Below are 52,442 nucleotides of genomic sequence, written 5' to 3' on the forward strand. Positions count from 1 at the left end.
CCCGCTCCCACAGGTATCGTGCAGGTTTCAGGGTCTGTGTTGAACCCTCCCACAGGGACTGCACAGACCTTGGCGTCTGTGATGTTCCCTGTGGGAGCGGGTTCACCCGCGAAGAGGCCGGTACAGGCAACCAATCAGCCCTGCAAAGTGGCCATGTCGATGACGAACCGGTACTTCACATCCCCGGCAATCATTCGCTCGAAAGCCTGGTTGATATTGCGGATATCCAGCAACTCGATATCACAACGAATCGCGTGCTCGGCACAGAAATCCAGCACTTCCTGTGTCTCGGCAATACCACCGATCAACGACCCCGCCAGCACCCGGCGCTTCATCACCAGATTGGCCGCATGCAGTGCCGGGTCGATCGGCTCGATCAGGCCGACCAGGATGTGCACACCATCGAATTTCAGGGTTTCCAGGTACGGATTGAGGTCGTGCTGCACCGGGATGGTGTCGAGCAGGAAGTCGAAATGGCCCGCTGCGGCGCGCATCTGCTCGGCATCGGTGGACACGATCACATGGTCGGCGCCCTGGCGGCGGGCTTCCTCGGCCTTGGCCTGGGAGCGGGTAAACAAGGTCACTTCGGCGCCCAGGGCCTTGGCCAACTTGATAGCCATGTGGCCAAGGCCGCCCATGCCGAGGATGCCGAGCTTGTGGCCAGGGCCGACACCGTGGTGCTTGAGTGGCGAATAGGTAGTGATGCCGGCACAGAGGATTGGCGCGGCGCTGGGCAGGTCCATGCCGGCCGGGATGCGCAGCACGAAGTGCTCGCTGACCACGATGCTGCTGGAGTAACCGCCCATGGTGTTGCTACCGTCGACCCGGTCCGGGGTGGCGTAGGTCATGGTCGGCCCTTCCAGGCAGTATTGCTCCAGGTCCTTGGCACAGGCTTCGCAGTGGCGGCACGAGTCGACCATGCAACCAACGCCAACCAGGTCGCCGACCTTGTGCGCGGTCACTTTGTCGCCCACTGCGGTGACGCGGCCGATGATTTCGTGGCCAGGCATCAGCGGGTACACGGCAATGCCCCATTCGTTGCGCGCCTGGTGAATGTCAGAGTGGCACACGCCGCAGTACAGGATATCGATGGCGACGTCGTCAGGGCGCGGGCTGCGACGTTCGAAGGTCATGGGAGCCAGAGGGCTGGTGGGGGTCTGGGCGGCGTAACCGATGGCGGTATACATGCAGGGCCTCGCTATGAAGTGAAACGATTCAGGCGGCGCATTCTGCGCGCCATGCGCCGCCTCGCCCACGGCTGATTCTCCGGCATGCATGCCTTATTCTCCGAAGATGCCATGCAGCACCTGGCACCGAGTGCTCATTCTGCGATGATTAGGCTGTCTGATCCTCTGCCCAGGTCCATCATGCAGCTGACCCGCCACGTCGACGCCAATGCGCCGCTTTGCACACTTATCCGCAGACTCGCCACACATCCGGGTTTCGTGCCCACGCACCTGCCCCAGGTGCAGGTGCTGAGCTGGGACCACTATGTGGCCAGTAGCCCACAGATCTACGAACCCAGCCTGATGATCCTGGCCCAGGGCAGCAAGCTGGCGCGCCTGGGACCGCGTACCCTGGAGTACGGCGCCGGGCATTACCTGGTTCAGGCATTATCGGTGCCGTTCATGTGCGAAACCTTCGCCACCCCCGAAGCACCGTTGCTGGGCGTGGCAGTGGACATCGACCGCGGCGTGCTGGGCGAACTGGTGCAAAGCATGGCCCTGGCGCCCGACACCGCGGTGCAGGCGCAAACCCCGCAGTCGATGACCTCGGCGGCACTCGATGCGCCGATGCGCGAAAGCGTGGAGCGGCTGCTGTTCTGCTTGCAGGACCCAGTAGACGCCAGGGTGCTTGGCCCGGCGCGGGTACGCGAGGTGCTGTACACCGCCTTGCGCGGTCCACAGGCGGGCGTTTTGCGGGCCTTGGTGGAGCAGCAAGGGCACTTCGCCCGTATCGGCGCCGCCCTAGCGCACCTGCGCGAGCACTACACCGAGCCGCTGAGCGTCGAAGCGCTGGCCGCGCGCGCCAACATGAGTGTTTCGACCTTTCACGAGCACTTCAAGCGCTGCACCGACATGGCACCGATGCAGTACCTCAAGCGCCTGCGGCTGCTGAAGGCGCAGCAGATGCTGATCGGCGAAGGCCTGGGGGTGGCGCAGACCGCGCACCGGGTGGGGTACCAGAGCACCTCGCAGTTCAGCCGCGAGTACAAGCGCCAGTTCGACCGCAGCCCGGGGGATGAATTGCCGTACCAGAGCCTGCCAGTGTAATCGCCTGCCCTGGCCTGAATCAGCTCGCAAGCGGCCATTGCGCCAATGGCCAGTAAGCGCCCTTGCGCGACTCGTACAGTGTGAAATGGCGGGCGGCGAGGTAGAAATCCGGCGCGCTGCTGGCTTCTGGCGGCTGGCCGCGGTAATCCCTGGCCAGCGTCAGGTGCGGGCGATACTCGCGGTCGGCCGCTTCCACCCCCAACGGCAGCAGCGCCTGCTGCAAGCTGTACACCAGCTGCAACAGGGCCGGTGGGGTCTGCTGCGCCTCCAGCACCAGGGCGCTGGCCCGCTGCCACACCTGCAGGCGGTCCAGCAACAGCCGTGGTGCCGTGGCCGGTAGCGCCAGCTGGTCGACCGCCGCGCAAATCGCAGGCACATGGGCGGTGTCCACATCGCCGAGAAATAGCAGTGTTACATGGAAGTTGGCGGCCGACACTGGCTTGCCGCTGCGCAGGCTCAGGCCACGTCGCCACTGGGCCAGGGCGCGACGCTGGGCCTCGCAGACCGGCAAGGCGAAGAACAGGCGCTTGAATGGTTTTTCGATACGTCCGCAGACCGGTGTCATCGTCGGCTCCTCAGAATGAGCGTAGCTCGCATTGATGCAAACTAGCAGTTCTACCAGTTTCACCGGCGAGGACCCAACCCATACGCTGGGGTCTCCATTCAATCACCCCAGGTACGGTCATGAAACAGCACCATCACATCCAAAACACTCAGCCCGCCATGCAAGCAAAACTGAAGTGGAGCCAGCGTGAGCGCGAGTTCACGGCAGATGTGGTAGATACCGATGTCAGCGCTGGCAACCGCTCGTTTTTCGCCATTCATTACACGGAAGGATCAGATACCGCTTATAGCTTTGTAGTCCTGAACATCCCGGAACGCTATCTGGTGGCGGGCGCATCCCTCAAGATCGGCGCAGGCGAAAAAGCCGAGATCAACGCCTATTTCGGTTCGACTTCGATTGGTCGCTCAGGCTGGGCGACCGGGGGCGCAATCGATATTACCGAGATGGATGAGACTTCCAAGGCATTTGCCGCAACGTTCCACTACACCATTGAACACACCATGGGCCGGGTAGAGATCGTGAATGGCTCGATGTCCTTGTCACTGGCCGACGATGCAAGGATCAACGGCACCGGCCGGGTCACCGCCAACCTCACCCCCGCTATTTTCCCTTCGCTGGGCAATCTTGATACGCAATCCATCAGATCCATGGTGCTTTCAGACGGGCGCATCCAACTCACTGCAACACAGCAAGTGGACAACGCGAGCCAAGGCATCATGATGCTGTTCAGTGAGCAACATGCACGCCTGTTCTTCTCGATTAACGGTCTTTACGAAGACCTGACCGGTGGCCACCTACAGTATGAATGGAACGTGGAGAACAGGACCCTGACCGCCGACTTTACTGATTATGTAGTCAGTTACCAAGGCAGGGACCATCGCATCACGGATGGCCGCATCGAGGTCACTCTGGACTGATGCATCGCCATGCAGACCTTGGTACAGCGGTGACGCTTGTACCAAGGTCTGCCATCGTTGGGTAACATTCTCCTACAAAGCATCGGCTCGATTGTTTATGCTGGCGGGCTTAGCCATCACGCATGGCCATTACTTGACGTATCCGCCCATGAAAATCGCCTTAGTCCTCATCTTCGTCCTCTCGATCGCCTATGTTCACCTGCGCGGTCGCGTTCGCCACAAGCTGACCCGTCAGTTGGGCGACCACTCCAGCTTCCTGGCCCCGGTCAACAGCTTCCTGTACCTGTTTTCCAGGCACCCGGCCAAGCCATACCTGCCGGTAGAGGCCTTCCCCGAACTGCAGACGCTGCAGGACCACTGGCAGGAGATCCGCGAGGAAGCCCAACAGCTGCTGCATGTAGGCGAAATCAAGAAATCCGACAATTACGATGATGTCGGTTTCAACTCATTCTTCAAGACCGGCTGGAAGCGCTTCTACCTGAAGTGGTACGGCGAAAGCCACCCGTCGGCGATGACCCTGTGCCCACGCACCACCGAGTTGCTCAAAGGCATCGGTACGGTCAAGGCCGCCATGTTCGCCACCCTGCCGCCAGGCGCCAAGCTGGTGCGCCACCGTGACCCGTATGCCGGCTCGTACCGCTACCACCTGGGCCTGGACACGCCGAACGACGACGGTTGCTACATCGACGTGGACGGTGAGAAGTATTCCTGGCGCGATGGCGAGGGCGTGGTGTTCGACGAGACCTACATCCATTACGCGGCCAATACCACCGAGCACAACCGCATCATTCTGTTCTGCGACGTGGAACGCCCGCTCAAGTACCGCTGGGCAACCGCATTCAACCGCTGGTTCAGCCGCAACGTCATGGCCGCTGCCGCCGCACCCAACGATGCCGGCGACAAGACCGGTGGCATCAACCGGCTGTTCACCCGCATCTACAAGATCCGCGAACGTGGCAAGGCGCTGAAGAAGCGCAACCGCACGCGCTACTACCTGGAGAAGTGGGCGTTCGTCGCGGCCTTGGTGCTGATATTCATCTACATCTGATCGGTGTGGGAGCGCGCAGCCCAAGAGCCTGCGCGCAACCAACCAAAGTACAAGTCTCACACTTCCCACTCTTCGACTAGCCTGAAAGCTCCACTCGCAACCTCCCCAAGGTGAAGACGATGAGCATGATGGACTGGGACGCCTACCGTAAGCAGTTGATGGCCGGCATCGGCGATCTCAAGCAGCTTTCTCCTGACACCGTGGCCGGCTACATGACCGCCAGCGGCGCAGGGGCCAAGACCAACCACCTGGACGCCAAGACCCGCGAGCTGATCTCCCTTGCCGTGGCCGTGACCACACGCTGCGATGGCTGCATCGCCGTGCATTCGCAGCAAGCCGTCAAGCATGGCGCCAGCCGCGAGGAAATCGCCGAGGCCCTCGGCGTGGCCGTGGCGATGAACGCCGGCGCCGCGCTGGTCTACTCGGCACGTGCCATGGATGCGGTGGGCAAGGCCAACGGCTGAACGCAATTGGCGGCGCCGCCCTTGCGCGACGGCGCCGCGCCACCCAGACTGGGCGGCCCAGCCCTTGCAGGAACCCGCATGATCCACATCCGCCCAATGACGCCGGAAGATTTCGAACGCTTCTGGCCCACCTTCCAGGCCGTCGTACAGGCCCGTGAAACCTACGCTTTCGACCCGGCGCTCAGCTTCGATCAGGCCCGCCAGCTGTGGCTGGAACTACCCATGCGCACATTCGTGGCCGAGGAAGACGGCCAGATGCTGGGTTCGTATTACCTCAAGGCCAATGCCGCCGGGCCCGGTGGGCACGTGGGCAACTGCGGCTACATGGTCTGTGAACCGGCACGCGGCCGCGGCGTTGCGCGGTTGATGTGCGAACACTCACAGAAACAGGCACGCCAGGAAGGTTTCCTGGCCCTGCAGTTCAACTCGGTGGTAGCCACCAATGAGGTGGCAGTGGCGCTGTGGCACAAGCTGGGCTTCGATACCGTTGGCCGCTTGCCCAAAGCCTACCGCCATGCCCGCCTGGGGTTGGTGGACTGCCTGGTTATGTACAAGTGGCTGGCGGACGAGCCGGTAGTGGAGAAGCCGCCACTGCTGATCGGGCGCAAGAACATCGAGGCACGGGTGTCGCGGCGGCGCGGGCGCTGACTTCTTCAGGCCGCCCCTGCTCGACGAAGGTCTATGGTAAAGTCGCGCCCTTTTTGAACATGCCGGGATATCGCTGCACATGACCCCCATCCTCCGCTTCCTCAACCGCACCAGCCTGGTGACGCAAATCGTCATCGGCCTGATCGCCGGCATCGCCCTGGCCCTGCTTGCGCCCGCCATCGCCCGCGACATGGCCTTCCTCGGGAAAGTGTTCGTCAGCGCCCTGAAGGCGGTGGCACCCGTGCTGGTGTTCATCCTGGTAATGGCCTCGATCGCCAACCACCGTCACGGCCAGGAAACCCATATTCGCCCGATCCTCTGGCTGTACCTGCTGGGTACCTTCAGCGCAGCAGTGGTCGCCGTGGTCGCCAGCATGCTGTTCCCGTCGAGCCTGGTGCTGAGCACCGGCGACGCTACGCTGAGCGCGCCAGGCGGTATCACCGAGGTGCTGCAGAACTTGCTGCTGAGTGCGGTCGACAACCCGATCAACGCCCTGCTCAACGCCAATTTCATCGGTGTACTGACCTGGGCCATCGGCCTGGGCGTGGCCCTGCGCCATGCCGGCGAAACCACCCGCACCGTGGTCGAGGACCTGTCCAACGGCGTGACCCTGATCGTGCGCGTGGTCATCCGCTTCGCCCCGCTGGGCATCTTTGGCCTGGTCAGCGCCACGCTGGCCCAGTCGGGCCTGGACGCCCTGCTCGGCTACCTGCACCTGCTGGCGGTGCTGATCGGCTGCATGCTGTTCGTGGCACTGGTGATGAACCCGCTGATCGTGTATTGGAAAATCCGCCGCAACCCCTACCCGCTGACCCTGCTGTGCCTGCGCGAAAGCGGTATCACTGCGTTCTTCACGCGCAGCTCGGCGGCCAACATTCCGGTCAACCTGGCCCTGTCGGAGCGCCTTGGCCTGCATGAGGACACCTATTCGGTATCGATCCCGCTGGGTGCGACCATCAACATGGCCGGTGCCGCCATCACCATTACCGTGCTGACCCTGGCGGCGGTACATACCCTGGGTATTCCGGTGGACCTGCCGACTGCCGTGCTGCTCAGCGTGGTGGCGGCCGTCTGTGCCTGCGGCGCCTCGGGTGTGGCCGGTGGCTCGCTGCTGCTGATTCCGCTGGCGTGCAGCCTGTTTGGTATCCCTAGCGAAATTGCCATGCAGGTGGTGGCGGTTGGTTTCATCATCGGCGTGCTGCAGGATTCGGCCGAGACGGCCCTGAATTCTTCGACCGATGTACTGTTTACCGCGGCGGCGTGCCAGGCCGAAGAGCAGCGTAGCGCTTGAGATTGCCGGGGCCCTGTGGGAGCGGGTTCACCCGCTCCCACAGGTGTCAATTGCCTAACGCGACGGCATTACCTACCCTAGTGGCCTTTCCCCAGCAATGAGACAGGGCCATGTCAGAACACGAAACCGCAGGCGAAGGCCGCTTCAACAGCATCGAGATCCGTATTCTCGGCTCGCTGATCGAGAAGCAGGCCACCAGCCCGGAAAGCTACCCGCTGACCCTCAACGCCCTGGTCCTGGCCTGCAACCAGAAGACCAGTCGCGAGCCGGTGATGAACCTCACCCAAGGCCAGGTCGGCCAGGCCCTGCGCGCCCTCGAAGGGCAAGACATGACTCGCCTGCAGATGGGCAGCCGCGCCGACCGCTGGGAACACCGGGTGGACAAGACGCTGGAACTGGTGCCGGCGCAACTGGTGCTGATGGGCCTGATGTTCCTGCGCGGGCCGCAAACCCTCAACGAACTGCTGACCCGCAGCAACCGCCTGCACGAGTTCGACGACACCGAGCAGATCCAGCACCAGCTGGAGCGCCTGATCTCGCGTGGCCTGGCGTTGCACCTGCCACGCCAGGCCGGCCAGCGCGAAGACCGTTACACCCATGCCTTGGGCGACCCGGCGGAAATCGAGGCCATCCTGGCCGCACGGCAGCAGGAAGGTGGGGCACGCAGCAGCGGCGCCAATGTGTCGGAAGAACGCATCGAAGCCCTCGAAGCCCGCATCGCGGCGCTGGAGGCACGCCTGGCCGAACTGGAAGGCTGAGCCGTCACGGCTCGGGGTCGGGGAAGTTGCGGCAGCTCTTGCGCTCGGCCAGCTCCCGGTCACTGGGGCGCTGGTCGACGAACACGGTGCGGCCGTCGGCGTAGATTTCCAGGTAGCCCCAGTGCAGGTCCTGCTCCTGCTGCCCGGGCTTTGGGGGGACTAGCCACCAGGGTTCGCGGCTGATCAGGGTCATGGGTGTGGTTCCTGAGAGGTCTATCGTAATCATAGACACCCTCAGGCTCTGCTTTGCTTGTGCCGGCCCTTTCGCGGCTAAAGCCGCTCCCACAGGGATCTGCACAATTTTCAGAATCTGCGCAGTACCTGTGGGAGCGGCTTTAGCCGCGAAGGGGCCGGTACAGGCTTACGCCGGTGCCGAAGTGCGGATCAGGTGGTCAAAGGCCGCCAGCGATGCCTTGGCGCCCTCACCCACCGCAATCACGATCTGCTTGTACGGCACAGTCGTCACATCACCCGCCGCAAACACACCGGGGATGCTGGTCTGGCCCTTGGCATCGACGATGATCTCGCCACGCGGCGACAGCTCGACGGTGCCTTTCAGCCAGTCGGTGTTCGGCAGCAGGCCGATCTGTACGAAGATGCCTTCCAACGCCACTTCATGCTGCTGGTCGGTGGTGCGGTCCTTGTAACGCAGGCCGGTCACCTTTTCGCCATTGCCCAGCACTTCGGTGGTCAGCGCACTGGTGATTACCTTCACGTTCGGCAGGCTGTGCAACTTGCGCTGCAATACCGCATCGGCACGCAGCTGGCTGTCGAACTCGATCAGCGTCACCTGGGCGACGATACCAGCCAGGTCGATGGCCGCTTCCACACCCGAGTTGCCACCACCGATCACCGCCACGCGCTTGCCCTTGAACAGCGGGCCGTCGCAGTGCGGGCAGTAGGCCACGCCACGGGCGCGGTATTCCTGCTCGCCCGGCACGTTCATTTCCCGCCAGCGGGCACCGGTGGCCAGGATCACGGTCTTGGCCTTGAGCGAGGCGCCGCCGGCCAGGCGTACTTCATGCAGGCCGCCATCGGTGGCCGGGATCAGCGCCTCACCGCGCTGCAGGTTCATGATGTCCACGTCGTACTGCTTGACGTGTTCTTCCAGCGCCGTGGCCAGCTTCGGCCCTTCGGTTTCCTGTACCGAGATGAAGTTCTCGATGGCCAGTGTATCGAGCACCTGGCCGCCGAAACGCTCGGCCGCAATACCGGTGCGGATGCCTTTACGCGCGGCATAGATGGCTGCCGAAGCGCCGGCTGGACCACCACCGACCACCAGCACGTCGAAGGCGTCCTTGGCGTTGATCTTCTCGGCCTGGCGAGCACCGGCGTTGGTGTCGATCTTGCCGAGTATTTCTTCCAGGCCCATGCGGCCCTGGCCGAACACTTCACCGTTCAGGTAGATGCTTGGCACCGCCATGATCTTGCGCGATTCCACTTCCGCCTGGAACAGCGCGCCGTCGATGGCCACGTGACGCACGTTGGGGTTGAGCACCGCCATCAGGTTCAGCGCCTGGACCACATCCGGGCAGTTCTGGCATGACAGCGAGAAGTAGGTTTCGAAGGTGAATTCACCTTCCAGCGCCTGGATCTGCTCGATCACTTCGGCACTGGCCTTGGACGGGTGGCCACCGACTTGCAGCAGTGCCAGCACCAGCGAAGTGAATTCGTGGCCCATGGGGATGCCGGCGAAGCGCAGGCTTATGTCGGCTCCCGGGCGGTTCAGCGAGAACGATGGACGACGGGCGTCGGTACCGTCCGCGCTGAAGGTAATGAGGCTCGACAGGCTGGCAATTTCCACCAGCAGGTCGTGCAATTCGCGGGACTTCGCGCCGTCGTCGAGGGAAGCAACGATCTCGATCGGCTGGGTGACCCGCTCCAGGTAGGTTTTCAGTTGCGATTTAAGCGTGGCGTCCAACATACGGGCGATTCCTTTTTCAAAACTCGGATACAAAAACGCCCAGGCGAGGTCGCCCGGGCGTTTGACGGGGCGGCAAGTACTTCAGCTTTGGCGGCTGCTTACCGCCCGCGACTGGCACATGGACTCAGATCTTGCCGACCAGGTCCAGCGATGGCGCCAGGGTGGCTTCGCCTTCTTTCCACTTGGCCGGGCAAACTTCGCCTGGGTGAGCGGCAACATACTGGGCAGCTTTAACCTTGCGCAGCAGTTCGGCAGCATCGCGGCCTACACCACCGTCGTTCAGTTCGACGATCTTGATCTGGCCTTCCGGGTTGATCACGAAGGTACCGCGATCGGCCAGGCCGGCTTCTTCGATCAGCACGTCGAAGTTGCGCGAGATGACGTGGGTCGGGTCACCGATCAGTGGGTACTGGATCTTGCCGATGGTGTCCGAAGTGTCGTGCCAGGCTTTGTGGGTGAAGTGGGTGTCGGTGGACACGCCATAGATTTCCACGCCCAGCTTCTGGAACTCGGCGTAGTTGTCGGCAAGGTCACCCAGCTCGGTCGGGCAGACGAAGGTGAAGTCGGCCGGGTAGAAGAACACGACAGACCACTTGCCTTTCAGGTCGGCTTCGCTGACCTGGACGAACTCGCCCTTGTGGTAGGCGGTGGCGTTGAACGGTTTGACCTGGCTGTTGATGATAGGCATGAGAGACGCTCCTTCATGGGGTTGGAATCAGTTGATGGAGAGAATCCTAACCGCTGGTCCCGATAAAGGCTCATTGGCAAAGCTCATGCTTATGATTGGTTTTGGCTATAACCGAGGTTTATTAATAGAAGGGAATGGGCTGAGCAAAGGATTGCGGGGGTGCGTGCTCGTGCAGGACCAGCTTTTTGTGGGAGCGGCCTTGTGTCGCGAAAGGGCCGCGAAGCGGCCCCAGCAATCTGTGCATCATCGCCGTGATCTTGGGGCCGCTTCGCGGCCCTTTCGCGACATAAGGCCGCTCCCACAGGGACCGTGCTCAGCGGGTGGCTGTGCGCATGGTCACGAACTCTTCGGCTGCTGTCGGGTGCACGCCAATGGTTTCGTCGAACTGCTGCTTGGTCGCACCGGCCTTCAGGGCAATGCCCAGGCCCTGAATGATCTCGCCGGCGTCAGGGCCAACCATGTGGCAGCCCAGTACCTTGTCGGTCTCGGCATCGACCACCAGCTTCATCAGAGTCTTTTCCTGAATATCGGTCAGCGTCAGTTTCATCGCACGGAAGCGGCTCTCGAATACCTGCACCTTGTGCCCGGCCTCCAGTGCCTGCTCCTCGGTCAGGCCCACGGTGCCAATGGGCGGCTGGCTGAACACTGCGGTCGGGATGTTCTGATAGTCCACCGGCCGGTATTGCTCGGGCTTGAACAGGCGCCGGGCCACGGCCATGCCCTCGGCCAAAGCCACCGGAGTCAGTTGCACGCGGCCAATCACATCGCCAATGGCCAGGATCGACGGCGCGGTGGTCTGGTACTGCTGGTCAACACGAATGTAACCACGGGCGTCCAGCTCGACGCCGGTGTTTTCCAGGCCCAGGTTGTCCAGCATCGGGCGCCGGCCGGTGGCATAGAACACGCAATCGGTGACCAACTCGCGGCCATCCCCGAGGGTGGCCTTGAGGCTACCGTCCTCGAGCTTGTCGATGCGCTGGATGTCGGCGTTGAACTGCAGGTCGAGGCCGCGCTTTTCCAGTTCTTCCTTCAAGTGCGTGCGCACCGAACCGTCGAAGCCACGCAGGAACAGGTCGCCACGGTACAGCAGCGTGGTAGCGGCCCCCAGGCCCTGGAAGATGCCAGCGAACTCGACAGCGATGTAGCCACCGCCCACCACCAGCACCCGGCGTGGCAGGTCCTTGAGGTAGAAGGCTTCGTTGGAGGTGATGGCCAGTTCCTTGCCCGGAATGTCCGGCACCTGTGGCCAGCCACCGGTGGCGATGAGGATGTGCTCGGCAGTGTAGCGCTGGCCTTCCACTTCCACTTCATTGGCACCGGTCAGGCGCGCATGCCCCTGCAGCAGGGTGACCCCGCTGTTGAGTAGCAGGTTGCGGTAGATGCCGTTGAGGCGCTCGATTTCCCGGTTTTTGTTGGCAATCAGGGTGCCCCAGTCGAAATGCCCTTCTTCAAGTGTCCAGCCGAAGCCTGCGGCCTGCTCCAGTTCGTCAGCGACGTGTGCGCCGTACACCAGCAGCTTTTTCGGCACGCAGCCGACGTTGACGCAGGTACCGCCCAGGTAGCGGCTCTCGGCCACTGCCACCTTTGCGCCGAAGCCGGCGGCAAACCGCGCCGCGCGCACACCGCCGGACCCGGCACCAATCACGAACAGATCAAAATCGTAGGCCATGTATTCACTCTCCTAGGCAGGCGCCCAGCATAACGCCGTTGGCCGCCGCAAACAAAAAAGCCACCCCGAAGGGTGGCTTTCAGACCAGCAGGGCTTATCAGTAAGCCTTGCCAGTCTTGTAGTAGTTCTCGAAGCAGAAGTTGGTCGCGTCGATGTAGCCTTCCGCGCCACCACAGTCGAAACGCTTGCCCTTGAACTTGTAGGCAATCACGCAGCCGTTCTGCGCCTGTTGCATCAGGGCGTCGGTGATCTGGATCTCGCCACCTTTGCCCGGCTCGGTGTTGGCGATGATGTCGAAGATATCCGGGGTCAGGATGTAGCGACCGATGATCGCCAGGTTCGACGGGGCATCTTCCGGCTTCGGCTTCTCGACCATGTTGGTGACGCGGAAAATGTCGTCACGGATCATGTCGCCGGCGATCACACCGTACTTGTTGGTTTCCTGCGGATCGACTTCCTGGATGGCGACGATCGAGCAACGGAACTGGTTGTACAGCTTGACCATCTGGGTCAGTACGCCGTCACCTTCCGGGTTCACGCACAGGTCGTCCGCCAGCACCACGGCGAACGGCTCGTCACCGATCAGCGGGCGGCCGGTCAGGATGGCGTGGCCCAGGCCTTTCATTTCGGTCTGGCGGGTGTAGGAGAACGAGCATTCGTCGAGCAGGCGACGGATACCAACCAGGTATTTTTCCTTGTCGGTGCCCTTGATCTGGTTTTCCAGCTCGTAGCTGATGTCGAAGTGGTCTTCCAGAGCACGCTTGCCGCGCCCGGTGACGATGGAGATCTCGCTCAGACCGGCATCCAGTGCCTCCTCGACGCCATACTGGATCAGTGGCTTGTTGACCACCGGCAGCATTTCCTTGGGCATGGCTTTGGTAGCGGGCAGGAAGCGGGTGCCGTAACCGGCTGCCGGGAACAAGCATTTCTTGATCATATACGTCCTTACAAAAGGCTAGGCCTGTGGAATTCGGCGCAGTCTAATCAGGCGGCAGTCACCTTACAATGCCCTACCTGTGGCCGATCGATGGGAAGATAGAGATAACCCAGTGTAGATAGTTCCGATGGATCGTAAATATTGCTGTCATCAATGACCGTTGGATGACAGCAGATCGGGGTTGCCTTTACCGGCCTCTTCGCGGGTAAACCCGCTTCCACAGGTACTGCACAGCATTCAGAGCCTGTGGCGATCCTTGTGGGAGCGGGTTTACCCGCGAAGAGGCCGGTACAGGCAATACATCAGCTACCAGTCCCCTGCCCGATCAACACCCCATCGACCTTCTGCCCATACAGGTTCACCCCGTCGTTGGCATGGAACTTCGCCCGCGTCTTCTCGATGGAGCCTTCCACCAACCGCGGATCCTGCGGCCGTTCATGGCGGTTGACCCAGGCCGCCACATCCCAGGCCTGCTGATCACTCAGGCTGCCAGGCTTGCCCAGCGGCATGTTGTACTTGATGAACGACGCCGCAGTGTTGATGCGGTGCATGCCGGCGCCCCAGTTGTAGGAGTCTTTGCCCCACAACGGCGGCATCACATACTCGCCCGCCACCTTCTGCCCCTCGCCGTTGTCGCCGTGGCAGATCGCACACTGCTCGCGATAAACCTGCTGACCACGCTTGAAGTCGTACCCGCCCTTGGGTTGCGGCACCTCCGGGTACCCGCGCCCGGCAATTTCCACACCGGTCGGCGCCTTGGTGGAAAGCCAGTACGAATACACTGCCAACGCCGTCATCTGCGGGCTGTCTGCAGCCGGTGGCTTGCCGTTCATGCTGAACTGGAAGCAGCCCTGGATACGCTCGGCGTATGTGTTGACCTTGTCGTTTTTCTTGCGGTACGCGGGGTACATCGGGTACGCCCCCCACATCGGCGCGGAATGCGCCAGCCGCCCCTGGTCAAGGTGGCAGTTGCTGCAGTTCATGCCATTACCCACGGCCTCGGGCATCAACCTGCGGGTGTCGACGAACAAGGCGTGCCCCTCGCGCACCATCTTGCCAAAGGCATTGTCAGGCAACTCGCTTTCCGCTGGCGGCACGAACTGCGGTGCAGCCTGCACGCCAGGCACTTTCAACTGTGACTGGTCTTCCATGGCGATCTGGGCGGCCTGGGCGCTGCCCATGGCCAGCAGCAGCAGGGCTGGAATCATCGGTTTCATGGCTTGACCTCCTGGCTGGCTGGGCGGGCGAAGAACTCGGCGACGGCCTTGATCTCGTCATCGGTCATGGCCTTGGCCACACCGACCATCAGTTGGTTGGGGTCATTGCTGCGGGTGCCGTCACGCCAGGCATTGAGCTGCGCCACCAGGTAACTGGCGGGCTGACCTGCCAAGGGCGGGAAGTGTTCGCCAACCCCGCCGCCGCCCGGGCCATGGCATTGCACGCAACCAGGAATCTGCCGGCTCCAGTCGCCGTACAGGGCCATGCGGGTGGTGGGGTCATCGGCGATCTGCTGGCGACGCAGGTCGCCTGCTGGGTCTGCCGGCAGGCTGGCCAAATAGGTGCTGACCGCCTTGATCTCATCCTCGGTCAGGGCCTTGGCAAGTGGCTCCATTACCGGCTGCTTGCGGCTGCCGCTGCGCCAGTCATGCAATTGCTTGCTGAGGTAAGCGGCCGGCAGCCCGGCCAGGCGCGGGAAGCCGGCAGCGGCAATGCCCTTGCCGTCCGGCCCATGGCAACCCAGGCAAGCCATGGCGGCGGGGTTGGCCCCGCCCTGGGTGAAGACTTTCTGGCCATCGGCGGCATGCGCCGCGGGCCAGGCCAGGATCAGCAGGCTGCCGATCACGACGCGACTCAACGGTGTCATCACGAATCTCCTTTTCTATTGTTATATGCTTAGGCTTAAAACATATAAGCAAAAGGAGCGCGATCAGTTGCCCTGGATCAACTCCCGGAGATGCATTGGGTGGCGGCGGTGCGCACATCGCCCAGGCGCAGCGGGAAGTTGTTCAACCGCTCGTGCAGCTTGATACTGCTGCCGCTGCCACGCTTGTCGATATCCACCAGCGCCGCGGGGCCCGCGCCCGAGCTGATCTTCTGCGGCACGATCAGCCGCAGGCCATCGCCACGCTGCTCTTCCACCAGCGGGTCGCGGCTATCGGCCAGCTTCTGCTTGACGCAATCGGCATACGCGCGCGGAGACTTGCCGGAGATCACATCCAGCGTTTCACGCGACTGTTCCAGTTCCGTAACACTCACACAGCCACCCAGCGTCACCGCCAACGCCGCCACCATCCATTTCATTTACAGCACCTCTGCCTTCAAGAATCCGCTTCGACCACAGCCAGGCCGTTTTGCTCCCTGCTTTGGCAGTTTTATCTACGCCTGGCGGAACAGCGCGGCAGTGTAACCCGACATCGTGGTATCTTTCGCCTTTGCAGAACCAATCCTTGCGGAGCATCACATGAAATTCGTACACCAGCGCGAGCACTTGAACGAGGACGACATCGTCGTCATCGAGTGTTCCCAGCGCTGCAATATCCGCCTGATGAACGACGCCAACTTCCGCAGCTTCAAGAACGGCGGCCGTCACACCTACCACGGTGGCCATTTCGAAAAGTTCCCGGCGAAAATTACCGTGCCCAGCACCGGTTTCTGGAACATCACCATCGATACCGTGACAACCCGCCCGATCTCGGTCACCCGCAAGCCAACCTTGACCCACAAGATCAAGATCATCCGTCGTTCATCGTCGAAACTCAGATAAGGCCACCATGACCCAGACCACCAAGTACGTCATCAAGTACAAGCTCGACGGCCAGCGCCGCTGGGACTTCGCGCTGATGCCCGACGCCTCCCGCGAACAAGCCCTGGAAGCCCTGCGCAAGATTCATGGCGAAGATGCCGAGAAGATCAGCGACATCCAGGTCAGCAAGGCCTTGTAAACACCCGCCCCGCCCTACAGTTCGCCCGCGCAAGGAGAATCGCATGAGCCACTGGCCCGATAGCCGCATCCTCGACCTGCTGGGCATCGAGTTGCCCATTCTGCAGGCCCCCATGGCCGGTGCCACGGGCTCGGGCATGGCCATTGCCGTAGGCCAGGCGGGCGGCCTGGGCGCCCTGCCCTGCGCCATGCTCACGGGCGACCAGGTGCGCGCCGAGATCACCGCCTTCCGCGCCGGCTGCCCGGGCCGCCCGTTGAACCTGAATTTCTTCTGCCATCAGCCACCTGCGTCCGATACCGAGCGCGATTTACGCTGGAAGCAGGCACTCGAGCCCTATTACAACGAAGTAGGTGCCGACTTCGCGGCGCCCACGCCGGTGTCCAACCGCGCGCCTTTCGACGAACAGAGCTGCCAGCTGGTCGAGCAACTGCGCCCGGAGGTGGTGAGCTTCCACTTCGGCCTGCCCCAGGCCGACCTGCTGCAACGGGTAAAGGCCAGCGGTGCCAAGGTACTGTCCAGCGCCACCACCGTGGAGGAAGCCGTGTGGCTGGAGCACCGCGGCTGTGATGCGATCATTGCTATGGGCTATGAGGCGGGCGGACATCGCGGCATGTTCCTCAGCGACGATATCACCAGCCAGATCGGCACCTTCGCCCTGGTGCCGCAGGTGGTTGATGCGGTCAGCGTGCCGGTGATTGCCGCCGGCGGCATTGCTGACCACCGCGGCCTGTTGGCGGCACTGGCCCTGGGTGCTTCGGCCGTGCAGATCGGAACGGCTTACCTGTTCTGCCCCGAAGCCAAGATCTCGCCGGCACATCGCCAGGCCCTGGACAGCGCACCCGCCAGCGACACGGCGCTGACCAACCTGTTCACCGGCCGACCGGCGCGTGGCATCAACAACCGCATCATGCGCGAACTGGGGCCGATGAGCGACCTGGCGCCGCGCTTCCCACTGGCCGGCGGGGCGTTGATGCCTTTGCGGGCGATTACCGATCCGCAGGGCAATAGCGACTTCAGCAACCTGTGGTCGGGGCAGGCGCTGCGGCTGGGCAGGCATATGCCGGCGGGTGAGTTGACCCGGGAGATTGCCGAAAAGGCGCTGGCGATGATTGGCCGACAGGCATCTGCATAAGCAGGCTAGGCCCCTTCGCGGGTGAACCCGCTCCCACACATTCGAATAGTGTGCCGGCCCTGTGGGAGCGGGTTTACCCGCGAAAAGGCCTGGCCTGCTTGCGCATTACCTTGCCTCTTCCCGGCCCAAGGCCTATCGCTATATAGTTAAGGATATAACGATAACCTCCCAGGAGTTGTGTTGATGTGTACCCGCCCTTCCTATGTAGCCGCGGCCACCCTGGCCACCCTGCTCGCCTTCAACACTGCCTGGGCCGATGAAGTCCAGGTCGCGGTCGCTGCGAACTTCACAGCCCCGATCCAGGCCATTGCCAAGGACTTCGAAAAGGACACCGGCCATAAACTGGTCGCCGCCTATGGCGCCACCGGCCAGTTCTACGCACAAATCAAGAACGGCGCGCCGTACGAGGTATTCCTCGCTGCCGACGACAGCACCCCTGCCAAGCTCGAGCAGGAAAAAGCCATTGCCCCGGGCTCGCGCTTCACCTACGCCATCGGTACCTTGGCCCTGTGGTCGGCCAAGCCCGGCTATGTCGACGCCAACGGCGAAGTACTGAAAAAGAACCAGTTCAAGCACCTGTCCATCGCCAACCCGAAAACCGCACCTTACGGCCTGGCCGCCACCCAGGTGCTGGACAAGCTGAAGCTGACCGAAGCCACCACGCCCAAGCTGGTCGAAGGGCAGAACATCACCCAGGCGTTCCAGTTCGTCTCCACCGGCAACGCCGAGCTGGGCTTTGTCGCCCTGTCGCAAATCTACAAGGACGGCAAGGTCGAAAGCGGCTCGGCCTGGATCGTTCCCTCGTCCCTGCATGAGCCCATCCGCCAGGACGCGGTAATCCTCGAAAAAGGCAAGGACAACCCCGCTGCCAAAGCTCTGGTCGACTATCTGAAAGGCCCGAAAGCCGCGGCAGTGATCAAATCCTACGGTTATGAAATCTGATGCCACTGGACGCCAGTGACCTGGGTGCCATCTGGCTGACCGTGAAACTGGCCAGCCTGACCACCCTGATCCTGCTGATCGTCGGCACGCCCATCGCCTGGTGGCTGGCGCGCACGCGCTCGTGGCTGCGCGGGCCGGTAGGCGCGGTAGTGGCCCTGCCGCTGGTGCTGCCTCCCACGGTGATCGGTTTCTACCTGCTGATCGCCCTCGGCCCGCATGGCTGGCTGGGCCAGGCGACCCAGGCGCTGGGCCTGGGCAGCGTGGTGTTCAGCTTCACCGGCCTGGTGATCGGCTCGGTGATCTACTCCATGCCGTTCGTTGTCCAGCCACTGCAGAATGCCTTCGGCGCCATTGGCCAGCGCCCGCTGGAAGTAGCCGCCACGCTGCGCGCCGGCCCTTGGGACACCTTCGTCCACGTAGTGCTGCCGCTGGCCCGCCCAGGCTTCATCACCGCCAGCATCCTCGGTTTCGCCCACACCGTGGGCGAATTCGGCGTGGTGTTGATGATTGGCGGCAACATCCCCGACAAGACACGCGTGGTCTCGGTGCAGATCTTCGACCATGTCGAGGCCATGGCCTATTCGCAAGCACACTGGCTGGCCGGTGCCATGCTGGTGTTCTCGTTCCTGGTGCTGCTCCTGCTATACGCTGGACGCCGTGGCAAAGCCGGTTGGAGCTGAAATGAGCGCATCGATTGTGGCGCGTCTGAAAATGGCGCGCGACGACTTCACCCTGGACGTCGACCTGCACCTGCCCGGGCGCGGCATCAGCGCGCTGTTCGGCCACTCGGGTTCTGGCAAGACCAGCTGCCTGCGTTGCCTGGCCGGGCTGGAACGGGCCGCCAGCGCCTACATCGAAGTCAACGGCGAAATCTGGGAGGACAGCGCCCGCGGCGTCTTCCAGGCACCGCACCTGCGCCCGGTGGGCTACGTGTTCCAGGAGGCCAGCCTGTTCCCACACCTGTCGGTACGCGGCAACCTGGAGTTCGGTTGGCGCAGGGTAGCCGCTGCCGAACGCAAGGTCAGCCTCGACCAGGCCTGCCAGCTGCTGGGTATCGGCCACCTGCTGGCACGCCGCCCGGCGACATTGTCCGGTGGCGAGGCGCAGCGGGTAGGCATTGCCCGCGCCTTGCTCAGCAGCCCGCGCCTGCTGTTGATGGACGAGCCGCTGGCTGCACTCGACGGGCCGCGCAAGCGCGAGATACTGCCCTACCTGGAGCGCCTGCACGACGAACTGGAAATCCCGCTGGTGTATGTCAGCCATGCTCAGGAAGAAGTGGCGCGGCTGGCCGACCATCTGGTGTTGCTGGAGCAAGGCCAAGCAGTGGCCAGCGGCCCGATCGGCGAAACCCTGGCCCGCCTCGACCTGTCGCTGGCCCAGGGCGAGGATGCCGGGGTGGTGTTCGAGGGCCTGGTGGTGGGGCACGACCCACACTACGACCTGCTCGACCTGCGCCTGCCCGGTAACGACGGGCCACTGCTGCGTATCGCCCACCCTGCCCAGGTGACTGGCAGTACCTTGCGGGTCAAGGTGCAGGCCCGTGACGTCAGCCTGGCCCTTGCAGCCGACAGTACCTCGAGCATCCTCAACCGCGTGCCGGTACGCGTGCGCGAAAGCCGCCCGGCAGCCAACCCGGCTCATGTGCTGGTCAGCCTGGATGCTGGCGGCAACGCCTTGCTCGCGCGCATCACCCGCTTTTCGGCAGACCAGCTCGGCCTGCACCCGGGCCAGGTGCTGTTTGCCCAGATCAAGTCGGTAGCGCTGCTGGGCTGAGCATCGGCCCCGTCGCTGGTGTCCATTGATCAGTGACCTGATCGAGGCCTGCCAGCCATGCTTGAATGCCCCCTGCCGCCCACCCTGCACTATGTCGACGACAGCCAGCCGGGCCTGACCCGGCGCCGCTGGAGGGGCCGTTTCATCTACCTGGACGCCAACGGCCAACGGGTGCGCGACAGCGATACCCTCGCCCGCATCGCAGCACTGGTTATCCCCCCGGCCTATACCGAGGTGTGGATCTGCGCCGACCCGCAAGGCCACCTGCAAGCGACAGGTCGCGATGCCCGCGGCCGCAAGCAATACCGCTACCATGCGCAGTGGCGAGAAGTACGCGACCAGCACAAGTACGGGCGCATGCTGGCGTTTGCCCAGGCCCTGCCAAAACTGCGCGCGCAGCTGCACGCCCACCTTGCCCGGCCCGGCCTGGACCGGGAAAAGGTGATGGCGCTGGTGATCAGCCTGCTGGACCACACCCTGATCCGCATCGGCAACCAGCGCTACCTGCGTGACAACCAGTCCTATGGCCTGACCACCCTGCGCAATCGCCATGTGGAGGTGAAGGGCAGCAGCATCCGCTTCCAGTTCCGCGGCAAGCGCGGCGTCGAGCACAACGTCAGCCTCAACGACAGGCGCCTGGCCAACCTGCTCAAGCGCTGCATGGAGCTGCCCGGGCAAGCGCTGTTCCAGTACCTGGACGACAACGGCCAGCGCCACAGCGTCGGCTCCAGCGAGGTCAACCAGTTTCTGCAGCAGCTGACCGGCGCCGACTTTACCGCCAAGGACTACCGCACCTGGGCCGGCAGCAGTCTGGCCCTGGACCTGCTCAGGCCCTTGGCCTGGGAGCCCGAGAGCGAAGCCAAACGCCAGGTCGCCGCGATCGTACGCCAGGTAGCATCACGCCTGGGCAATACACCGGCGGTGTGCAGGCGTTGCTACATCCACCCGGCTGTACTTGAACACTATGCCCTGGGGCGGTTGGCCAACTTGCCGAAGAACCGTGTACGCAAAGGCCTGGACCGTGAAGAAGTAGCCTTGCTGCTATTTCTTCAGGCACTCGAGGAACAGGATGACCATTAACCCGGTCTATTCAACCCATCATGCGAAGAAATTTCCCATTGACCGCCAAGCACCCTATTCTTGCCACCGAGCACCTTGGCCGACAACCCGCTGGCGGTTTGCTTCGGCACCTGCGACTGAAGACACGCAACAGAATTTGTCTGTCGGGGAATTACTATCCGCCGAAAGCGTCTTTAATGAGAAGGAAGAGGGACAAGCTCCCGCCGCCGTGGCAACTAGCTCGACGGACTTTTATATCACCAAGGAGAACTACATGCTGATACTCACCCGCAAGGTTGGCGAAAGCATCGTCATCAACGATGACATCAAAGTCACCATTCTGGGCGTCAAAGGGATGCAGGTGAGGATCGGTATCGATGCACCGAAAGACGTCCAAGTCCATCGCGAAGAGATCTTCAAGCGCATCCAGGCCGGCAGCCCGGCCCCGGAAAAGCACGACGACTCGCACTGAGCGACCTGCTTCACGTTGCCTCAAGCCGCACGGACGCGCTTGATCGCCCCGCGCCTCAGGTGCCCAGCAGTTCGCGCACCTTGGCGATCATACAGTCCATGTCGAACGGTTTGTCGAACACCGCGGCGAACAGTTCCGGGCATCCTTGGTTGGCCTGCGCGCCACTCATGAGGATGACCGGCAACTCGCTCAACTCCGGGTCTTCACGCATCGAGCGCACCAGCTCCTCGCCGTTGAGCAGCGGCATCATGTAGTCGGTGATCACCAGCTGAACGCGCTTTTCCTTCAGCGCCTCAAGCGCCTTGCAGCCGTTGCTCGCCTTTTCCACCAGGAAGCCTTCGTCCTCCAGGGCGAAACCGAGGATGTCGGCAATCAGGTACTCGTCATCGACGATCAGGATGGTGTTCATCGTCCGCCCCGTCACCCGCTCCCCTGCGGCACCGGCGTTCCCGAGAGCACACCACAGGCGCCTTCGAACGCTTTGCGCAGGGTAATGCCCTGCGGCCTGATCAACAGCTCGTGCAAGGCAGGGTCATGGTGGCTGTCACGCACTTTGAGGATCGACAGCATACGTCGCAGCTGCGAGTCCAGCTCGACGAAGCGCATCAGCATCAGGTTGTCGACGATACTCGACAGGTCCGGGGCCGGGGCGCTGATTTCCGCGCCGAAGATGTCGCGCATTTCCCAGGTCAGCATCACGCTGACATTGCGCGCGCGCAGCTCACCGACCAGGGCGCGAAAAAACGCATTGAGCCGCGCCGGGTCGCTGGCCAGACGGCTGAACGCCCCCAGGCTGTCGATCAGCACACGTTTGCTGCCTTGCGCCTCGACCCGCTCGAGCAGGCGTGCACCGACCTGGTCCAGCAACCCCTCGGTGGTCGGCTGCCAGCACAGCTGCAGGCTGCCGCCCTGCTCCAGGGCGGCAAAATCGTAACCCAGCGACGCGGCCTTGATACGCAGGCGCTCCGGCGTTTCGTAGAAGCCGAAATGCAGCCCCGGCGCCTGCGGGCTGCTGGCACCGAGGAAGGCAAGGCCCAATGACGTCTTGCCAATACCCGAAGGCCCGATCAGCAAGCTGACCGAGCCCGTGGCCAGCCCGCCACCTAGCATTTCATCCAGGGTTGCCACCCCGCTGCCGATGCGCTCCAGGGTGGCGTTGCCCGCCTGGCTGGGGTGGCTGAACAGCGACTCCAGGCGCGGGTATACATGCATGCCGCCTTCATCGATGAGGCACTCGTGGCGCCCCGACAATGCCGCACTGCCACGCGTCTTGCGCAGCTGGACATGGCGCACGGCACGGCTGCCGTACAGTTGCTCGCCCAGCTCGATCACGCCGTCGACCATGGTGTGCTCCGGGCTGCCTTCTTCCAGTCGGGCGCTGGTCAGCAGCAGTAAGGTGCAACCGGCAAAGGCCGCATGACCCTGTAGTTCGGAGACGAATTTCTTGGTGTCCAGCGCGGTTTCCGCACGCACCCGGGCATTGAGCACGCCATCGACGATCAGCAGGCTGGCCTGCTGGCGGGCGATTTCCTGGCGCAGCAGCCGCACCACAGCGTCCAGGCCTTCCTGCTCCAAGGTGTCGAAGGCACTGACGAACTGGATCGTGTCGCCGACCAACGCCGGGTCGAAGAACTCCAGGGTCGCCAGGTACTGGAACAGCCGCTCGTGCGACTCACTCAGCAATGTAGCCACCAGCACCCTGCCCCCATTGCGCACATGCCCACAGGCCAGCTGATTGGCGAGGATGGTCTTGCCGGCCCCCGGCGGGCCCTGAATGATGTAGGACGCGCCAGCCACCAGGCCACCCTGGAGCAATGCATCGAGCCCGTCGATACCCGTGACCAGTCGCCTGAGTGCCTGTGCCATGATGTTCTACCTGTCGAGTTGGCTATCGGTCTGGCCCTGATAGATTGGCAAGTAAAGCTGCATGCAAGTTCCCCGGCCGGGCTCACTGTCTACGCAAATGGCACCACCGCTCTGCCTGGCAAAACCATAGACCTGGCTAAGGCCCAGGCCAGTACCCTTGCCAAAGGGCTTGGTAGTGAAAAACGGTTCGAAAATCCGCGGCAGTACCGCTGGCGCGATGCCCTCGCCGCTGTCTTCCACCTCGAAACGCACAAACCCGCCGTGCAGGCCTTCAAACTTGCCGGTCAGTTCGACCACATCGACGGTCAAGCCGATCCGGCCCTGCCCCGTGATGGCATCGCGGGCATTGAACAACAGATTGAGCAACACCATCTGCAATTGCCCGGCATCCACCTCGATCAGGGGCAGGTCCGGTTGCAACAGCACCTTCAGCTCAATCGAATCAGGCAGCGCATGCTCCAGCAGACCACGAGTGGCTGCAATAAGGTTCTCCGGGGCGACGCAAGCCACATCAAGCTTGCGGTGGCGGGCAAAGCTGAGCAATTGCTGGGTCAGTTCGGTGCCACGCTGCCCGGCATCGAGAATGTGTTGCAGCATGCGCTTGGCGCGTGCCGGGTCCTGGGTGTCCAGCGCCAGGCGCGCCGAGCTGATGATGATGGTCAACATGTTGTTGAAGTCATGCGCCAGACCACCGGTCAACTGGCCGAGGGCCTCCAGCTTCTGTGCCTGGAACAGCTGGGCGCGCACCGCGTCCAGTTGCAGCGCCGACTCGCGACGGTCGGTGATATCCCGGGTCACCTTGGCCAGGCCGACGACCTGGCCCTGGTCATCGCGGATCACATCCAGGGCGGCCAGCGCCCAGAATTGCGTGCCATCCTTGCGTACGCGCCAGCCCTCATCCTGCGCCACACCCTGCTCCAGCGCCTGACGCAGCAAGCGTTCCGGGCGGCCCTCGGCGCAATCCTGGGGGGTGAAGAACAATGAGAAATGCTGGCCGATCACTTCATCGGCACGGTACCCCTTGATGCGTTGAGCGCCTGCGTTCCATGACACTACATTGCCGGACGGGTCGAGCATGTAGATAGCGTAATCCACCACCGACTGAACCAGCTGTTCGTAGCGGTGGGCGGGCATGATGGGGTGGTCGAGGCAATCAGCTGAAACCATGCGAGCTCCACCGGCACAGCAGGAGAGAAAAGAGAGCGAAGTTCAACGCCCGGGCTCAACCAGCACCGGGCTGATGCGCCGTGGCATCGCCACTTTCAGCAACCATAAGCCGACCAGCAGGATAAACCCGCCACCGGCCAGGGCCATCAGCCGCTGCGGTTGAGGGTGTTCGGCATCGAACCCCAGCATCAGCAGGTAAGCGCCCAGGCTGATCAGGCTGAGGTAGAGAAACGCCCCCAACACGACCACCAGCACGAACAACAGTCGCCAGAACAGCCGCGGGCGCACGATGCGCTCGGAAGTACCGGACGGGGTCATCACTGCACGCTCTTGGATCCAATAAAGGGGCAACAGTGGCGTAATGACAGCAAGGTGTCAATTGCCCGTTCGATCGACCCTTCATTCTGTTGATCATAGGCGCTGTGGTTGACTCAACTATAACAATGGGTTATAAAGCGCGCTTGATTGCGAAGCCCTTCTGCTTAGAAGCGAGCTGGTCGTTACGGCCCATTCAAGCGTGCGAGTGTGGTGGAATTGGTATACACAGCAGACTTAAAATCTGTCGGCGTGAGCCTTGCGGGTTCGAGTCCCGCCACTCGCACCAAACTTCTAGCGAAGGCGCCCGTGTGGCGCCTTTTTGCTGCCCGCCAGCAATCCTTTGCGCAGCTGCTAGAGTGGAGCTTGTACCCGTCCACTGGAACGCCGCCATGCGCTACTCCCTGTTCGATGGTCAACGCGACATCATTATCCTGATTGCCCGTGTGCTGCTGATGATCCTGTTCGTCTTGTCTGGCTGGGGCAAGTTGACCGGGTTCGAAGGCACGGTCGGCTACATGACTTCACTCGGCGCCCCTGCCCCCATGCTGGCAGCGGCAGTTGCCGTGCTCATGGAGTTCGTCGTTGCCATCCTGCTGATCCTCGGTTTCTACACCCGGCCGCTGGCCTTCCTGTTTGCGCTGTTCGTGCTGGGCACGGCGCTGCTGGGCCACCCGTTCTGGAGCATGGTCGACCCTGAGCGCAGCGCCAACATGACCCAGTTCCTGAAAAACCTCAGCATCATGGGCGGCCTGCTGATGCTGGCAGTGAGCGGCCCTGGGCGTTTTTCGGTAGACGGGCGCTGAGTCAGTCGTTTTCGCAGTCGTCGAACCAGGCTGGGTGATCGCGCTCCTCGTCATCGAGGTCATCCAGCGTTTCCTCGTCTTCCTCCACTTCGTCCTCGGCGCCTTGGGCATCCGCTTCAGGCTCGATATCGTCGTAGAGGAATTCATGATCAAGCAGGTGATCGTGCTCGGGTTCGTGCAGGTCGTCTTCGTCGTGCATGCTGGCTCCTGGGCGGGTGGCAGGCCTGTATAGGCTGATCGGCTGCGCAGGTCAATGCATTACCGCTTAATGCTCGGTTAACCCGCAAGGTCCAGTCTGCAGGCTCTCCCTTCAAACGTCGCTTGCCCGCCTCCCATGGCGGGCTTTTTTATCCCCTGGTTTTGCCCTTCGTCCAGCCTTGGCAAATCACAGTGAACCGCGCCCATGCTGGCCAGGCTCGCAAATGATGCAGGACCTGTCGTTTTTCAAGGAGAAAGCCCATGGCTGTATATATCGACAACCTCATCATCACCACTCCCGTGCCGAAGTCCGCGACCAACCCGGTAGCCCTGGAATTGACCGGCGCCCAGGCGCTGGCGACCCTGCCTGAAGTCATCGCCCAGCTGAGCGACGGCTCCATCCGTATGACCGCCCCCACCAAGGGCGCCTCCAGCAAAAGCACCCACCGCACCCGCTGCGAGTGGAAGGAGCCCGCGTACTGGGCGCTGAACAGCGCCGCCAGGCATCGCAATCATCAGACCATGACACTGCAGAAAGTGAACCTTGCGCAAAAGGTGGTCATTGCCCAGATGCACGTAAAAGACGACGACAACCCGCCCATCAAGGTGTTCTGGAACAAGGGCAAGATCACCGTGGGCTTTCGCACCGAATTCAACCAGACGGCCACGAGCAGCAGCACGGTGCTGGCCGACGTACCGCTCGGCGCCCGTTTCGATGTCAGCATCGATGTGACAAACAACGGCGCCTGCACGGTCAGCGCAAGCTGCAACGGCCGTATTGGCAGCACATCGCCCCAGCAACTGGGGGCGACCTGGGCGACGCGCACGCTCAAATTCCATGGGGGGGTATACAACCAGGTGGACTACACCGACACCACGCCTGCCGAGGACGGTTCGGTATGCGTCATCAGCCAACTGGAACTGAGCCATGCATGACAAGCTCATGACCTGACCTTCACGAAATACTGACATCCGGGTGGGCACACTGGCCCTGCTCCGTATGTTCTTGCAGCCCGCCGCATTATTGCCGCGGGCTTTTCTTTTTGTGGCGAGCCTAACGCAGAACCCCGTAGGAGCGGCCTTGTGTCGCGATGGGCTGCAAAGCAGCCCCAACAAAGTTATGCGCCCCGCTGAAATCCCGGGGCCGCTCTGCGGCCCTTTCGCGACACAAGGCCGCTCCTACAAGTGCCCGTGCAGGGCAGGTACCTGCTGCGTACAAGCCTCCAACCCCAGACCATGACCTGAAGCAGTTTTGCCCCACCAGGCAAGGGCTATGCTAACCCCTGCGATAACCCAAGCTTATTCGGATGACACGGAGGCTCATATGAAAGCTGCTGTTGTTGCACCAGGCCGTCGCGTGGATGTGGTGGAGAAAACCCTGCGCCCTCTCGAGCACGGTGAAGCGCTGCTGAAAATGCAATGCTGCGGTGTGTGCCACACCGATCTGCATGTTAAAAATGGCGACTTCGGTGACAAGTCCGGTGTAGTGCTAGGCCATGAAGGCATCGGCGTGGTCCAGGAAGTAGGGCCAGGCGTCACCTCGCTCAAGCCGGGCGACCGTGCCAGTGTGGCATGGTTCTACCAGGGCTGTGGGCATTGCGAGTATTGCACCAGCGGCAACGAAACCCTGTGCCGCGAAGTGAAGAACTCCGGCTACACCGTGGACGGGGGTATGGCTGAAGCCTGCATCGTCAAGGCCGACTACTCGGTCAAAGTGCCCGACGGGCTCGACTCCGCTGCCGCCAGCAGCATTACCTGCGCCGGCGTAACCACCTACAAGGCGGTAAAGATATCCAACATCCGTCCCGGCCAATGGATCGCCATCTACGGTCTTGGCGGCCTGGGCAACCTTGCCTTGCAATATGCCAAGAACGTCTTCAACGCCAAAGTGATCGCCATCGATGTCAACGAAGAGCAACTGCGCTTCGCCAGCGAGATGGGCGCCGACCTGGTCGTCAATTCACGCACCGAGGATGCCGCCAAGGTCATCCAGGCCAAGACCGGTGGCGCCCATGCCGCCGTGGTTACCGCCGTTGCCAAGGCTGCCTTCAACTCGGCCGTTGATGCCCTGCGCGCAGGTGGCCGCCTGGTTGCGGTCGGCCTGCCGTCGGAAGCCATGAACCTGAATATCCCGCGCCTGGTGCTGGACGGTATCGAAGTGATCGGCTCGCTGGTCGGCACTCGGCAAGACCTGCAGGAAGCTTTCCAGTTTGCGGCGGAAGGGAAAGTGGTGCCGAAGGTGACCCTGCGGCCGATCGAGGATATCAACCAGATCTTCGAGGAGATGCTGGAGGGCAAGATCAAAGGGCGGATGGTGATTCAGTTCGAGGAGTGATGGCTCAAGTGCGCTGGCTGTTGGCGCAGCGCACGCTACCCTTTTGCATTCAAGCGCAGGCGGTCAGAAATGGCTTCCGGCCCACCAGATAAAGCGAACCAATGGGCGCACCTTGCTCTCTAGTTACAGGTAAGCGCTCGAATCCCCGCCTGGCAACCAGCCTGGCATGGGGTAGCACGTGGTTTGGAAGGGAGTGGCCAATATGACGGAAGAAGAAGCAAGGGATGTTCTTGAGCGAATCGAGTACGAACTCAGCCTTCATCAACCCTGCACCGCTACGCGTATAGTAATCCACGACCTCGGCTTATGGGCTCGCCTTGAGAAGGCCAGCGGCGGGCCCATCAGCATCGCCAATGGCTGTACGCTATTCGACAGGCCCGTGTTGCTGGAGCCGAAATGCGATGCCTCATTCACGGTTTTATCCAGGTCTTGAGTTTAGGTTGCTACATAAGCAGAGCTGGTTAGCCCCCCGGAGTGAACATGAGCATCCGCAGCTTGGCGAAAAACCTGCCACCCGATCCGGACAATGACGGCTGGGTGCTTGGATGGGGCGTACTGAGAGACCGGCATCCCTGGCATTTCGTCGATGTTTATGCCGACCAGAAGACTGCCAGGGCCGAGGCGGAGTGCCGCGGGGTTGGCTATGTTGTGGAGTTCGGCTCACACCGCCTGGGATCGGATGAGTTCGTGTGCGGGAGGTGCCCGCCTGAAGGCTAGCGTGTACCGAGTTCATCACCGGCCTGGACGCCGACCAGCCGGCACTCTACAGGCACCTCCTTGGCCTCACATGTCCGTGAACCGCCGGCGCGTCAGGAACAATACTACGCCCAACGGCACAGCTAGCAACGTCAGCAGCTCCAAGTCAAAACCCAGGACCTGCTGCTGGCCGACGCTGAAGATCCCGACCAGTCCTGCTGCAAGTAGTACCAGACCCAGCCACTTGCGCAGCCGGTATGGTTTTAAAAACTGAACGAGGATCGCGCCCAGCATCATCAGGGCGACCGTCTGCAGGATGTAGGGCATGTGCAATTCCTCAGACCTTGATGACCAGCGTCACGCCAGAGCGTTGTGGGCCAATCCCGCCATGAACCTCTCCCTCGATACTGATCAGCACATCACCTGCATGCAAGCTAGGCAACGCCCCTTTCAAGTACCAGTTCATACCTGTCGTCACGACTGCACCCGAGGCCCAGCCAATGACCGGCCCTGCCAACGCGCCCACCTTCCCGGCAGCACCACCGGAGGCCGCAGCGATCCCCTTGGCAACGTTGCCTCGCACGGTGTTGATGGCATCAGCCTGCTGTCGAGTCAGTGGATTGGAAATGCGGACTGTCAGCAGACATGGCAGATTTCGGGCCTGCATCCGGTCGTACATATCGACGACCATGCTGTTGACTTGATAATGCGCGCGTTTCGCCTCACCAAAGTGCAGCTCACGCAGTCGGCCTCGATCGCTTTCCATGAGTGTGATTTTCGAGAGACTGAAGACGATCCCTTCATCCGTCGTGTATTGCGTGGTCTTCTCGACCTTCATGCGCGTATCCATTCGTGCAAAAGGGGGATTTTCTACAAGCGATGGGTGAGATGCAAATGGTCTTTTGGTGGGTTTCTCTTGAACGATTCACGAGGACCTGCACTTGTGGCCGATGCCTTGCGCATCGGCCGACATGCTCCGGCCGGCGCTACCCCTTGGTCAGATCAACCAATGGCGTCTGCCGCACCTCGGTTTCGTGCCCACCTTGTATCTCGCCAACCTGCTTCAAAGCCTTGTCCACTGCCATTTTGTCCGCCAACAAGCTGTAGCTGATATGGAACTGCCTGTTTTCCTTCGGCCCGATCGTCGGCACCAGATTCAGTGGCCGCTGGTAACGGCGGTTGTAGGAGAAGCTCGTCCCTGGCTCCAGCCCCGTCACATAACCCTGGCCTTGGGTATCGGTATTTTTCCACAGGGAAAATACAGGCAGTGTCCGAGTATTGAAGCCGACCGAAACGCCCAGATTGCCAGCCTTGTCATGCAATACGGCCAACGTATTGCCCTGGGCGTCGGCATACGGCACCACGTTATAAACCGTTTCGTCATAGTCCCTGGTGGGTGCTCGGTAGGTTTGCCAATCAGGCAAATCGGCCCTGGCCTTGTCGTTGAACGGTGACACCTGTTTCACGGGTGCGGCGAACCGTGCGCCCTCCTCCAGAAACGGAGTGCTGAAATTACTGTGATACAGCGCTTGGTATTCCTTCGGATAATCACCGTTGTTGGTCAGGGTGTCGTTGAGGGCGAACATCACGCTGCCCGGCTCGGTGACCAGTTCGGTCGCGACGGAGAAGTCGACTTTCTTGAACGCCTGCTCTTTCAGTTCACCACGCAAGCTGATGGCGTATGGTGGTTTCTCATCGATGTGCAGGGTGACTTTGTTCGCAGGTATGTTGGCGGCCCGGCCGTGCAGGGTCAGCAGCTCGCCATTGTCGACGCCGGGGTGGCCAACCCATTCGTAACCGCAGCGGGCGACCAGTTCGTTGAAACCCTCCAGCCAGCCAAGACCATTGCGCCCATTGAGTTCGATGAAGGACGGGTTGACCACTTCCTTGACCGGCGAATCCCAGCCCATGCGCACATTACCGACCGACGCCTGCAGGACGTTCATTCCGCGGGTCGGCACTACCGAAATTTTCATCGTACCGTTATCGATGTCGACGATGCTGACACCCTCTTGCCGGCCTCCGTGCAAAGTGCGCAGGGTAACGCTGAAGGGCTTGTCGGTTTTTACGCCAAGTTGCTGGCTGGTGATCTGCCAGTTCTGGGCGGCTTTGTCGGTGTCGAGCAGAACGTAATCCCAGGCCATGGTGTGGGAGGCCGCGGACAGGGCGCCGAGAGCAACGAAGAATTTGAGGAGGGGCATGACAGGTTGCCTTTCTTGGAGTTGTGCCCCTTTTATAGACACGAAGAAACGTTTCAGCAAGCTACCCAAGCGATGCTTTCGATCGGTACGGGTTTCGCTAGCCATTTTCAGGGAGTAGCCTCGGCACAGTGAGTCTTTCGAGCCCGATCAGGTAATCAACCTTGTGAGGCATCAGAGAGACAGAAGAAATTGCCCCACTCGATAGAATTTTCATTGCCATGCCAGACGGTTTTCCTGATTTGCCCTCGCTGAACGCGTTGCGTGTTTTTGAAGTGGTGGCTCGCCGCTTGAACTTCCGTGTTGCGGCCGAGGAACTGGGCGTGACCCAGGCGGCAGTTGCCCAGCACATACGCGGGCTGGAGGCGAGCCTGGATCTGCGTTTGTTTGAACGCCTACCCCGGGGCTTGGCGTTGACTGATGCGGGCCGGGGCTACAGCGCAAGCATCCGCAGTGCACTGGCGATGATCGACGAGGCAACACGCCTGCTCAGGCCACAGTCTTCTCACCTGACAGTCAGCGTTACACCTACCTTCGCCTCGAAATGGCTGATTCCCAGGCTCGGCAATTTTGCGCAGAATCATCCAGACATCGATTTGCGCGTGCTGGCAACCGATCGGCTGTCGCACTTCAGCACCGATGGCGTGGATATCGCTGTCCGCTACGGCAAACCCGAATTCGGAGCAGGTTTGAATAGCGAACTGCTGATGGAGCAGCGAATCGTTGCGGTGGCCAGCCCAAGGCTGTTCGAAGGCAGCGAAATACCTGCCAGCTTTGCGCAGTTGCAGGACTTCGTCATGTTGCACGATGCCCATAATTTCTGGCCTCAGTTCCTTGCAGAACTATTCCCGCATCACCTGCAACCCACCGCCAGAAACCTGCGCTTCAATCAGACTTCATTGGCCATTGAAGCGGCAATCAGCGGCCAGGGCATTGCCTTGGCCAGCCCTGCGTTTGTCGGTGATGACATTGCCGCAGGCCGGCTGATGCAGGTTTTTACCCAGCAACTCAGGGTCGACAAGTCGTTTTATCTGGTCTGGCCGCGCAAGACGAAACAGCCGGACTCATTGAGCATCGTCCAACACTGGCTAAAGCAACAAGCTGCCGATAGTTAATCTATCGCAATAGTGAAGTTTAGCTGTCTCCCTCACCAATGGGACTGCTGCTAAGGTGAATGCACCTGAAAAACCAGCATTGAGCGATTGGAGGCAGCATGTCAGTAGAAAAAGTTGCGATTATCACGGCAGGTGGCAGCGGCATGGGCGCTGCGGCAGCGCGACGCCTGGCCGCCGAGGGCTTCAAGGTGGGTATCCTCTCCTCTTCGGGCAAGGGCGAGGCGTTGGCTACCGAACTTGGCGGTATTGGTGTAACCGGCAGCAACCAGTCGGTTGAAGATCTGCAACGCCTGGTCGACGCTGTCGTGGAGAAGTGGGGCCGTATCGATGTGCTGGTCAATAGCGCCGGCCATGGTCCGCGCGCGCCAATCCTGGAAATCAGCGACGAGGATTGGCACAAGGGTATGGATACTTACCTGCTCAATGTCATTCGCCCGACTCGCCTGGTGACGCCTTACATGCAGCGTCAGAAAAGCGGAGTGATCATCAACATCTCCACTGCATGGGCGTTCGAACCCAGCGAGCTGTTCCCGACTTCTGCCGTATTCCGCTCGGGCCTTGCCGCGTTCACCAAGATATTCGCCGACAATTTCGCCGGCGATAACGTGCGCATCAACAATGTCCTTCCTGGCTGGATCGACAGCTTGCCGGCCACCGAACAACGCCGCGATAGCGTGCCGCTCAAACGCTACGGCACCAGCGAAGAGATCGCTGCGACCATTGCGTTCCTTGCTAGCGAAGGCGCGGCCTACATCACCGGGCAGAACATCAGGGTCGATGGCGGCGTTACACGCAGCATTTGATCGCCCGTGGACGCAGCTGGCGATCCCGGTCGGCCACGTGCGCAACCCTTATCGGCTCATGCAGCTGTCCACCTTGGACGAGCAAGGATAGCTCGCTTCCAGGACGGTGAGCGCTCAACAGTTCTGCCAAAAGAAAAGGCACCCGAGCAGACTGTGTGAAAACCTAGCAATCTGCCCGGCCCTTTAAGAGAATGCTCCGTATCGAAAGATACGGAGCATTTTTCGTTATGGCCTACATACAAGGAGAGTCTCGCAGCCAGACCAGCCTGTTCCCGGTCTCGCTGGAGGAATTGATCCCTGAAGATCACCTCGTACGGGTCATCGACCTGTATGTAGCCAAGCTGGATCTGGGCCTGCTCGGCTTCGAAAAAGCCCAGCCGAAGGCCACTGGGCGCCCAGCCTATGACCCCGCCGATCAGTTGAAGCTCTACCTCTATGGCTATTTTCAGCGCATCCGTTCATCGCGGCGCCTGGAAGCCGAGTGCCAGCGCAACATCGAAGTGATGTGGCTGATCAACCGGCTTAAACCCGACTTCAAGACCATCGCTGACTTCCGCAAAAACAACAAAGCTGCTTTCGTCACGACATGCCGGGCTTTTGTGCAGTTCTGTCGAGCTGCCGGTTTGATTGCCGGTGACCTGGTTGCGGTCGACGGCAGTAAGTTTCAGGCAGTCGCTTCCTCGCGACGTCACCTGACTTGAATCAGCTCAGCCGTCGCTGCGGGAGCATCAGAGAAGAAGCGCATAGAAGCAGTGGAAGAGGATGTGATCATCCTTCCCGACAGCTTCTACGACATGAACACCTGGGACCTCGATGCAGCGCCCGAGTCGACCAGGCGCCGGTGGCGGGCGGACATCAACGAAAAGCTGAACGGAATGGTGGAAGAGGCACTGGAAAAGGTGAGGATGATCCTAGAGGTTGAGGGCTTGCTTATGAGTCATGCGGCGTAATCGCCTATTGACATCAGTGAGCGACTGAGCGAAATTACTCCCATCCTGTCATTCCTGCGCGTGTTGAGGAGTGGCACACCAGAACCCGGCCACTGAGCCGGGTTTTTTATTGCCCGAAGAGGGCCTCAAGAGGCACAGAACTGCGCCGGTCTTATTAATTGTCCCGATGGTCTGTTATTTTACCCTATGTCAGGCTTAGGGCGCATACTCGCTTTAGCTCAGATTTTCTGAGTTATTGAGAGGTACTTATGTCTAGTGACATTACCAAACCAAATGGATCCCCGGGACTTGAATTGGAAGTTGAAGAAGGTACAGAAAAGCGTGAGGGGTTGGACAAATCTAGCCCAGAGGATAGGGACGACTATATCGATCCCGACGCTACACCTAAACAAGAACCTGATTCCCCTGAACGTCAAAAAGCTTCAAATATGGAAAAGTTCAGTAGTCAGCAGACTGGTTGGACTTATCCTGGGCGCCGTTGGTAGAGGCACCCAACCACGTACGGCTCTTTCACCACATAAGCTCCTCGAAGCTGGCTACCCTCTAGTCTACACCCCAGATGATGACAAGCCAGGCCTTGATAAAGGTCCGGAGAGTGACCGGAGGCAGATGCGTACACATGATGGATCACTCGCTGAGTAATTCATTTATTTGAGCTCGGAAAACCGGGCTCATCAGAGGTTTATATGACAGATAAAACATCGCACCAGGGTGAAAGAAGCTCTGGCGAAAATACATCTCCCCAAGGCCCAAGGGCGGAAGGAAGTAAGGGTGCCAACACCGAGCGGGCTTCAAAGGCAGAGCTCTATAGTCGGCACGACAAGGTTGCTGAGAAAGATGTCAAAAATGATCCGCGAAAGTCGTGAAGTAGAACATTTGAGCTGATTGAAGCACCCAATAAATTGGGAAAGCGCTAATAAATCACTTGCTAGCCGCCTTCGGGCGGTTTTTTGTTCTGGTGAATTGTCTTCCCATCAGATCAACGGTTGGCCATGAGCAACGTCACACGAATTCGCCATGAGCTTCCGGTAAGCACGGATATCGACCATGCGGTGGCAGAGTTCGATGCCGCTCTGGTCAAAGCCATTGATGCAGCCAAGGATGCCGGGCTGCCGCAGGGACTGCTGGTCGGCCTGTTGCACGGCCACGCCCACGCCGAATCACACAAGATGGTGGCCAAATGAACGTGGTTGAGCGGAAACGGCGGGAGCGAGAGGAGCCGCACGCCTCCGGCGAGTGCATCTGCGCGAACTGTCAGCATGAATGGGTAGCGACTGCCCCGGTAGGTGTCACGCAGATGGAGTGTCCGGAGTGCGGTACCCATCGCGGCGCCTTCAAGTATCCATTTGGTCCGCAGCCAGGTGACGAGGCATTCCACTGCAACTGCGGCTCAGAAACGTTTTTCATCATGCGCAAGCCAGGCCAAGCCAGTGGCGCAGTGCACTGCTATGGCTGTGGTGTAGAGGCGACCAGCTGGTTTAAGTAGGTATCCCATGACAACGAAGCAACCCGACTGGGAGGCGATGGAACGAGCCTACCGGATCGGGTCGCCCAATGCTGCATGAGCGTGCTCACGCTCAGACCAGCATCATATTCATGATTAACGCTTCAATGCAGTGGATTGATCTGTTGGCACCGGCTACCTTGATGCTTCACGCAAGGAGTCCGGACATGGCAGATAAATATGTTGGAAGAATAGTTGGGCTTGGCACGGATAATGTCGAGTACGTCATCTACATCTACCAAGACGAGACGGTCGAGCGCTCTTCGAGCGGCATGGTTCGACATGAAGGCTTGAAGCATTTCGAAATGCAAATGGGTGGTGCCGTGAACAAGATCTCCGAAACGGAGTACGAGATCGTTGCTACTGGAGTGAGGGTCACTGTGCATGATGATAAGAGCTAATCGGGTCGGCCTCTCGTGCGAGCGCTTGAAATGGAATGCCGCATGGCAGCCAGATGGAGCAATCACCATGCATAGCTTGCGTTGAGCCAATCGCCTTTCGGCTAGTACTCCCTCCTGCACTGAATAGACTCCTGCCGTCCCGGCACCGCAACATCATTTCAAACACAAGGTGACCTATGGATAGGCCGTATCCTCCATCGTCACTGCTTGAACTGTCCGAGCTATCCGACTTCGGTATCCGCTTGGCTCCTGCCCCTGAAATATGGGATTGGCTTAAGGCCGAGATTCTTGCCGACACCGGCAGCATCCATAACCCAGAGCACGCCCACCTGATCGACGCCAACATCGGCGTGCTCTGGGCATCGACTGGGTTCGCCAAACAGGGGCGGGTCGTCCTTGGCCAGGCCGAGCAGCTGATGTTCCGCGCTGGCGGATGGCAGGAGGCCCGGCAAGAGCAGCAGATGCGAGAATGGTTCGGCGAGGAGCCGGACTACCTCATCACCCTGGCCGCCGACTACTGCTCCCAGTGCACCGATGCTGAGTTCTGCGCCCTGGTCGAACACGAGCTGTACCACATCGCCCAGGTAACTGATGAGTACGGCGCACCCAAGTTCACACAGGACGGGCTACCCAAGCTGTACCTGCGCGGCCATGACGTCGAAGAGTTCGTCGGAGTGGTACGGCGCTACGGTGCCAGCGAAGAAGTCCAGCAGCTGATCGACGCTGCAAGCCGGCCGCCCGAGGTGGCCAAGATCAACATTGCGAGGGCCTGCGGAACCTGTCTACTGAAGTCGGCCTGATTTTTGGACAGGTTTGGACGGATGAACGCCTATGGCAGCCCTATCAAGTGAGGTGAAGGTCTTCGTAATTCAGGCCTTGGCCTGCTTCGATACGCCTTCCCAGGTGGCCGAGTCGGTACAAAAGGAATTCGGTTTGACCATCACCCGGCAGCAGATCGAGTCGCACGACCCCACGAAGGTCTCTGGGAAGGGGTTAGCCGCCAAGTGGAAGCAGCTCTTCGAAGACACTCGCAAGCGCTTCCGCGAAGACATCACTGAAATTCCCATCGCCAACAAGGCCTACCGTTTGCGCGGCCTCAATAGGATGGCTGACAAAGCCGAAGGAATGCGGAACCTGGCTCTGACGGCGCAACTGTACGAGCAGGCGGCCAAGGAATGCGGCGACATGTACAGCAACCGCAAGATCGAACCCGACAAGCCCCTGGGCTCCCAGGCGGACCAGCAGCACGCCGTTGCTGAGTACAAGCTGGAGCCAGACGAAGGTGTCCCGACTACCCCGTACCTATGACCCGCCGGTGAAGTTGACGCCGAAGCAGGCGAACATCTACGTTTGGGGCTTTCAGCCCGAGGCGCGTTTCCGTGATGCGGTGTGCGGGCGTCGATTCGGCAAGACCTTCCTCGGCAAGGCAGAGATGCGCCGCGCGGCCCGGCTGGCTGCGGAGTGGGGCGTGAGCGTCGAGGACGAGATATGGTATGGCGCGCCGACGTTCAAGCAGGCCAAGCGGGTCTTCTGGCGCCGGCTGAAGCAGGCCATCCCAGAGGCCTGGCGCGCAGCCCGGCCGAACGAGACCGAGTGCTCGATTACCCTCAAGTCCGGCCACATCATGCGTGTGGTCGGCTTGGACAATTACGACAACCTGCGGGGCTCCGGCCTGTTTTTCGTCCTGGTGGACGAATGGGCGGACTGCCCGTGGGCAGCCTGGGAAGAAGTGCTCAGGCCAATGCTCTCGACCTGCCAGTACAAGATCCCCCAGACCGGGGAGTCGAGAAAGGGCGGGCATGCGCTGCGGATCGGGACCCCGAAGGGCTTCAACCACTGCTATGACACCTACCGCGACGGGCAGCCGGGCGGTGAGCCGGATCACAAGAGCTGGCAGTACACCTCGCTGCAGGGCGGCAACGTCCCGGCCGATGAACTGGACGCTGCCCGCCGCAAGATGGACCCGCGCACGTTCCGTCAGGAATACGAGGCCGGCTTCGAGAACTACGCCGGAGTCGTGTACTACACCTTCGACCGGGCCGAGTGTCGCACCAGTGAGCGCATCAGGCCGGGTGAGGCCGTGCACATCGGCATGGACTTCAACGTCATGAAGATGGCTGCGGTCGTGTACGTGGTCCGGGAAGGCCTGCCGCTGGCGCTGGATGAGTTCCACTCGGTGCGGGACACGCCCGAGATGATCGAGAAGATCAAGGTTCGCTTCTCTGGCCACAGCGTCTCCGTGTACCCAGACGCTAGTGGCCAGAACACCAGTAGCAAGAACGCTAGCGAATCGGACCTGTCCCTGCTCAAGAAGGCCGGCTTCTCCGCGAACGATCTTTCCAACGGTGCCGCGGTTAACCCCTGTCACTCTGGCGATATCCAGTTGGGAGTTCTTTTGCGCGTGAAGCCGGCGGATCTGGCGAACCTGATCCGGCGTTACCTTGGCGTTCGGGTGAAATACCCCCTCAAGCTTTGTGCCGTGCCGAACCTTGTCAGCCTCATTGTCTTTGTGAGAGCCCCAGGCCAAGTTCTCAGCCCTTGAGTTCATTTGATCCCCGTCAAGGTGCCTGACAACCTCCCCCTCACCAGGAACGAAAGCCTCTGCGACCAGCCGGTGGATGTTCCTTTTGGATTGATCGGGACCATCGCAGAGGCAAACCGCTGGATATCCTGCGCTCATGCTTTGAGCCAGGATCCGGCCTTCAATCAACTTTTCGCCACGACCGAACTTCACGTATCTGCTGATCGAGCGGACGCGGCCCAGGTTACTCACCTCGTAGAGGCCTACAAAGCCCCGAACCGGACGCCATCTTTCTTCCTGATCATTGACAGTGCAGTCCTGGCCGCGGGCGCTATCGCGCACCTTCTTGCTAACGACCTTCATGCGTAGCTCCCCATCATGTCGGCAGCATCCAGCGCAGCAGCCTCGGTTTCGAAGTGAGCCGACAGCACCAGCCGCCAGCAGGCGTTGAACACGTCGCGGTACAGCGGCTCGAATGCGGTGTCGTCCATGTTCGCCCAGCTGATCGACTTGGCTTCCTTGCGCACTCCATCTGGCGTCTGCACCAGGTGAAAGTGGCCAGCCTCAATGGTCACCCACTCGCGGAAGGCCTCACGGCTCTTGTCCACCACTGGGAAACGATCGGCGCGGTCAGCCTCGAGCTTGGCGATGTAGCACTCCACGGCGTTTGTGAGCTGCCCAGGGCGCTGGTTCAGGTCTTCGAAGTACTTGGCCAAGCCCCAGATGCCTCGCAGCTCCTGCCGAGGCACAAGGCCTCCCGCAGGCTCCCAGTACTCCCATGCCAGATCCAGCATGGAGAAGAACTTGCGGTGGAATTTGGCGTTGCGCATCTTGGTGAACTTGCCGTGGATGACCTGGCCAGCCTTCCAATGCTGGATGGTTTCGCGGTCAGCGTCGGTTGCCGGCACCAGGCCATGCGAGGTACGGATCAGTGCGAGCTCAGCCATTGGCCTTCTCCTCGATCTTCACGCACTCGAAAGTGCGCTTGCCGACGTAGAACTTGCCCAGGCGCTCACACTCGGCAGCGACTGTGTGATGTGCCCAGACCCAGCCGATGGAGATGCCAACGATCAGCGCGAAGAGGAGACCGAATTTATCCATGGGATGCCTCCTTGGCCATGGCCGCCCGGTATCCGGCTAGCTCCGCGATGTCTCGGTGGTAATCGCGGAGCGTTACCGGATGCATGTCTTCCGGTTTCTGCCCTGCATACTTCTGGTTCATCTCGCCAGCCAGCGAAGCGATGCACTCGCTCAGTGCCGTGCGCAGCGCCTCATTCTCGGCCTTGAGCTGGTCGCGCTCTCGATTGGCGTTGATGAGCTGGGCGGATAGGCAATCGCATTCGCCTCGCCACTCCCCGGTGATGTCGTGCACGTCGCCGGTGTCGCCGCAGGTCCAGCAGAATGGTCCGTGGCGCCAGGTTTCAAGCTCTTGTTCAAGCTCTCGCTCTTTTTTGCTGCGACTGGTCGACAACCGCTCGATTTCCGCGAGCAGGGCCAAAACGTCGACTGCACGAACGGCGAGAGCAGGGAAAGGATTGCCGTTGCCGCCAGGATGGTTGTTAGCAATTGCGCGCTCGGCCGAAACGCGGAGCTCACTGCGCATCTTGTTGGTGTCCATCAGTGCTTCTCCTCGGCAGCTTCCATCTCGTCGAGCTTCTTCATGACCCGGGCGAGCAACTGCGCGTGCTCTTCCTCGGTCTCGCAGATCACCGGCACGAACAGCACGCCGTGCTTCGCGAACGTCTGCGCGAGAATCAGAGCGGCGCGGATCTTCTTCATCGGGCTCATACACCCTCCCCGGCCGGCTGCCCGGCGCGCTTGATGTTCAACTTGGCCAGCAGGTGTGCACGGTTCATGCTGCCTCCTTGCGAGCATTGAGCTTCTCGACGAACTTGGTTAGTGCCCATTCACAGCGGCTCATTTGGCTGTGCATGGCGGTCTTCTCTGCATTGGCCTCCCGGCTCACCCCGGCCAGGTAACGCTCTCGCACGCTGCGGTCCATAGCGGCCACCGCTGAGCTCTGGGCGATTTCGTAGATATGCAATGCGCCGGGGTGTGGCTGCTTCATGCCGACACGCAGGTAGCCGTGGTATGCGTCTTTCCCGAGCCCATGCTCGATCAGGCCATGCAGCTCGTGAGTGCTGAACTCGACGGTGCGCCCGGCATACAGGACAAGCAGCCGTGCACCGCCGACGCCTGGGAACATGAACTGCATATCGCCATAGGCGATAACCACCGGGCATCCGGTCGCGGCGCTAGCGTCCATGGCCTTTTCGCGCTCGATTTCCGTTGGGTGAGGGCCTTTCACCTCAACGAACAGGCCGGCCCGAGGCAGGTAAAAGTCAGGCAGATAAGCGCCATGCCGGGTTTTCACCAGGCGCGGCTCTTACAGCCAGTCGATATTCAGGGCGTCCATCATGTCGGCCCAGCGCGTTTCGGAGTGGGAGCGCATGAGGTAGCCGCCACGCGCGAAGATTGTTTGACCCATCAGAAGCTACCCCCTGGCTTGAAATCGTTGAGCATCGAACGAGATGACCGCCGTGCCGGCTGTGCGGAAGCCTGCTGCTGTTCACGCGATCCGGCGTAGTTGGTGAAGCGGGCGAATTCACCCTGGTGCTGCAATAGGCAGTGCCCGGTCGACGCGTTGCGGTGCTTCACTACGTCGATTTCAGTAACGCCGCTTTGTCCAAGATCGGAATCTGCATCCCGGTGCGCGATCAGGATGATGTCGGCGTCCTGCTCGATCTCGCCGGAGTCGCGCAGGTCCGACATCTGCGGCTTTTTGGTTGTGCGGGTCTCGATGCTTCGGTTGAGCTGGGCCAGAACGATAACTGGCACGTTCAGCTCCTTGGCCATGCCCTTGATCCCGCGGCTGATCGCTCCGAGCTCGAGGTTGCGATTCTGCTGGCGGCTACCTGCCTCTGGCGCGATCAGCCCGATGTAGTCGATGACGATTAGGTCCAAAGGCTTGGCCTTGTGCTGGAAACGCGCGATGTTGCGGATGCGGCTCAGCGGAAGGCCGCCCTTCTGGCAGATACGCAGGTCGGCGTCACGCATACGCCCGACAGCGGCAGTGATCTTCTGGATCTGCTCACCGTCACCCATGGCCTTGCCAGTGTCGATGTTGCCCAGCGTTACAGCCGAGGCAGACGCCAGGCTTCGCTTCGACAGCTCCTTGCCGGACATCTCGAGCGAGAACACCAGCGCGGACTTGCCGTTGCGGATTGTCAGATGCTCGGCAATCCCCAGGCCCAGGGTTGTTTTGCCAGTCCCTGGCCGCCCGGCGATGATAATTACGTGAGAGCCGCGCAGGCCCTGCAGCAGCTCATCAAGATCAGCCAGCCCGGTGGAGTGGCCATTGATGCCCTGTCCGTTGAAGCGGTCGTCCATTTCATCGATGACGGGGCCCAAGGCCTCGGCCAGGCTGATAACGTCCGGCTCGTCATCTTCGCTATTTAGCGTCATGACGGTTTGCTGGACATCCGCGATGATTCCGGCGATGGGGCGCGCATGAGTCGCCATATCGATGATCGACTGCCCGATCTCGCTGATCTGGCGCGCCTTGTAGCGCTCAGAAACGATCCTGGCGTACTCATGGACGTTGGCCACGGACGGAACAGAGCGCATGAGCTCAGAAGCTCGAACGATGGTGAGCTCACCGCTGCTGAGCGTTGGGCGGATGTCCGACAGGGCTACCGGGTCAACTGGTCGGCCTGCCGACCGAGCGCCCAGGATCATGCTGAATAGGTCGGCGGCATCAGGGTCGTAGAAGTGCTGGACGGATACCTTGGCGCCGATAGATTCGATCAGGTCAGGCTGGTGCATCAGGGCGCCGACGACGCCGTGTTCGGCCTCCTCGGAGACCAGTGGGCGAGTCTCGATCATTGCTGAGCCTCCAGAACCTTGAGCACCTTGTCCTGGCGGGTCAGGAACTCAATATCGGCGGTCCAGCCACGGTCGTTCTGGCCAACCCAGTGCTTGTTGGCCAGGCAGAGCATCCAGACGAAAGCATGCACGTCGACCACATCAATCGCATACGCGATGACAACCGGTGGAAAAACCTGCGGCTGCTTACACCGAAAGACAACCGAGCGCATCGAGTTGTTACCAGGAAGCCGCCAGCGAGCGGTGTTACAGGCGTGTACTGGGATGGCCGCAAGAACAAGTGGGTCGTTCAGATATTTCGAAACCGCAAGGTTCACTACGGCGGTTACCACAGCACCATAGATGCCGCCGCAGTAGCTGCGGACGAACTTCGCGCCACGCTTGATCAGCAAGCCGCAGCCTGACCACCAACCTGCCGCGACCGGCGGCGTGGAGACCATCCATGAACCTGATCGACTGCTACGTCACGAAGATCCTCGGCGAGCCGTACCGCAAGTTCGGCTACTGGTGGGTTGATGTCGAGTACGAATCGGAAGGCCGCGCCGGCACAACAAAACTGATGTTTGGAACCCGGAAATCTGCTCGCGAGGCGAAGGCAGGATTCCAATTCTTGGCCTGAGGACGAGACATGATCACCCCATTCAAGGCCTACACCCTGGGCGAGGACTTCGCCGTCAGGGAGGTCACCATCGTGCGAAAAGGTCTGTTCTGCACGGACAGCAAAGGCGTGAAGCACCCGAAGCCGAAGCTGTTCACCAGCCCCAAGGCTGCGCAGGACAAAGCCAGGAAGTGGCTGGCTGACCGAGAGGTGCAGCTTGCAAAAGAAAACGCGCTGCACGAGCAGCGGAAGAAGATCGTCGAATCCTACTGATCACCGCCGGGTACGGCAGGAGCCCTATATGGAACCAGAAATCATCCACATCCCGGAGCTGGCCAAGATCCTCGGCAGGTCAGAATCGGCCATCCGCAGCGCGCGCCAGGCCGGCGCCGCCTGGCTGCCACCATTTTTCAAGCAAGGCGCCAGGGTTTGCTGGAGGGTCAGTACTGTCCGTCAGTTCCTGCAGGAGTACGAAAGCGGCCTGCACGCGCCGGCCCGGCCCGGGCGAAAGCGTCAACCACCACCCACGTTGGCCAGCGTGCGCTAGCCCAGCTTGTCGGCCAGGGTGTCGGGGCACAGATGCGTGTATCGCTTGAGCATGCTCAAGGACTTGTGCCCCGTGATTGCGCTCACTTCCATCATGGACAGCCCCTTTTCGAACAACCTGGACGTGCCCTCATGCCGCAGGTCGTGAAAATGCAAGTCGCCAACATTGGCTGCTCTGCACGCGCGGGTGAAGTACTGACTCACCGAATGCGGCGCCAACGAGAACACCTTGCCATCCATGCGGGCTGGAAGCGACTCGAGCAGCTGCCGGGCACGAACCGATAGCGGAACGAGGCGCCGGCTACCGTTCTTGGTGTCTTCCAAAATCGCGTGTTTCGGCTTCACGTTCTCCCGGCGAAGCGTCAGCAGCTCACTACGACGCATTGCCGTTTCAACCGCGATACCGATGATCGCCGGCATCTCAGCGTGAATATCGCCTGCCGCTTTGATCACATCCTTCAGCTCTTGGGCACTGGGCCGCCGATCGCGAGACTTCGCGCCCTTCGGCATCCTCAGCTTCGCCACCGGGTTGCTCAGCCCCTCAATACCCCAGTCCTTGATGGCCACCGTATAAAGGTGGCTGATCACCGCCAGGTCGAGCTTGACCGTTGCGGTGGACTTCCCTTCCTTGAGCTCATCATCCCTGTATGCAGCCATATCGCTTGACCGGATCGCGGCCAGGCCTTTATTCGCCAGCTTGTTCAGCTTCCACCTGTTGATGCGGGTCTGCTCTTGCTTGGCTCCCTTCTTCATCGAAGTCACCTCCCGCGAGTATCGGTCGAGCGCTTCCTTCAGCGTGGTGCTCTCCGCCTCTCGCATGTCGACGAACCGCGCGCGCGACATGTCGCCCTCGATCTCGGCCGCCCAGCGCTGGGCCTCTGCCTTGGTGTCGAAGGTCGCGGATAGAGTGGGATATCCTTTTCGGCGGATCTTGGTCCGCCATGCCCGTTGGGGCGCTGCTCGATAGTGGCCATGCACCGGATTTTGCCGGGGACACCGGGGACATGCAATTTCTTCCGGTGTCCCAGGATTGTCCCAAAAGCGTGGGAATCAAAAATCCGCAGGCACAAAAAAACCCCGCAACCTCAAGGGCTGCGGGGCTTTCGAATATGGAGGCCGAGGTCGGAATCGAACCGGCGTAGACGGATTTGCAATCCGGAGCATAACCACTTTGCTACTCGGCCTCAAAGGTCGGATCTAGCAGCTTGCGCTTCGCTATCTCCTTGAAACGCTGAACCTTTTTCAAAGTTTGCTGCGTTTCGATGGGCGCCATTATGTCTTCATTCCTTTAACCTTGCAACCCCCTGAACGAAAAAAAATTTCAACGGGTTCAAGGTGTTAGCGCAGGCGGCCGAGTTTACTCCACAAGCCCACCACTGTGTTCTCCACGGTGCCACTGGCAGCCATGCCGATTCGCTCCTGCAGGCTTTTGCGTTCGGCGTAGTGCAGGTGGAACAGGTTGGCGTTGCGCGCGCGTTCGCTGAGGTACTCGTCGCTGGTCTGCAGCTCGTCCACCAGCTTGCGGTTGAGTGCCGCGACGCCCAGCCAGACTTCGCCGGTGGCCACTTCGTCGATGTGCAGCTGCGGGCGATAGCGGGCAACGAAGTCCTTGAACAGCTGGTGAGTGATGTCCAGGTCTTCCTGGAACTTCTCTCGGCCCTTCTCGGTGTTTTCGCCAAACACGGTCAGGGTGCGCTTGTATTCACCGGCGGTCAGCACTTCGAAATCGATGTCGTGCTTCTTCAGCAGGCGGTTGACATTGGGCAGCTGCGCCACTACGCCGATGGAGCCCAGTACGGCGAATGGCGCACTGACGATCTTCTCGCCGATACAGGCCATCATGTAGCCGCCGCTGGCGGCCACCTTGTCGATGCACACAGTCAACGGGATGCCGGCCTGGCGAATGCGCGCCAGCTGCGACGCGGCCAGGCCGTAGCTGTGCACCAGGCCGCCACCGCTTTCCAGGCGCAGCACCACCTCGTCACGCGGGGTGGCGAGGGTCAGCAGCGCGGTGATTTCGTTGCGCAGGCTTTCGGTGGCCGAAGCTTTGATGTCGCCATCGAAGTCCAGCACGAACACCCGGCCCTTTTCCTCGGCCTTGCCCTTCTTCTGCCGCTTTTCCGCCTTGGCCTGCTGCTTGCGCAAGGCCTTGAGCTGGGCCTTGTCGAGCAGGCCGGATTCCAGGCGCTCGCGCAGGTCCTTGTAGAACTCGTTCAGGCGGGTGACCTGTAATTGCCCACCCGATTTGCGCCGCCCCTTGCCGCGCAGCCCGGCGATGGCCGACAGCACTATCAGGATGGCGATGACCAGGGTGGCGGTTTTGGCGAGAAAGCTTGCGTATTCAGCAAGAAACTCCACGTTGACTCCTTAAAGACTTGCGCCACGACGGCGCGTAACTGTAGCAAGCATACCGTTGCGCCTGGTGTGCTGCCAGCCGCGGTAAACGCTGGCAACATCTTTCAAACAACCTTTTCAAACGCTTGTATGTTTTTTCGTTGACAGCCCGTGTGCCGCATCCTAACCTCGCAGCAACCTCCAACAGGCCGGAACCTTTCGTGGGCAACCTCTACCTGATCCGACATGGCCAAGCCTCCTTCGGCGCCGAAGACTATGATGTCCTCTCGCCCGTGGGCGTGCGCCAGAGCCAGGCCCTGGGTGAACACCTGGCCCAGCTCGGGGTACGGCTGGACCGCTGCGTGGCAGGCGACCTGCGCCGCCAGCAGGATACCGCGCGCCTGGCGCTGGAAGCATTGCAGGCCAATGGCTGCCCGGTGCCGGCTGTTGAGACCGATGCAGCCTTCAATGAGTTCGACGCTGATGGCGTTATCCGTGCACTGTTGCCCGGGCTGCTGCCGCAGGAGCCCGACGCCCTGCACATCCTGCGCAATGGCGCGCAGCATCGCAGCGAGTTCCAGCGCCTGTTCGCACTGATGGTGCAGCGCTGGCACGATGGCGAACATGCCGATGATGGCCTGGAGACCTGGCAGGCGTTCACCGCCCGCGTGCAAGGCGGCCTGCAGCGTGTTCTCGATGCCGCCGGCAGCGGTGACAACATCGCCATCTTCACCTCGGGCGGCACCATTGCCGCCCTGCTCCACCTGATCACCCGTATTACCCCCAGCCAGGCGTTCGCGCTGAACTGGCAGATCATCAACACGTCGCTCAGCCAGCTGAAGTTCCGCGGCCGCGACGTGGCACTGGCTTCCTTCAACAGCCAGGCCCATGTGCAGCTGTTGAGGGCGCCGGAGCTTGTCACCTATCGATGAGCCCGGCTTGTTGTGTCCCTGCGGGGACGTGTAAATCACTCTATAAGGAATGCGCCATGACCTCCGTAGCTGATGCCGTCAAAAAGATGCAAGAGAAGTTCAACCCATCCGCTGCCGCCGGCCTGGACCTGGTGTTCGGCTTCAACATCACCGACGAAGACAAGCATTACGCGCTGATCGTCAAGGACGGCACCTGCAACCTGCAGGAAGGCGAAAACCCGGATGCCAACTGCACCCTGGTGATGGACAGCGAAACCCTCAAGGGTATCGTCAGCGGCGAAACCGACGGCATGCAAGCATTCATGGGCGGCAAGCTGCGCGTTGAAGGCGACATGATGCTGTCGATGAAGCTCAGCGAGCTGTTCCCGTCCTGAGGACAGGCGATAGGGCCAGTCGCTTCATCAAGGCAGTTGATCGGGCAGCAACACCCTCACCTATATGGCACCTGGCACGCTTGTCCCAACCCTGGCGCGCCATTAGATTAGCCAATAGTCCTTGCGAACGAGAATAAGGAAAACGCATGACACTCACCGACCAGTCCACCCAGGTACGCCCAGGCGAAGAACTCGACGCGGCTGTCATCGCCCCTTACCTCAAGGCCAACATCCCCGGCCTGGATGGCCTGCCGAGCATCAGCCAGTTCCCTGGCGGCGCCTCCAACCTCACCTACCTGGTCAGCTACCCCGGCCGCGACTTGGTGCTGCGCCGCCCACCGTTCGGGCAGAAGGCCAAGTCAGCCCACGACATGGGCCGCGAGTTTCGTATCCTCAACCAGCTGAACAGCGGCTTCCCCTACTGCCCCAAGGCCTATGTGCACTGCACCGACAGTAGCCTGATCGGGGGCGAATTCTATGTGATGGAGCGGGTCAAGGGCATCATCCTGCGCTCGGACATTCCGGCCGAGCTGGACCTTGACGCCAACCGCACCGAGGCCCTTTGCAAGAGCTTCATCGACCGCCTGGTGGAACTGCACCAGGTAGACTACAACGCCTGCGGCCTTGCCGACCTGGGCAAACCGGAAGGCTATGTGCAGCGCCAGATCGAGGGCTGGACCAGCCGCTATGAAAAGGCCCTGACCCCCGATGCCCCGCGCTGGGAACGAGTGACCGCCTGGCTGCGCGAGAAAATGCCCGCCGACCACCCACGGCCCGCCATCGTGCACAACGACTACCGTTTCGACAACGTGATCCTCGATGCCGACAACCCTATGCGCATCATCGGTGTGCTGGACTGGGAAATGGCCACCCTCGGCGACCCGCTGATGGACCTGGGCAACAGCCTGGCCTACTGGATCGAAGCCGACGACCCGGCCCCGGTGCAGCTGATGCGTCGCCAACCGAGCAACGCGCCGGGCATGCTCACCCGCCGCCAGTTCGTCGATTACTACGCCGAGCGCGCCGGCATCCGCCTGGACAACTTTGATTACTACTATTGCTATGGCCTGTTCCGCCTGGCCGGCATCGTCCAGCAGATCTACTACCGCTATTACCACGGCCAGACCCAGGACAAGCGCTTCGCCCAGTTCATCCACATGAACCGCTTGCTGGAGCAGATGACCTTGCAGGTCATCGCCAAGTCCAGCCTCTGAGCCCCGACCTCGACGACGGATAACAAGGAAAACAGCATGTCCAAGACCCACCTGTTCGACCTCGACGGCAAGATTGCCTTCGTTTCCGGCGCCAGCCGTGGCATCGGCGAGGCCATCGCCCACCTGCTGGCCCAGCAAGGTGCCCATGTGATCGTGTCCAGCCGCAAGCTCGACGGTTGCCAGCAGGTGGCCGAAGCCATCATCGCCGCCGGCGGCAAGGCAACGGCAGTGGCCTGCCACATCGGTGAACTGGAGCAGATCCAGCAGGTGTTCGCAGGCATCCGCGAACAGTTCGGGCGGCTGGACATCCTGGTCAACAATGCCGCTACCAACCCGCAGTTCTGCAACGTGCTGGATACCGACCCAGGGGCTTTCCAGAAGACCGTGGACGTGAACATCCGCGGATACTTCTTCATGTCGGTAGAGGCCGGCAAGCTGATGCGCGAGCAAGGTGGTGGCAGCATCATCAACGTGGCGTCGATCAACGGGGTTTCACCTGGCCTGTTCCAGGGCATCTATTCGGTGACCAAGGCGGCTGTCATCAACATGACCAAGGTCTTCGCCAAGGAGTGCGCGCCGTTCGGGATCCGCTGCAACGCCCTGCTGCCGGGCCTGACCGACACCAAGTTCGCCTCGGCACTGGTGAAGAACGACGCCATCCTCAACGCCGCGCTGCAGCAGATCCCGCTCAAGCGCGTGGCCGACCCCAAGGAAATGGCCGGCGCCGTGTTGTACCTGGCCAGCGATGCTTCCAGCTACACCACCGGTACCGCACTCAATGTCGACGGTGGTTACCTGTCCTGATCAGGCTTTTACTGCAACCAGGGTATAGCTCAGGGGCAGGCGTGCGGGCTGCTCGCGCAGGCGATATTCACCGTCGTCGCCCTTGACCATCTGGCCCGGCAGCGCCTCCCAAGGGATGCTCTGGTGCTCGACCAGGGCGGTCAGCTGCAAGCCGTGGGCCAGCACGGCGCTGATCACCTCGCCCAGGCCGTGGTTCCACTCGTGGGTTTCGATGTGCGAAAGGCGCTGCTCGGTTTCGACGTAGGTCTGGTCGTTGTGCCACACCGTCGGCTCTTCGTGCTCGAAATACGGGTATTCGAGTTGGAGGCGGTCCTGGTGGTCTTCGTTGACTGCCATCAGCATCGGGTGCCCGTCGCGCATGAACAATCGCCCACCCGGTTTCAGCAGTGCCGCGACAGTGCGTGCCCACGGTTCGATGCGAGGCAGCCAGCAGAGCGCGCCGATGCCGGTGTAGACCAGGTCGAACGTGCCGGCTGGCAGTACCTTGTCGGCGACGTAGACATCGGACTCGACATACGCGATGGATGTGGCACAGCGCTGGGCCAACGCACGCGCCTCGGCCAGCGACGCCGCGGAATAGTCCAGACCACAGGCCTTGGCGCCAAGGCGCGCCAGCGAGAGGGTATCGGTGCCGATATGGCACTGCAGGTGGACGACATTGAGCCCGTCGATGTTGCCGAGCAATGGCAGATCGAAGCGTACTGTTTCGGAGAGGTGTCCGGGATCCTGGACGAGCCGTTCGACTTCGTAGTCGTTCGAAGCAGCGTGCAGCGGGGCACGTTCATCCCAGCTGGCGCGGTTGAGTTGCAGCGAGCGGTCCATGGTGTCGTCCTTGATTCGGGGGGGGCTCATGCTAGCCTCCACCAATCTTCCAGCGACAGAACCGAAGTGCTAAAAATTGTAAAGCTGGTGCGGTCACTGTGGGAGCGGGTTTACCCGCGAATGCAGTGTTGAATGTATCGACGCATTCGCGGGTAAACCCGCTCCCACGGGGAAATGTGTCTTGCTGTTACAAACAGGTCGCAGCCGCCGCCCGGCGCTGCAGGGCCACGCTGTCGTTCTTCTGCGCGTAGTAGTCCACACGCGCCCCACCGGCCTGTGGATACACGTCCACGAACGCCTCGGCCTCACGGGTATACACCGTGAACCCACCCTGCTTGCGTGGTTCCAGATAACCACTGGCGTCGTCACCGAACACCTTCTCTTCCTGCCAACTGAACTGAATGCACTGGGCCACCAGTTCCGGCGCCTTGTGCGAGTCGAGCTGCGCGGTCGGCTTGGTGCCGCGGGCCGTTTCCATGGTCGCAGAAGCACAACCGACCAGCATCAGCGCTGCGGCCATCTGCAGAATCGCACGCATGTTCCATCCTCAGGGTAAAAAAGAAGGCGACTCTAGCACTGGCAAGCATCGCGAGTGAATTGTCACGCGCAGGTGGCGGTCGCAGATAAGGCATTCCGTCACAAGGAGATCGTCATGAAATTGCACTACCTGCTGTTCGCCGCCCTTACCTGCCTGCCCCTCGCTGCCACCGCAGCTTCCTCCAGTGAAGAAAGCATCACCGCGCCAGAAACCCACAACCGCGAACTCAAGGTCGGCGACAAGGCACCGGACCAATACAAACGCGATGACCAGGCAATCAAGGACTGGAAAGCCAAAGGCCTGCCCGCGCCGGAAAAGGAAAGCCACTGGGTAAACATGGGGGGGCGTTACGTGCTGGTGCAGATCACCAACGGTGTGGTGCTGGCGATTCAGCCAAGCCACTGATTCCAAACTCTCCCCGCCGCTCATCGCTGGCACGACAAATTTTTGCCTGCCAGCGAAACCAAATGGATCCTTTCCAGTCTCAGAGGGTGTGCCGTAAACCTTTGCGGATCAAGGACCTATATCGTGATGACCCGTCTTGCAAGCCTTTCGCTGATTGCCGTTGTCCTGCTGACCGCAGGGTGCCATAGCCATCGCTACCATGACGACGACGATGGCTGGCGTGACCGTGACCGTGACCATCGCCACCACCATCGGCATGACCGCGACGACGATGATGATGACAATCGTCGCTATCGTGGTGACCGCTACTACCGCTGAAGCGTCTTTTTCAACCCTGGCCAGCCGCCCGTTGCGCGGCACCTTAACCTGATGATTCCTTTGAGGTTCGTATCATGCGTCTGACTCTGCCTTCCCTTGCCCTCGGCCTGCTGCTGTGCCAGGGCGCTTTCGCCGGTGACGGTACCGCCGCCATTGGCGGTGGCCTGGGTGGTGTTCTGGGTAACGTTGTCGGTCAACAGATCGGCGGCAAGACGGGGGCGGCCATCGGCGCCGGCCTCGGCGGCGCAGCCGGCAGTGCGGTAGGTGCACGCAAGGGCAACCGTACCGAAGCCGCCATCGGCGGTGGCCTGGGTTCGGCCGGCGGTTCGCTGCTGGGCGGCGCGGTAGGCGGCAAGACCGGCTCCACCGTGGGTGCCGGCCTGGGTGGCGCAGCCGGTGGTGCCATCGGCAACCACCTGGGCGACAACAATGGCAAGCACCGTCACCGCCACCGTCACTGATCGGGTGAATCCGGGGCTGCTGTGCAGCCCCTTTTCTTGCAGCACATCAACACCTCCTTCAGCACAATCCGGCACACTGGCTGCTACTGTCTATCGTGCCCCCGTGTGAAGGAACACCCCCTCCCCATGAACCAAGAGCTACTCTGGGTCCTCGGCCTGCTGGCCATCGTCATCGCCCTGTTCGTCATCAACCGCCCGCGCATGGACGTAGTCGCGCTGCTGGTAATCCTCGCCCTGCCGCTGTCGGGCATCCTCACCGTGGAACAAGCGCTGGCCGGCTTCAGTGACCCCAACGTGGTATTGATCGCCGCCTTGTTCGTGATCGGCGAAGGCCTGGTGCGCACCGGCATTGCCTACCGCATCGGCGAATGGATGAGCGAGCGGGCCGGCAACAGCGAGGCGCGCCTGCTGGTGCTGCTGATGGTGGCTGTGGCGGGACTGGGGTCGATGATGAGCTCCACCGGCGTGGTGGCCATCTTCATTCCGGTGGTGCTGAGCATCGCCGCGCGCCTGCAGCTTTCGCCCGCCCGCCTGATGATGCCGCTGGCCTTCGCTGGCCTGATCAGCGGCATGCTCAGCCTGGTGGCCACGCCGCCCAACGTGGTGGTACACAGCGAGCTGGTGCGCCATGGCGAAGCGGGCTTCAGCTTCTTCAGTTTCACTCCGTTTGGCCTGGTGGTGCTGGTGCTGGGCATCGGCTACATGCTGTTGACCCGGCAATGGCTGAATGGCGAAGTACGCAAGGACGGCCGCGTGGAAAGCCGCCGTACCCTGCTGGACCTGGTGCTGGACTACAAACTCAACGGCCGTGAACGGCGCCTGCGCATCCGCCCC

General features: G+C 61.3%; 68 protein-coding genes, 2 tRNA genes and 2 pseudogenes (1 of these 72 running past the window's edge). 41 read left to right on the forward strand and 31 right to left on the reverse strand.

From position 1 onward, the window contains the following. Positions 1-134: 134 nt before the first annotated feature. On the reverse strand, positions 135-1,187 hold the full coding sequence (calA, locus tag J5M58_RS12465; protein WP_207878255.1) for a vanillin reductase: 1,053 nt from the start codon (positions 1,185-1,187) through the stop codon (positions 135-137). A gap of 180 nt (positions 1,188-1,367) precedes the next feature. Here calA and J5M58_RS12470 point away from each other — a divergent pair, with 180 nt between their 5' ends. Further along, a complete protein-coding gene (locus J5M58_RS12470) occupies positions 1,368-2,273 on the forward strand; it encodes an AraC family transcriptional regulator (RefSeq protein ID WP_112252763.1) in 906 nt (301 codons plus the stop codon). Positions 2,274-2,292: 19 nt separating this feature from the next. Here the strand turns inward: J5M58_RS12470 and thpR are convergent, their stop codons facing one another. Then, a complete protein-coding gene (gene thpR / locus J5M58_RS12475; protein ID WP_207878258.1) occupies positions 2,293-2,838 on the reverse strand; it encodes an RNA 2',3'-cyclic phosphodiesterase in 546 nt (181 codons plus the stop codon). 119 nt (positions 2,839-2,957) lie between these two features. Here thpR and J5M58_RS12480 point away from each other — a divergent pair, with 119 nt between their 5' ends. The 6 genes from J5M58_RS12480 (at position 2,958) to J5M58_RS12505 (ending at position 7,964) form a co-directional block, all read left to right on the forward strand. Further along, positions 2,958-3,755: a hypothetical protein gene (locus tag J5M58_RS12480; protein ID WP_112252765.1), complete on the forward strand. Its 798-nt coding sequence runs from the start codon at positions 2,958-2,960 to the stop codon at positions 3,753-3,755. 148 nt (positions 3,756-3,903) lie between these two features. Beyond that, positions 3,904-4,803: a lipid A hydroxylase LpxO gene (gene lpxO, locus J5M58_RS12485; protein ID WP_207878260.1), complete on the forward strand. Its 900-nt coding sequence runs from the start codon at positions 3,904-3,906 to the stop codon at positions 4,801-4,803. 119 nt (positions 4,804-4,922) lie between these two features. Continuing rightward, positions 4,923-5,267, forward strand: coding sequence for a carboxymuconolactone decarboxylase family protein (locus tag J5M58_RS12490; RefSeq protein WP_013973174.1), 345 nt, complete (start codon positions 4,923-4,925; stop codon positions 5,265-5,267). A gap of 78 nt (positions 5,268-5,345) precedes the next feature. Next, positions 5,346-5,915, forward strand: a complete 570-nt coding sequence (locus tag J5M58_RS12495; RefSeq protein WP_112252766.1) for a GNAT family N-acetyltransferase — start codon at positions 5,346-5,348, stop codon at positions 5,913-5,915. 79 nt (positions 5,916-5,994) lie between these two features. Then, positions 5,995-7,206: a serine/threonine transporter SstT gene (gene sstT, locus J5M58_RS12500; RefSeq protein WP_207878262.1), complete on the forward strand. Its 1,212-nt coding sequence runs from the start codon at positions 5,995-5,997 to the stop codon at positions 7,204-7,206. A 110-nt stretch (positions 7,207-7,316) separates the two neighbouring features. Continuing rightward, positions 7,317-7,964: a YceH family protein gene (locus J5M58_RS12505; protein WP_112252768.1), complete on the forward strand. Its 648-nt coding sequence runs from the start codon at positions 7,317-7,319 to the stop codon at positions 7,962-7,964. A gap of 4 nt (positions 7,965-7,968) precedes the next feature. On the opposite strand, the gene J5M58_RS12510 is transcribed toward J5M58_RS12505, so the two are convergent. From J5M58_RS12510 to J5M58_RS12545, 8 genes are all read right to left on the reverse strand, one after another. Continuing rightward, positions 7,969-8,157, reverse strand: a complete 189-nt coding sequence (locus J5M58_RS12510; protein WP_013973178.1) for a hypothetical protein — start codon at positions 8,155-8,157, stop codon at positions 7,969-7,971. A 168-nt stretch (positions 8,158-8,325) separates the two neighbouring features. After that, positions 8,326-9,888: an alkyl hydroperoxide reductase subunit F gene (gene ahpF / locus J5M58_RS12515; RefSeq protein WP_112252769.1), complete on the reverse strand. Its 1,563-nt coding sequence runs from the start codon at positions 9,886-9,888 to the stop codon at positions 8,326-8,328. Between the two features lie 124 nt (positions 9,889-10,012). Continuing rightward, entirely contained in the window at positions 10,013-10,576 is a 564-nt protein-coding gene (ahpC, locus tag J5M58_RS12520) for an alkyl hydroperoxide reductase subunit C (RefSeq protein ID WP_004375926.1), read from the reverse strand. Between the two features lie 313 nt (positions 10,577-10,889). Continuing rightward, the gene (gorA, locus tag J5M58_RS12525; protein ID WP_112252771.1) at positions 10,890-12,245 is read right to left on the reverse strand and encodes a glutathione-disulfide reductase; all 1,356 of its coding nucleotides are present in this window, start codon (positions 12,243-12,245) and stop codon (positions 10,890-10,892) included. A gap of 97 nt (positions 12,246-12,342) precedes the next feature. Continuing rightward, positions 12,343-13,182, reverse strand: a complete 840-nt coding sequence (gene galU / locus J5M58_RS12530) for a UTP--glucose-1-phosphate uridylyltransferase GalU (protein WP_085590936.1) — start codon at positions 13,180-13,182, stop codon at positions 12,343-12,345. A 302-nt stretch (positions 13,183-13,484) separates the two neighbouring features. Further along, a complete protein-coding gene (locus J5M58_RS12535) occupies positions 13,485-14,399 on the reverse strand; it encodes a c-type cytochrome (protein WP_112252772.1) in 915 nt (304 codons plus the stop codon). After that, on the reverse strand, positions 14,396-15,046 hold the full coding sequence (locus J5M58_RS12540) for a cytochrome c (protein WP_112252773.1): 651 nt from the start codon (positions 15,044-15,046) through the stop codon (positions 14,396-14,398). The genes J5M58_RS12535 and J5M58_RS12540 overlap by 4 nt, the downstream gene beginning before the upstream one ends. Positions 15,047-15,123: 77 nt before the next feature. Beyond that, positions 15,124-15,483 (reverse strand): hypothetical protein, encoded by a 360-nt coding sequence (locus J5M58_RS12545; RefSeq protein ID WP_112252774.1) that lies wholly within the window; start codon positions 15,481-15,483, stop codon positions 15,124-15,126. Positions 15,484-15,643: 160 nt separating this feature from the next. Between J5M58_RS12545 and J5M58_RS12550 the strand changes: the two genes are divergently transcribed. From J5M58_RS12550 to csrA, 8 genes are all read left to right on the forward strand, one after another. Continuing rightward, positions 15,644-15,946, forward strand: coding sequence for a DUF1883 domain-containing protein (locus J5M58_RS12550; RefSeq protein WP_003250918.1), 303 nt, complete (start codon positions 15,644-15,646; stop codon positions 15,944-15,946). A gap of 7 nt (positions 15,947-15,953) precedes the next feature. Beyond that, complete coding sequence (locus tag J5M58_RS12555; RefSeq protein ID WP_181457351.1) at positions 15,954-16,124, forward strand: hypothetical protein; 171 nt, start codon at positions 15,954-15,956, stop codon at positions 16,122-16,124. A 43-nt stretch (positions 16,125-16,167) separates the two neighbouring features. Then, a complete protein-coding gene (locus J5M58_RS12560) occupies positions 16,168-17,256 on the forward strand; it encodes a nitronate monooxygenase family protein (RefSeq protein WP_207878264.1) in 1,089 nt (362 codons plus the stop codon). 183 nt (positions 17,257-17,439) lie between these two features. Then, entirely contained in the window at positions 17,440-18,198 is a 759-nt protein-coding gene (modA, locus tag J5M58_RS12565) for a molybdate ABC transporter substrate-binding protein (protein ID WP_112252776.1), read from the forward strand. Then, the gene (gene modB / locus J5M58_RS12570) at positions 18,198-18,878 is read left to right on the forward strand and encodes a molybdate ABC transporter permease subunit (RefSeq protein WP_112252777.1); all 681 of its coding nucleotides are present in this window, start codon (positions 18,198-18,200) and stop codon (positions 18,876-18,878) included. The genes modA and modB overlap by 1 nt, the downstream gene beginning before the upstream one ends. Before the next feature lies 1 nt (position 18,879). Then, a complete protein-coding gene (modC, locus tag J5M58_RS12575; protein WP_207878266.1) occupies positions 18,880-19,971 on the forward strand; it encodes a molybdenum ABC transporter ATP-binding protein in 1,092 nt (363 codons plus the stop codon). Positions 19,972-20,028: 57 nt separating this feature from the next. Next, entirely contained in the window at positions 20,029-21,051 is a 1,023-nt protein-coding gene (locus J5M58_RS12580; RefSeq protein ID WP_207878268.1) for a DNA topoisomerase IB, read from the forward strand. 253 nt (positions 21,052-21,304) lie between these two features. Continuing rightward, complete coding sequence (csrA, locus tag J5M58_RS12585; protein ID WP_004375914.1) at positions 21,305-21,502, forward strand: carbon storage regulator CsrA; 198 nt, start codon at positions 21,305-21,307, stop codon at positions 21,500-21,502. A gap of 55 nt (positions 21,503-21,557) precedes the next feature. Here csrA and J5M58_RS12590 read toward each other — a convergent pair whose 3' ends face one another. Genes J5M58_RS12590 through J5M58_RS12605 form a run of 4 tightly spaced genes read right to left on the reverse strand, consistent with a single transcriptional unit; the run spans position 21,558 to position 24,853 of the window. After that, a complete protein-coding gene (locus tag J5M58_RS12590; RefSeq protein ID WP_112253236.1) occupies positions 21,558-21,911 on the reverse strand; it encodes a response regulator in 354 nt (117 codons plus the stop codon). An 11-nt stretch (positions 21,912-21,922) separates the two neighbouring features. Then, positions 21,923-23,368, reverse strand: coding sequence for an ATPase domain-containing protein (locus J5M58_RS12595; RefSeq protein WP_207878270.1), 1,446 nt, complete (start codon positions 23,366-23,368; stop codon positions 21,923-21,925). Between the two features lie 6 nt (positions 23,369-23,374). Then, positions 23,375-24,535, reverse strand: a complete 1,161-nt coding sequence (locus J5M58_RS12600; RefSeq protein WP_207878272.1) for a nitrogen regulation protein NR(II) — start codon at positions 24,533-24,535, stop codon at positions 23,375-23,377. A 42-nt stretch (positions 24,536-24,577) separates the two neighbouring features. Continuing rightward, positions 24,578-24,853, reverse strand: a complete 276-nt coding sequence (locus J5M58_RS12605; RefSeq protein WP_112252782.1) for a hypothetical protein — start codon at positions 24,851-24,853, stop codon at positions 24,578-24,580. A gap of 201 nt (positions 24,854-25,054) precedes the next feature. Here J5M58_RS12605 and J5M58_RS12610 point away from each other — a divergent pair. Both J5M58_RS12610 and J5M58_RS12615 read left to right on the forward strand, forming a co-directional pair. Next, a tRNA-Leu gene (locus J5M58_RS12610) sits at positions 25,055-25,139 on the forward strand. A 103-nt stretch (positions 25,140-25,242) separates the two neighbouring features. Continuing rightward, the gene (locus tag J5M58_RS12615; RefSeq protein ID WP_207878274.1) at positions 25,243-25,656 is read left to right on the forward strand and encodes a DoxX family protein; all 414 of its coding nucleotides are present in this window, start codon (positions 25,243-25,245) and stop codon (positions 25,654-25,656) included. A gap of 1 nt (position 25,657) precedes the next feature. On the opposite strand, the gene J5M58_RS12620 is transcribed toward J5M58_RS12615, so the two are convergent. After that, positions 25,658-25,855: a hypothetical protein gene (locus tag J5M58_RS12620; RefSeq protein WP_207878276.1), complete on the reverse strand. Its 198-nt coding sequence runs from the start codon at positions 25,853-25,855 to the stop codon at positions 25,658-25,660. A 260-nt stretch (positions 25,856-26,115) separates the two neighbouring features. Between J5M58_RS12620 and J5M58_RS12625 the strand changes: the two genes are divergently transcribed. The 3 genes from J5M58_RS12625 (at position 26,116) to J5M58_RS12635 (ending at position 28,906) form a co-directional block, all read left to right on the forward strand. Beyond that, positions 26,116-26,790 carry a polysaccharide lyase family 7 protein gene (locus J5M58_RS12625; protein WP_207878278.1) on the forward strand — a complete coding sequence of 225 codons (675 nt, stop codon included), beginning with the start codon at positions 26,116-26,118 and terminating at the stop codon, positions 26,788-26,790. A gap of 388 nt (positions 26,791-27,178) precedes the next feature. Next, positions 27,179-28,189: an alcohol dehydrogenase AdhP gene (gene adhP / locus J5M58_RS12630; protein WP_112252785.1), complete on the forward strand. Its 1,011-nt coding sequence runs from the start codon at positions 27,179-27,181 to the stop codon at positions 28,187-28,189. Positions 28,190-28,669: 480 nt separating this feature from the next. Further along, positions 28,670-28,906: a hypothetical protein gene (locus J5M58_RS12635; RefSeq protein WP_112252787.1), complete on the forward strand. Its 237-nt coding sequence runs from the start codon at positions 28,670-28,672 to the stop codon at positions 28,904-28,906. Between the two features lie 66 nt (positions 28,907-28,972). On the opposite strand, the gene J5M58_RS12640 is transcribed toward J5M58_RS12635, so the two are convergent. From J5M58_RS12640 to J5M58_RS12650, 3 genes are all read right to left on the reverse strand, one after another. Then, complete coding sequence (locus tag J5M58_RS12640; RefSeq protein ID WP_112252788.1) at positions 28,973-29,212, reverse strand: hypothetical protein; 240 nt, start codon at positions 29,210-29,212, stop codon at positions 28,973-28,975. A gap of 10 nt (positions 29,213-29,222) precedes the next feature. Beyond that, entirely contained in the window at positions 29,223-29,723 is a 501-nt protein-coding gene (locus J5M58_RS12645; protein ID WP_181457352.1) for a hypothetical protein, read from the reverse strand. A gap of 148 nt (positions 29,724-29,871) precedes the next feature. After that, positions 29,872-31,086, reverse strand: a complete 1,215-nt coding sequence (locus J5M58_RS12650) for an aldose 1-epimerase family protein (protein WP_112252789.1) — start codon at positions 31,084-31,086, stop codon at positions 29,872-29,874. A 218-nt stretch (positions 31,087-31,304) separates the two neighbouring features. Between J5M58_RS12650 and J5M58_RS12655 the strand changes: the two genes are divergently transcribed. The 9 genes and pseudogenes from J5M58_RS12655 to J5M58_RS12695 all read left to right on the forward strand — a co-directional run bounded on the left by J5M58_RS12655 (position 31,305) and on the right by J5M58_RS12695 (position 38,398). After that, entirely contained in the window at positions 31,305-32,198 is an 894-nt protein-coding gene (locus tag J5M58_RS12655) for a LysR substrate-binding domain-containing protein (protein WP_207878280.1), read from the forward strand. Positions 32,199-32,296: 98 nt separating this feature from the next. Then, the gene (locus J5M58_RS12660) at positions 32,297-33,001 is read left to right on the forward strand and encodes an SDR family oxidoreductase (RefSeq protein WP_207878282.1); all 705 of its coding nucleotides are present in this window, start codon (positions 32,297-32,299) and stop codon (positions 32,999-33,001) included. A 227-nt stretch (positions 33,002-33,228) separates the two neighbouring features. After that, positions 33,229-33,696, forward strand: a pseudogene (locus J5M58_RS12665) (transposase); the annotation flags it as partial. Between the two features lie 69 nt (positions 33,697-33,765). Beyond that, entirely contained in the window at positions 33,766-33,951 is a 186-nt protein-coding gene (locus tag J5M58_RS12670; protein ID WP_243432328.1) for a hypothetical protein, read from the forward strand. Between the two features lie 992 nt (positions 33,952-34,943). Further along, positions 34,944-35,135, forward strand: coding sequence for a hypothetical protein (locus J5M58_RS12675; protein ID WP_112252792.1), 192 nt, complete (start codon positions 34,944-34,946; stop codon positions 35,133-35,135). 487 nt (positions 35,136-35,622) lie between these two features. Further along, complete coding sequence (locus J5M58_RS12680; protein WP_026031959.1) at positions 35,623-35,856, forward strand: hypothetical protein; 234 nt, start codon at positions 35,623-35,625, stop codon at positions 35,854-35,856. Positions 35,857-36,032: 176 nt separating this feature from the next. Further along, positions 36,033-36,656 carry a putative metallopeptidase gene (locus J5M58_RS12685; protein WP_207878284.1) on the forward strand — a complete coding sequence of 208 codons (624 nt, stop codon included), beginning with the start codon at positions 36,033-36,035 and terminating at the stop codon, positions 36,654-36,656. A 31-nt stretch (positions 36,657-36,687) separates the two neighbouring features. Then, positions 36,688-37,164, forward strand: coding sequence for a DUF2280 domain-containing protein (locus tag J5M58_RS12690; RefSeq protein ID WP_207878286.1), 477 nt, complete (start codon positions 36,688-36,690; stop codon positions 37,162-37,164). Continuing rightward, the gene (locus tag J5M58_RS12695) at positions 37,139-38,398 is read left to right on the forward strand and encodes a terminase (RefSeq protein WP_252378337.1); all 1,260 of its coding nucleotides are present in this window, start codon (positions 37,139-37,141) and stop codon (positions 38,396-38,398) included. Before J5M58_RS12690 ends, J5M58_RS12695 begins: the two co-directional genes overlap by 26 nt. Positions 38,399-38,410: 12 nt before the next feature. Here J5M58_RS12695 and J5M58_RS28450 read toward each other — a convergent pair. The 8 genes and pseudogenes from J5M58_RS28450 to J5M58_RS28455 all read right to left on the reverse strand — a co-directional run. Beyond that, a pseudogene (locus J5M58_RS28450) lies at positions 38,411-38,740 on the reverse strand (NUMOD4 domain-containing protein); the annotation flags it as partial. After that, a complete protein-coding gene (locus J5M58_RS12705; RefSeq protein WP_112252794.1) occupies positions 38,737-39,324 on the reverse strand; it encodes a DUF1367 family protein in 588 nt (195 codons plus the stop codon). The pseudogene J5M58_RS28450 and the gene J5M58_RS12705, both read right to left, overlap by 4 nt. Beyond that, complete coding sequence (locus J5M58_RS12710) at positions 39,317-39,478, reverse strand: hypothetical protein (RefSeq protein ID WP_181457354.1); 162 nt, start codon at positions 39,476-39,478, stop codon at positions 39,317-39,319. The genes J5M58_RS12705 and J5M58_RS12710 overlap by 8 nt, the downstream gene beginning before the upstream one ends. Beyond that, the gene (locus J5M58_RS12715) at positions 39,471-39,995 is read right to left on the reverse strand and encodes a hypothetical protein (protein ID WP_207878288.1); all 525 of its coding nucleotides are present in this window, start codon (positions 39,993-39,995) and stop codon (positions 39,471-39,473) included. The genes J5M58_RS12710 and J5M58_RS12715 overlap by 8 nt, the downstream gene beginning before the upstream one ends. Then, on the reverse strand, positions 39,995-40,165 hold the full coding sequence (locus tag J5M58_RS12720) for a DUF1382 family protein (RefSeq protein WP_181457355.1): 171 nt from the start codon (positions 40,163-40,165) through the stop codon (positions 39,995-39,997). Before J5M58_RS12720 ends, J5M58_RS12715 begins: the two co-directional genes overlap by 1 nt. Before the next feature lie 64 nt (positions 40,166-40,229). Next, positions 40,230-40,751 (reverse strand): hypothetical protein, encoded by a 522-nt coding sequence (locus J5M58_RS12725; protein ID WP_207878290.1) that lies wholly within the window; start codon positions 40,749-40,751, stop codon positions 40,230-40,232. Positions 40,752-40,864: 113 nt separating this feature from the next. Further along, positions 40,865-42,262, reverse strand: coding sequence for a DnaB-like helicase C-terminal domain-containing protein (locus tag J5M58_RS12730; protein WP_207878292.1), 1,398 nt, complete (start codon positions 42,260-42,262; stop codon positions 40,865-40,867). Continuing rightward, a complete protein-coding gene (locus J5M58_RS28455) occupies positions 42,259-42,393 on the reverse strand; it encodes a hypothetical protein (protein ID WP_353844707.1) in 135 nt (44 codons plus the stop codon). Before J5M58_RS28455 ends, J5M58_RS12730 begins: the two co-directional genes overlap by 4 nt. Between J5M58_RS28455 and J5M58_RS28460 the strand changes: the two genes are divergently transcribed. The 4 genes from J5M58_RS28460 to J5M58_RS12755 are packed head-to-tail and all read left to right on the forward strand — an operon-like array spanning position 42,388 to position 43,407. Next, positions 42,388-42,666: an HNH endonuclease gene (locus tag J5M58_RS28460; protein ID WP_207878323.1), complete on the forward strand. Its 279-nt coding sequence runs from the start codon at positions 42,388-42,390 to the stop codon at positions 42,664-42,666. The genes J5M58_RS28455 and J5M58_RS28460 overlap by 6 nt on opposite strands. Before the next feature lie 38 nt (positions 42,667-42,704). Next, the gene (locus tag J5M58_RS12745; RefSeq protein ID WP_165605144.1) at positions 42,705-42,881 is read left to right on the forward strand and encodes a hypothetical protein; all 177 of its coding nucleotides are present in this window, start codon (positions 42,705-42,707) and stop codon (positions 42,879-42,881) included. A 9-nt stretch (positions 42,882-42,890) separates the two neighbouring features. Then, complete coding sequence (locus J5M58_RS12750; protein WP_061203120.1) at positions 42,891-43,133, forward strand: hypothetical protein; 243 nt, start codon at positions 42,891-42,893, stop codon at positions 43,131-43,133. Positions 43,134-43,161: 28 nt separating this feature from the next. Beyond that, complete coding sequence (locus tag J5M58_RS12755; RefSeq protein WP_060709531.1) at positions 43,162-43,407, forward strand: AlpA family transcriptional regulator; 246 nt, start codon at positions 43,162-43,164, stop codon at positions 43,405-43,407. On the opposite strand, the gene J5M58_RS28310 is transcribed toward J5M58_RS12755, so the two are convergent. From J5M58_RS28310 to sohB, 3 genes are all read right to left on the reverse strand, one after another. Further along, entirely contained in the window at positions 43,404-44,384 is a 981-nt protein-coding gene (locus J5M58_RS28310) for a site-specific integrase (protein WP_207878294.1), read from the reverse strand. The two genes, J5M58_RS12755 and J5M58_RS28310, sit on opposite strands and share 4 nt — an antisense overlap. Before the next feature lie 132 nt (positions 44,385-44,516). Continuing rightward, positions 44,517-44,590: transfer RNA gene (locus tag J5M58_RS12765), tRNA-Cys, on the reverse strand. Positions 44,591-44,744: 154 nt separating this feature from the next. Next, a complete protein-coding gene (sohB, locus tag J5M58_RS12770) occupies positions 44,745-45,764 on the reverse strand; it encodes a protease SohB (protein ID WP_023662815.1) in 1,020 nt (339 codons plus the stop codon). 197 nt (positions 45,765-45,961) lie between these two features. On the opposite strand from sohB, the gene J5M58_RS12775 reads away from it, so the two are divergent. From J5M58_RS12775 to J5M58_RS12790, 4 genes are all read left to right on the forward strand, one after another. Beyond that, positions 45,962-46,672, forward strand: coding sequence for a histidine phosphatase family protein (locus J5M58_RS12775; RefSeq protein ID WP_207878296.1), 711 nt, complete (start codon positions 45,962-45,964; stop codon positions 46,670-46,672). 56 nt (positions 46,673-46,728) lie between these two features. Then, positions 46,729-47,046 (forward strand): SCP2 sterol-binding domain-containing protein, encoded by a 318-nt coding sequence (locus J5M58_RS12780; RefSeq protein WP_207878297.1) that lies wholly within the window; start codon positions 46,729-46,731, stop codon positions 47,044-47,046. 146 nt (positions 47,047-47,192) lie between these two features. After that, complete coding sequence (locus J5M58_RS12785; protein WP_112252803.1) at positions 47,193-48,260, forward strand: phosphotransferase family protein; 1,068 nt, start codon at positions 47,193-47,195, stop codon at positions 48,258-48,260. A gap of 36 nt (positions 48,261-48,296) precedes the next feature. Continuing rightward, positions 48,297-49,064: an SDR family oxidoreductase gene (locus J5M58_RS12790; protein ID WP_112252804.1), complete on the forward strand. Its 768-nt coding sequence runs from the start codon at positions 48,297-48,299 to the stop codon at positions 49,062-49,064. Here J5M58_RS12790 and J5M58_RS12795 read toward each other — a convergent pair whose 3' ends face one another. Then, positions 49,065-49,886 (reverse strand): bifunctional 2-polyprenyl-6-hydroxyphenol methylase/3-demethylubiquinol 3-O-methyltransferase UbiG, encoded by an 822-nt coding sequence (locus J5M58_RS12795; RefSeq protein WP_207878325.1) that lies wholly within the window; start codon positions 49,884-49,886, stop codon positions 49,065-49,067. It abuts the gene before it with no gap. A gap of 187 nt (positions 49,887-50,073) precedes the next feature. After that, on the reverse strand, positions 50,074-50,424 hold the full coding sequence (locus tag J5M58_RS12800) for a hypothetical protein (RefSeq protein ID WP_112252806.1): 351 nt from the start codon (positions 50,422-50,424) through the stop codon (positions 50,074-50,076). A gap of 114 nt (positions 50,425-50,538) precedes the next feature. Here J5M58_RS12800 and J5M58_RS12805 point away from each other — a divergent pair, with 114 nt between their 5' ends. From J5M58_RS12805 to J5M58_RS12820, 4 genes are all read left to right on the forward strand, one after another. Beyond that, positions 50,539-50,829 (forward strand): RcnB family protein, encoded by a 291-nt coding sequence (locus J5M58_RS12805; protein ID WP_112252807.1) that lies wholly within the window; start codon positions 50,539-50,541, stop codon positions 50,827-50,829. A 126-nt stretch (positions 50,830-50,955) separates the two neighbouring features. Beyond that, positions 50,956-51,147: a hypothetical protein gene (locus J5M58_RS12810; RefSeq protein ID WP_112252808.1), complete on the forward strand. Its 192-nt coding sequence runs from the start codon at positions 50,956-50,958 to the stop codon at positions 51,145-51,147. A 74-nt stretch (positions 51,148-51,221) separates the two neighbouring features. Further along, the gene (locus J5M58_RS12815; protein WP_087500050.1) at positions 51,222-51,608 is read left to right on the forward strand and encodes a glycine zipper domain-containing protein; all 387 of its coding nucleotides are present in this window, start codon (positions 51,222-51,224) and stop codon (positions 51,606-51,608) included. A gap of 126 nt (positions 51,609-51,734) precedes the next feature. Further along, positions 51,735-52,442, forward strand: partial view of an SLC13 family permease gene (locus tag J5M58_RS12820; RefSeq protein ID WP_112252809.1) — the 5' end (the start) only. The gene runs 1,122 nt beyond the window's last position; only the first 708 of its 1,830 coding nucleotides appear in the window; the start codon lies at positions 51,735-51,737; its stop codon lies beyond the right edge, outside the window.

Source organism: Pseudomonas sp. 32_A, from assembly GCF_017490905.1.
Taxonomy (GTDB): domain Bacteria; phylum Pseudomonadota; class Gammaproteobacteria; order Pseudomonadales; family Pseudomonadaceae; genus Aquipseudomonas; species Aquipseudomonas inefficax.

Coding starts and splice junctions, on each gene's coding strand:
- J5M58_RS12660 (WP_207878282.1), top strand. CDS start 32,297: ATGTCAGTAGAAAAAGTTGCGATTATCACGGCAGGTGGCAGCGGCATG.
- J5M58_RS12685 (WP_207878284.1), top strand. CDS start 36,033: ATGGATAGGCCGTATCCTCCATCGTCACTGCTTGAACTGTCCGAGCTA.
- J5M58_RS12645 (WP_181457352.1), bottom strand. CDS start 29,723: ATGAAGGTCGAGAAGACCACGCAATACACGACGGATGAAGGGATCGTC.
- adhP (WP_112252785.1), top strand. CDS start 27,179: ATGAAAGCTGCTGTTGTTGCACCAGGCCGTCGCGTGGATGTGGTGGAG.
- J5M58_RS12590 (WP_112253236.1), bottom strand. CDS start 21,911: ATGAACACCATCCTGATCGTCGATGACGAGTACCTGATTGCCGACATC.
- J5M58_RS12480 (WP_112252765.1), top strand. CDS start 2,958: ATGAAACAGCACCATCACATCCAAAACACTCAGCCCGCCATGCAAGCA.
- J5M58_RS12785 (WP_112252803.1), top strand. CDS start 47,193: ATGACACTCACCGACCAGTCCACCCAGGTACGCCCAGGCGAAGAACTC.
- J5M58_RS12690 (WP_207878286.1), top strand. CDS start 36,688: ATGGCAGCCCTATCAAGTGAGGTGAAGGTCTTCGTAATTCAGGCCTTG.
- galU (WP_085590936.1), bottom strand. CDS start 13,182: ATGATCAAGAAATGCTTGTTCCCGGCAGCCGGTTACGGCACCCGCTTC.
- csrA (WP_004375914.1), top strand. CDS start 21,305: ATGCTGATACTCACCCGCAAGGTTGGCGAAAGCATCGTCATCAACGAT.
- J5M58_RS12750 (WP_061203120.1), top strand. CDS start 42,891: ATGATCACCCCATTCAAGGCCTACACCCTGGGCGAGGACTTCGCCGTC.
- ahpC (WP_004375926.1), bottom strand. CDS start 10,576: ATGCCTATCATCAACAGCCAGGTCAAACCGTTCAACGCCACCGCCTAC.
- J5M58_RS12600 (WP_207878272.1), bottom strand. CDS start 24,535: ATGGTTTCAGCTGATTGCCTCGACCACCCCATCATGCCCGCCCACCGC.
- J5M58_RS12680 (WP_026031959.1), top strand. CDS start 35,623: ATGGCAGATAAATATGTTGGAAGAATAGTTGGGCTTGGCACGGATAAT.
- J5M58_RS12505 (WP_112252768.1), top strand. CDS start 7,317: ATGTCAGAACACGAAACCGCAGGCGAAGGCCGCTTCAACAGCATCGAG.
- sstT (WP_207878262.1), top strand. CDS start 5,995: ATGACCCCCATCCTCCGCTTCCTCAACCGCACCAGCCTGGTGACGCAA.
- J5M58_RS12540 (WP_112252773.1), bottom strand. CDS start 15,046: ATGACACCGTTGAGTCGCGTCGTGATCGGCAGCCTGCTGATCCTGGCC.
- J5M58_RS12620 (WP_207878276.1), bottom strand. CDS start 25,855: ATGCACGACGAAGACGACCTGCACGAACCCGAGCACGATCACCTGCTT.
- J5M58_RS12790 (WP_112252804.1), top strand. CDS start 48,297: ATGTCCAAGACCCACCTGTTCGACCTCGACGGCAAGATTGCCTTCGTT.
- J5M58_RS12745 (WP_165605144.1), top strand. CDS start 42,705: ATGAACCTGATCGACTGCTACGTCACGAAGATCCTCGGCGAGCCGTAC.
- J5M58_RS12535 (WP_112252772.1), bottom strand. CDS start 14,399: ATGAAACCGATGATTCCAGCCCTGCTGCTGCTGGCCATGGGCAGCGCC.
- J5M58_RS12715 (WP_207878288.1), bottom strand. CDS start 39,995: ATGGACACCAACAAGATGCGCAGTGAGCTCCGCGTTTCGGCCGAGCGC.
- J5M58_RS12580 (WP_207878268.1), top strand. CDS start 20,029: ATGCTTGAATGCCCCCTGCCGCCCACCCTGCACTATGTCGACGACAGC.
- J5M58_RS12710 (WP_181457354.1), bottom strand. CDS start 39,478: ATGGATAAATTCGGTCTCCTCTTCGCGCTGATCGTTGGCATCTCCATC.
- gorA (WP_112252771.1), bottom strand. CDS start 12,245: ATGGCCTACGATTTTGATCTGTTCGTGATTGGTGCCGGGTCCGGCGGT.
- J5M58_RS12720 (WP_181457355.1), bottom strand. CDS start 40,165: ATGAGCCCGATGAAGAAGATCCGCGCCGCTCTGATTCTCGCGCAGACG.
- J5M58_RS12490 (WP_013973174.1), top strand. CDS start 4,923: ATGAGCATGATGGACTGGGACGCCTACCGTAAGCAGTTGATGGCCGGC.
- J5M58_RS12605 (WP_112252782.1), bottom strand. CDS start 24,853: ATGACCCCGTCCGGTACTTCCGAGCGCATCGTGCGCCCGCGGCTGTTC.
- J5M58_RS12550 (WP_003250918.1), top strand. CDS start 15,644: ATGAAATTCGTACACCAGCGCGAGCACTTGAACGAGGACGACATCGTC.
- modA (WP_112252776.1), top strand. CDS start 17,440: ATGTGTACCCGCCCTTCCTATGTAGCCGCGGCCACCCTGGCCACCCTG.
- J5M58_RS28460 (WP_207878323.1), top strand. CDS start 42,388: ATGCACGTCGACCACATCAATCGCATACGCGATGACAACCGGTGGAAA.
- J5M58_RS12615 (WP_207878274.1), top strand. CDS start 25,243: ATGCGCTACTCCCTGTTCGATGGTCAACGCGACATCATTATCCTGATT.
- J5M58_RS12545 (WP_112252774.1), bottom strand. CDS start 15,483: ATGAAATGGATGGTGGCGGCGTTGGCGGTGACGCTGGGTGGCTGTGTG.
- modC (WP_207878266.1), top strand. CDS start 18,880: ATGAGCGCATCGATTGTGGCGCGTCTGAAAATGGCGCGCGACGACTTC.
- J5M58_RS12730 (WP_207878292.1), bottom strand. CDS start 42,262: ATGATCGAGACTCGCCCACTGGTCTCCGAGGAGGCCGAACACGGCGTC.
- J5M58_RS12640 (WP_112252788.1), bottom strand. CDS start 29,212: ATGCCCTACATCCTGCAGACGGTCGCCCTGATGATGCTGGGCGCGATC.
- thpR (WP_207878258.1), bottom strand. CDS start 2,838: ATGACACCGGTCTGCGGACGTATCGAAAAACCATTCAAGCGCCTGTTC.
- J5M58_RS12510 (WP_013973178.1), bottom strand. CDS start 8,157: ATGACCCTGATCAGCCGCGAACCCTGGTGGCTAGTCCCCCCAAAGCCC.
- J5M58_RS12635 (WP_112252787.1), top strand. CDS start 28,670: ATGAGCATCCGCAGCTTGGCGAAAAACCTGCCACCCGATCCGGACAAT.
- J5M58_RS12805 (WP_112252807.1), top strand. CDS start 50,539: ATGAAATTGCACTACCTGCTGTTCGCCGCCCTTACCTGCCTGCCCCTC.
- J5M58_RS12555 (WP_181457351.1), top strand. CDS start 15,954: ATGACCCAGACCACCAAGTACGTCATCAAGTACAAGCTCGACGGCCAG.
- J5M58_RS12675 (WP_112252792.1), top strand. CDS start 34,944: ATGAGCAACGTCACACGAATTCGCCATGAGCTTCCGGTAAGCACGGAT.
- J5M58_RS12810 (WP_112252808.1), top strand. CDS start 50,956: ATGACCCGTCTTGCAAGCCTTTCGCTGATTGCCGTTGTCCTGCTGACC.
- J5M58_RS12470 (WP_112252763.1), top strand. CDS start 1,368: ATGCAGCTGACCCGCCACGTCGACGCCAATGCGCCGCTTTGCACACTT.
- ahpF (WP_112252769.1), bottom strand. CDS start 9,888: ATGTTGGACGCCACGCTTAAATCGCAACTGAAAACCTACCTGGAGCGG.
- J5M58_RS12560 (WP_207878264.1), top strand. CDS start 16,168: ATGAGCCACTGGCCCGATAGCCGCATCCTCGACCTGCTGGGCATCGAG.
- J5M58_RS12795 (WP_207878325.1), bottom strand. CDS start 49,886: ATGGACCGCTCGCTGCAACTCAACCGCGCCAGCTGGGATGAACGTGCC.
- J5M58_RS12780 (WP_207878297.1), top strand. CDS start 46,729: ATGACCTCCGTAGCTGATGCCGTCAAAAAGATGCAAGAGAAGTTCAAC.
- J5M58_RS12815 (WP_087500050.1), top strand. CDS start 51,222: ATGCGTCTGACTCTGCCTTCCCTTGCCCTCGGCCTGCTGCTGTGCCAG.
- lpxO (WP_207878260.1), top strand. CDS start 3,904: ATGAAAATCGCCTTAGTCCTCATCTTCGTCCTCTCGATCGCCTATGTT.
- J5M58_RS12625 (WP_207878278.1), top strand. CDS start 26,116: ATGGCTGTATATATCGACAACCTCATCATCACCACTCCCGTGCCGAAG.
- J5M58_RS12495 (WP_112252766.1), top strand. CDS start 5,346: ATGATCCACATCCGCCCAATGACGCCGGAAGATTTCGAACGCTTCTGG.
- J5M58_RS12800 (WP_112252806.1), bottom strand. CDS start 50,424: ATGCGTGCGATTCTGCAGATGGCCGCAGCGCTGATGCTGGTCGGTTGT.
- J5M58_RS12705 (WP_112252794.1), bottom strand. CDS start 39,324: ATGGCTGAGCTCGCACTGATCCGTACCTCGCATGGCCTGGTGCCGGCA.
- J5M58_RS12655 (WP_207878280.1), top strand. CDS start 31,305: ATGCCAGACGGTTTTCCTGATTTGCCCTCGCTGAACGCGTTGCGTGTT.
- modB (WP_112252777.1), top strand. CDS start 18,198: ATGCCACTGGACGCCAGTGACCTGGGTGCCATCTGGCTGACCGTGAAA.
- J5M58_RS12755 (WP_060709531.1), top strand. CDS start 43,162: ATGGAACCAGAAATCATCCACATCCCGGAGCTGGCCAAGATCCTCGGC.
- calA (WP_207878255.1), bottom strand. CDS start 1,187: ATGTATACCGCCATCGGTTACGCCGCCCAGACCCCCACCAGCCCTCTG.
- J5M58_RS12595 (WP_207878270.1), bottom strand. CDS start 23,368: ATGGCACAGGCACTCAGGCGACTGGTCACGGGTATCGACGGGCTCGAT.
- J5M58_RS12650 (WP_112252789.1), bottom strand. CDS start 31,086: ATGCCCCTCCTCAAATTCTTCGTTGCTCTCGGCGCCCTGTCCGCGGCC.